At 57.3% G+C, this 50,177-nt stretch carries 39 protein-coding genes and 2 tRNA genes; 15 read left to right on the forward strand and 26 right to left on the reverse strand.

What is annotated here, in order from left to right; all coding sequences use genetic code 11:
- Positions 1-591 precede the first annotated feature (591 nt).
- The 12 genes from DWX39_RS07690 to purB all read right to left on the reverse strand — a co-directional run bounded on the left by DWX39_RS07690 (position 592) and on the right by purB (position 12,789).
- Positions 592-1,389 carry a TraX family protein gene (locus tag DWX39_RS07690; RefSeq protein ID WP_117759178.1) on the reverse strand — a complete coding sequence of 266 codons (798 nt, stop codon included), beginning with the start codon at positions 1,387-1,389 and terminating at the stop codon, positions 592-594.
- 193 nt (positions 1,390-1,582) lie between these two features.
- Positions 1,583-1,658 (reverse strand) — tRNA-Lys (locus DWX39_RS07695).
- Positions 1,659-1,686: 28 nt separating this feature from the next.
- A complete protein-coding gene (locus DWX39_RS07700; RefSeq protein ID WP_117637906.1) occupies positions 1,687-2,967 on the reverse strand; it encodes an aminopeptidase in 1,281 nt (426 codons plus the stop codon).
- An 89-nt stretch (positions 2,968-3,056) separates the two neighbouring features.
- Positions 3,057-3,632: a hypothetical protein gene (locus DWX39_RS07705; protein WP_117759180.1), complete on the reverse strand. Its 576-nt coding sequence runs from the start codon at positions 3,630-3,632 to the stop codon at positions 3,057-3,059.
- Entirely contained in the window at positions 3,633-4,511 is an 879-nt protein-coding gene (locus DWX39_RS07710) for a phosphoribosylaminoimidazolesuccinocarboxamide synthase (protein WP_117759182.1), read from the reverse strand.
- A 118-nt stretch (positions 4,512-4,629) separates the two neighbouring features.
- Positions 4,630-6,195, reverse strand: coding sequence for a cell wall metabolism sensor histidine kinase WalK (locus DWX39_RS07715; protein WP_117759184.1), 1,566 nt, complete (start codon positions 6,193-6,195; stop codon positions 4,630-4,632).
- 11 nt (positions 6,196-6,206) lie between these two features.
- The gene (locus DWX39_RS07720) at positions 6,207-6,929 is read right to left on the reverse strand and encodes a response regulator transcription factor (protein ID WP_006236208.1); all 723 of its coding nucleotides are present in this window, start codon (positions 6,927-6,929) and stop codon (positions 6,207-6,209) included.
- 153 nt (positions 6,930-7,082) lie between these two features.
- Entirely contained in the window at positions 7,083-8,294 is a 1,212-nt protein-coding gene (locus tag DWX39_RS07725; protein WP_117759186.1) for a twin-arginine translocation signal domain-containing protein, read from the reverse strand.
- On the reverse strand, positions 8,294-8,557 hold the full coding sequence (locus DWX39_RS07730; RefSeq protein ID WP_117735816.1) for a TIGR03905 family TSCPD domain-containing protein: 264 nt from the start codon (positions 8,555-8,557) through the stop codon (positions 8,294-8,296). Before DWX39_RS07730 ends, DWX39_RS07725 begins: the two co-directional genes overlap by 1 nt.
- Positions 8,558-8,670: 113 nt before the next feature.
- Positions 8,671-10,470, reverse strand: coding sequence for a diguanylate cyclase (locus DWX39_RS07735; RefSeq protein ID WP_117759188.1), 1,800 nt, complete (start codon positions 10,468-10,470; stop codon positions 8,671-8,673).
- The gene (locus DWX39_RS07740; RefSeq protein WP_117634747.1) at positions 10,467-11,303 is read right to left on the reverse strand and encodes an ABC transporter substrate-binding protein; all 837 of its coding nucleotides are present in this window, start codon (positions 11,301-11,303) and stop codon (positions 10,467-10,469) included. The genes DWX39_RS07735 and DWX39_RS07740 overlap by 4 nt, the downstream gene beginning before the upstream one ends.
- Positions 11,304-11,442: 139 nt before the next feature.
- Complete coding sequence (purB, locus tag DWX39_RS07745; RefSeq protein WP_022093797.1) at positions 11,443-12,789, reverse strand: adenylosuccinate lyase; 1,347 nt, start codon at positions 12,787-12,789, stop codon at positions 11,443-11,445.
- 398 nt (positions 12,790-13,187) lie between these two features.
- On the opposite strand from purB, the gene DWX39_RS07750 reads away from it, so the two are divergent.
- From DWX39_RS07750 to DWX39_RS07765, 4 genes are all read left to right on the forward strand, one after another.
- The gene (locus DWX39_RS07750) at positions 13,188-14,861 is read left to right on the forward strand and encodes an RNA-binding domain-containing protein (RefSeq protein WP_117637911.1); all 1,674 of its coding nucleotides are present in this window, start codon (positions 13,188-13,190) and stop codon (positions 14,859-14,861) included.
- 460 nt (positions 14,862-15,321) lie between these two features.
- Complete coding sequence (locus tag DWX39_RS07755) at positions 15,322-15,549, forward strand: hypothetical protein (protein WP_117634743.1); 228 nt, start codon at positions 15,322-15,324, stop codon at positions 15,547-15,549.
- Positions 15,549-17,528: an N-6 DNA methylase gene (locus DWX39_RS07760; RefSeq protein WP_117634741.1), complete on the forward strand. Its 1,980-nt coding sequence runs from the start codon at positions 15,549-15,551 to the stop codon at positions 17,526-17,528. Before DWX39_RS07755 ends, DWX39_RS07760 begins: the two co-directional genes overlap by 1 nt.
- A complete protein-coding gene (locus DWX39_RS07765) occupies positions 17,525-18,925 on the forward strand; it encodes a hypothetical protein (RefSeq protein ID WP_117634739.1) in 1,401 nt (466 codons plus the stop codon). The genes DWX39_RS07760 and DWX39_RS07765 overlap by 4 nt, the downstream gene beginning before the upstream one ends.
- A gap of 203 nt (positions 18,926-19,128) precedes the next feature.
- On the opposite strand, the gene DWX39_RS07770 is transcribed toward DWX39_RS07765, so the two are convergent.
- Positions 19,129-19,203, reverse strand: a tRNA-Gly gene (locus DWX39_RS07770).
- A gap of 297 nt (positions 19,204-19,500) precedes the next feature.
- Between DWX39_RS07770 and DWX39_RS07775 the strand changes: the two genes are divergently transcribed.
- Entirely contained in the window at positions 19,501-22,932 is a 3,432-nt protein-coding gene (locus DWX39_RS07775) for a SpaA isopeptide-forming pilin-related protein (protein WP_117759189.1), read from the forward strand.
- A gap of 66 nt (positions 22,933-22,998) precedes the next feature.
- On the opposite strand, the gene DWX39_RS07780 is transcribed toward DWX39_RS07775, so the two are convergent.
- Both DWX39_RS07780 and DWX39_RS07785 read right to left on the reverse strand, forming a co-directional pair.
- A complete protein-coding gene (locus DWX39_RS07780) occupies positions 22,999-23,217 on the reverse strand; it encodes a hypothetical protein (RefSeq protein WP_022094153.1) in 219 nt (72 codons plus the stop codon).
- A 21-nt stretch (positions 23,218-23,238) separates the two neighbouring features.
- Positions 23,239-26,436, reverse strand: a complete 3,198-nt coding sequence (locus DWX39_RS07785; RefSeq protein ID WP_117759191.1) for a hypothetical protein — start codon at positions 26,434-26,436, stop codon at positions 23,239-23,241.
- Between the two features lie 198 nt (positions 26,437-26,634).
- Between DWX39_RS07785 and DWX39_RS07790 the strand changes: the two genes are divergently transcribed.
- On the forward strand, positions 26,635-27,657 hold the full coding sequence (locus tag DWX39_RS07790) for a YafY family protein (protein WP_117759193.1): 1,023 nt from the start codon (positions 26,635-26,637) through the stop codon (positions 27,655-27,657).
- The gene (locus tag DWX39_RS07795; protein WP_117759195.1) at positions 27,644-28,561 is read left to right on the forward strand and encodes a YafY family protein; all 918 of its coding nucleotides are present in this window, start codon (positions 27,644-27,646) and stop codon (positions 28,559-28,561) included. Before DWX39_RS07790 ends, DWX39_RS07795 begins: the two co-directional genes overlap by 14 nt.
- On the opposite strand, the gene DWX39_RS07800 is transcribed toward DWX39_RS07795, so the two are convergent.
- Both DWX39_RS07800 and DWX39_RS07805 read right to left on the reverse strand, forming a co-directional pair.
- Entirely contained in the window at positions 28,558-31,452 is a 2,895-nt protein-coding gene (locus DWX39_RS07800; protein WP_117759197.1) for a helicase C-terminal domain-containing protein, read from the reverse strand. The genes DWX39_RS07795 and DWX39_RS07800 overlap by 4 nt on opposite strands.
- On the reverse strand, positions 31,446-32,411 hold the full coding sequence (locus DWX39_RS07805; RefSeq protein ID WP_117647819.1) for a D-alanine--D-alanine ligase: 966 nt from the start codon (positions 32,409-32,411) through the stop codon (positions 31,446-31,448). Before DWX39_RS07805 ends, DWX39_RS07800 begins: the two co-directional genes overlap by 7 nt.
- A gap of 85 nt (positions 32,412-32,496) precedes the next feature.
- Between DWX39_RS07805 and rlmN the strand changes: the two genes are divergently transcribed.
- Positions 32,497-33,549, forward strand: coding sequence for a 23S rRNA (adenine(2503)-C(2))-methyltransferase RlmN (rlmN, locus tag DWX39_RS07810; protein WP_055251319.1), 1,053 nt, complete (start codon positions 32,497-32,499; stop codon positions 33,547-33,549).
- A gap of 198 nt (positions 33,550-33,747) precedes the next feature.
- Here rlmN and DWX39_RS07815 read toward each other — a convergent pair whose 3' ends face one another.
- From DWX39_RS07815 to rpmH, 9 genes are all read right to left on the reverse strand, one after another.
- Entirely contained in the window at positions 33,748-34,002 is a 255-nt protein-coding gene (locus DWX39_RS07815; RefSeq protein ID WP_099432405.1) for a hypothetical protein, read from the reverse strand.
- Complete coding sequence (locus DWX39_RS07820; protein ID WP_199411468.1) at positions 33,992-34,897, reverse strand: ParB/RepB/Spo0J family partition protein; 906 nt, start codon at positions 34,895-34,897, stop codon at positions 33,992-33,994. Before DWX39_RS07820 ends, DWX39_RS07815 begins: the two co-directional genes overlap by 11 nt.
- Positions 34,890-35,690 carry a ParA family protein gene (locus DWX39_RS07825; RefSeq protein ID WP_117759199.1) on the reverse strand — a complete coding sequence of 267 codons (801 nt, stop codon included), beginning with the start codon at positions 35,688-35,690 and terminating at the stop codon, positions 34,890-34,892. The genes DWX39_RS07820 and DWX39_RS07825 overlap by 8 nt, the downstream gene beginning before the upstream one ends.
- A 134-nt stretch (positions 35,691-35,824) precedes the next feature.
- Positions 35,825-36,490: a 16S rRNA (guanine(527)-N(7))-methyltransferase RsmG gene (rsmG, locus tag DWX39_RS07830; RefSeq protein WP_233508886.1), complete on the reverse strand. Its 666-nt coding sequence runs from the start codon at positions 36,488-36,490 to the stop codon at positions 35,825-35,827.
- Between the two features lie 168 nt (positions 36,491-36,658).
- Positions 36,659-37,228, reverse strand: a complete 570-nt coding sequence (locus DWX39_RS07835) for a R3H domain-containing nucleic acid-binding protein (protein ID WP_117759203.1) — start codon at positions 37,226-37,228, stop codon at positions 36,659-36,661.
- A gap of 44 nt (positions 37,229-37,272) precedes the next feature.
- Positions 37,273-38,043, reverse strand: coding sequence for a YidC/Oxa1 family membrane protein insertase (locus DWX39_RS07840; RefSeq protein WP_055251326.1), 771 nt, complete (start codon positions 38,041-38,043; stop codon positions 37,273-37,275).
- 29 nt (positions 38,044-38,072) lie between these two features.
- A complete protein-coding gene (gene yidD / locus DWX39_RS07845) occupies positions 38,073-38,297 on the reverse strand; it encodes a membrane protein insertion efficiency factor YidD (RefSeq protein ID WP_022093804.1) in 225 nt (74 codons plus the stop codon).
- Entirely contained in the window at positions 38,294-38,632 is a 339-nt protein-coding gene (gene rnpA / locus DWX39_RS07850) for a ribonuclease P protein component (RefSeq protein ID WP_082435526.1), read from the reverse strand. The genes yidD and rnpA overlap by 4 nt, the downstream gene beginning before the upstream one ends.
- Before the next feature lie 20 nt (positions 38,633-38,652).
- A complete protein-coding gene (gene rpmH, locus DWX39_RS07855; RefSeq protein ID WP_019127408.1) occupies positions 38,653-38,787 on the reverse strand; it encodes a 50S ribosomal protein L34 in 135 nt (44 codons plus the stop codon).
- A gap of 345 nt (positions 38,788-39,132) precedes the next feature.
- On the opposite strand from rpmH, the gene DWX39_RS07860 reads away from it, so the two are divergent.
- The 7 genes from DWX39_RS07860 (at position 39,133) to gyrA (ending at position 50,119) form a co-directional block, all read left to right on the forward strand.
- Positions 39,133-40,485, forward strand: a complete 1,353-nt coding sequence (locus DWX39_RS07860) for an ATP-binding protein (protein WP_117759205.1) — start codon at positions 39,133-39,135, stop codon at positions 40,483-40,485.
- Between the two features lie 15 nt (positions 40,486-40,500).
- Positions 40,501-42,225 (forward strand): DnaA ATPase domain-containing protein, encoded by a 1,725-nt coding sequence (locus DWX39_RS07865; protein ID WP_117759207.1) that lies wholly within the window; start codon positions 40,501-40,503, stop codon positions 42,223-42,225.
- 238 nt (positions 42,226-42,463) lie between these two features.
- Positions 42,464-43,567 (forward strand): DNA polymerase III subunit beta, encoded by a 1,104-nt coding sequence (gene dnaN / locus DWX39_RS07870; protein ID WP_099432409.1) that lies wholly within the window; start codon positions 42,464-42,466, stop codon positions 43,565-43,567.
- 9 nt (positions 43,568-43,576) lie between these two features.
- On the forward strand, positions 43,577-44,683 hold the full coding sequence (locus DWX39_RS07875) for a DNA replication/repair protein RecF (protein ID WP_117759209.1): 1,107 nt from the start codon (positions 43,577-43,579) through the stop codon (positions 44,681-44,683).
- Positions 44,670-45,233 carry a DciA family protein gene (locus DWX39_RS07880; RefSeq protein ID WP_117759211.1) on the forward strand — a complete coding sequence of 188 codons (564 nt, stop codon included), beginning with the start codon at positions 44,670-44,672 and terminating at the stop codon, positions 45,231-45,233. The genes DWX39_RS07875 and DWX39_RS07880 overlap by 14 nt, the downstream gene beginning before the upstream one ends.
- A gap of 105 nt (positions 45,234-45,338) precedes the next feature.
- Positions 45,339-47,369 (forward strand): DNA topoisomerase (ATP-hydrolyzing) subunit B, encoded by a 2,031-nt coding sequence (gene gyrB, locus DWX39_RS07885; protein WP_117759213.1) that lies wholly within the window; start codon positions 45,339-45,341, stop codon positions 47,367-47,369.
- A gap of 41 nt (positions 47,370-47,410) precedes the next feature.
- On the forward strand, positions 47,411-50,119 hold the full coding sequence (gene gyrA / locus DWX39_RS07890; RefSeq protein ID WP_117759217.1) for a DNA gyrase subunit A: 2,709 nt from the start codon (positions 47,411-47,413) through the stop codon (positions 50,117-50,119).
- Positions 50,120-50,177 lie beyond the last annotated feature (58 nt).

The following is a 50,177-nucleotide window of genomic DNA, read 5'->3' on the forward strand; positions in this document are numbered from 1 at the left end:
GCGGGAATCGCGCACTCCATATTTTGTTCACAAATGAATAGGTCCCTCAGTCGCATCACTGAGGTTAAAACTGAAGCATTGGCTTCTGATATTGGCGATGACCAGCTGGTTTATAGGTGTTAAGGCATCGGTCATCTCTGGAGCGCCACTTTACTCCAAAAGCATCAGCTATTTGTTTCCCGTCGGTAAAAGGCAGGTTTTGTTCGCCAAGCGTTCTTATATATAGAGAAGTTCGGGTTCGAACCCGTGGCGCGGCAACAAAAAAGCGACCAGCCGGAGCCGATCGCTTTCTATTCTATGCTGGATCATCCAGAGGGCGCTTCCGAACTCATTTTCTCGCTGCCATTCATGCTTTCGAAGCATCGTTCGACCTCCACAGCCTCATGTTTTGAGGATCTGCCGTGTTTATCACTGTTATTAATGAGTGTGTGGAAGTGATCCTCATACAGATACGTGCGATCCGCCAGAGAACTGAGAAGCATCTCTCTGCAGCCCTCGTTGCCTATCCTCGCATCTCTCAGGTCTTCCGGAAATTCACAAGCAGTCTTAGGGTCAATTTGTTTCCGTTTTCAGAGACTTGTTTGAGAGTTTTTAAAGACAGTTCAAAACAATAAGTGAGACACCATAAAGCAGAGCAAGATGTGCCGGATAGAAAATGTAGAAGAAATATTTGAGCTTCAGCCCTCGCTTACCATTATAAAGATTGATAAGCAGCAACGAAACGACCGCGGCAGCAACATCAGGATTAAGTACATTAGCTGCAGCAAGCTCGAATCCGCCGCCAACTATATGGCATGACGAAAGGAGCACTGCACATACTGCAGCAAAGAACATCTTGGCCTTGCTGTCGTGGAATAAATAGAATGCAGCCACAAGCATAATGCCATACACACCGCCATCTAGTTTAGTGTATTCAGCTGCCAGTGCTGTCAAAACAATCAGAGCAGTTTCTGCGATGTATCTTTTCCGTTTTGAAAGACTTTGTATCTTTTCCAGAACAATCAAAAAGACCAAGGAAAGCAGGAGCTCACACATAACATTTTGTTGCCGAAGGTCAAATAGTTGCCCGGTTTGGACGAAATCGTATATGGGCTCCGCAATGATTGCGAAGACAAGCATATTTCGCAGGTACTTCTTTAAGTCATGAGTATGCAAAAATCCCTCAACTATCAAAAAGCAAAATAAGGGAAATGCAATTCTGCCAAGAACATGAAGCATATCCGAAGCCTCGCTTAGAATCGCCCACTGTTCGTCTGATATCTGACTGTACGATGCGTGAGTCATGATTCCATTGGTCAGGACGATCCTGCTTACATGATCGAGAACCATCGAAATGGCTGCTATTATCTTTAATGTGCTGCCGCTAATTCCGTATCTATTTGTTTTCATTTCGTATTCCTTACTTTGGGTGGGCCGTCAGGGGTTCAGCCTGCTCCGCAGGCGGCCGCTGCGGCGCTTCGCGCCTTGCGCGCTGCGCTGGCAAACGCTCACGCGTTTACTCAGCTCCGCGCCCTTTCGGGTTCGAACCCGCGTCGCGGCAACAAAAAAGCGGCCGGCATCCGCCAGTCGCTTTTCCATTCTATGGTGGGCCGTCAGGGGTTCGAACCCTGGACCTTGGGATTAAAAGTCCCCTGCTCTGCCAGCTGAGCTAACGGCCCGCGGGTGGCATTGTACCACGGTCTGGGACTATTCCCAACTCCATTGGCCGTTCTGGAAAATCACAACTTCACGTCCATCAGGCGTAATGCCCGTAATATCGATGTCGTCCGTGCCAATCATAAAATCGACGTGCGTGCTCGAGACGTTAACGCCATGCTCCAGGAGCTCTTCCTTGGACATGTCATACCCACCCTCGATGCATTCGGGGAAACCGACACCTAGCGCGAGATGGCAGCTAGCGTTCTCGTCATAGAGCGTATCGTAGAACAGTACGCCACTTTCGCGGATCGGCGTGTTCTTGGAGATGAGCGCGACCTCTCCCAGGTGAGCAGCGCCCTCGTCAGTATCGATGATGCTTGCGAGCGTTGCCTTGCCCACACGGGCATCGTAGTCCACTACGCGGCCGCCCTCGAACTTAATCCAAAAATCGTCGACCTTATTGCCATGGTGGATGAGCGGCATGGCCGAGTAGACGATTCCGTCAGCGCGCATGCGATCAGGCGAGGTAAAAACCTCCTCGGTGGGGATGTTGGGGAAGAAGGGGTGGCCATCGGGCGTCTTGCCCTTGCCGCCGGCCCACTCGTGACCTTTCGTCATGCCAATCGTCAGATCGGTTCCGTTCGAAGCGGTGTAGTGCAGGCAATCAAATTGATTATCGTTTAGGAAACGCAGGTTCTTTTCGAATGCGGCGTCATGGAGTTCCCAGTCGCTCTCCGGGTCCTGGCCATCGGCGCGAGCGGTGTGCAGAATCGCATTCCACAGCTTATAGATTGCAACCTCATCGGCGTCTCCCGGGAACACCTCGTGCGCCCAAGCCACGACCGGAGCGCCGGCGATGCACCACGGATTGATGTTGTAATCCAGTCCACGGCGGAAAACTTTGCACTGCGTATTCCTCGCCTTGGATGCCGCGGCCGGCTTGGCTGGATCGATGCCCTTGAGGGCTGCGGGATCCGCACCCTCGATAAAGATAAAGCAGGCACCGTCCTGGGCCAGGGAATCCAGCTGCAGGCGCTTCCACTCGGGCGTCTGCTCAAAATAGCTTTTATCGACATGCTCGTACGTGAGCCTCGTCACGGCATCATCGGCCCAAATGACCGTCACGTGGCCGGCGCCGGCGTCATAGGCCTCCGCGACCACCACGCGCGCAAACGGCGCGCACTCGACCGGAGACTGAACGACGACTTCCTGGCCGGGCTTGACGTTTACGCCCTTGCGGACGACCAGGCGCGCATAGTTTTTAATCTTGGGCTCCAGGGCCTTCATGCCCTCCAGAGCTTCTTCAACCGTCAGGGCAGCTCGAATCATGTGCCACTCCATCTATCTATAGAACAGTAAAAAGGCGCGCCGCAAAAACGACGCGCCTTATATCTTAGCGATAAGTATGAATGCAAACGCTATTTCTTCTTGGAGTCCTTTTTGTCCTCCTCGGCAGCCGCGCGCTCGATAAGGGCGTTGAGCTTATTGTCGGACATGCCCTCAGCCTGCGTGCGGTACATGTTGCGCAGGGGACGAATACGAACGAAGTCGTAGATAAAGTCACCCAGAATGACGACGTAAGACAAAACGATGCCGACCATCTGGACGGGACTGGACACCATGCCAGCGGGAGCGAAGTACAGCGAGGCCCAAATGGCCACGACGAGCACCATGCCGATAGCGAGCACGGCCCACCAGATGCGGCGGCGCTTGGTGTAGTCCTCATCCTGCTTGAGAAGGATATTCGACACCGTGTAGATGCGATCCTCCTTGGCGCGCTGCTTAGCCTTGCGGGCGCGCTTCTCCTCTTTAGAGAGGCCCTCGAGGTTCTCGCCCTTCTCGAGCTCTTTGCGGCGTGCCTTAGACGAAGCCGGCACGACGCGGACAGAGCTCGCTGCCTGACGGGCAGGCTTAGCAGATGCGGCGGACTTGCGCGCAACCCCGGTAACCTCGCGGGATTGCGTGCGCTTGTTCGTGGCGCTACGGGTACTCACTTATGCGTTCTCCTTCATGCTTGTGAACTGGGAGCCCGTGATGATCTGGAAGGCCTCGCGATAGCGCTCGGACGTGCCATCGATGACCTCGGCGGGCAGGTGCGGGGTCTCCCCCGTCATATCCCAGTTGGCCTTGAGCCAATTGCGGACGAATTGTTTGTCGTAGCTGGGCTGGATCTTGCCCTCCTCGTAGCTGGCAGCAGGCCAGAAACGGCTGGAATCGGGCGTGAGGCACTCGTCGATCAGCGTGACCTTGCCATCGATGACACCAAACTCGAACTTGGTGTCGGCAATGATGACGCCACGGGTCGCGGCGTACTCGGCAGCGGCCTTGTAGATCTTGAGGGAAAGGTCACGAATCTGCGTGGCGATATCCTCGCCCACGATCTCGCAGCAACGCTCGAACGAGATGTTCTCGTCGTGGTCACCGATCTCGGCCTTCGTGGACGGCGTGAACAGCGGCTCGGGAAGCTTGGAAGCCTCGGTCAGGCCCTCAGGCAGCTGGATGCCGCAGACGGTGCCGTTCTCGTCGTAGGTCTTCTTGCCCGAACCGGTCAGATAGCCGCGGACGATACACTCGATAGGAATCGTCTGGGCCTTCTTAACCAGCATGGCGCGGCCGGCGAGGTAGTCACGATACTCAGCAAACTCCTCGGGGAAATCCGCCGGGTCGATGGAAACGAGGTGGTTGGGAACGATGCCGGCAAACTTATCGAACCAGAATGCCGAGATGCGGTTGAGCACCTCTCCCTTAAACGGAATCTCGTCGGGAAGAATGAAGTCGAACGCAGAAATGCGGTCGGTGGCGACCATCAGCAGGTTTTCACCGGCATCGTAGATATCACGAACCTTGCCACGGGAATCCGGACGACGCTCCATCGTTGTCACGTGAGTCACTCCTTACCAAAATACGACAGTAATGCGGGTTCTTTCCCGCACGTTTTCGCAAACTCGGAGCGGCAGGGACGAAACCCCTCCTTCACCGAATAGCGAAAAGCTAGTGCTCCATTGTAGTAGATGCCGCGTCCGCCGTGTGCTCGCGAGGCAGATGAATCGTAAAAGTCGTACCCTTTCCAAGCTCCGACTCCACAGATATGTAGCCGTGATGGCGCTCGACGATCTGTTTAGTCACGGCGAGGCCCACGCCCAGACCGCCCGCCTCACGGGCACGGCTGGCATCGGCGCGCCAAAAACGGCCGAAGATGCGCGACAAGTCATCCTTGGCAATACCGATGCCGGTATCAGAAACGGCAATGCTGACGTGTTTGCGGTCACTGAGCACCGACACCACGACCCAACCGCCCTCGGGGGTGTAGCGCATGGCGTTGCTCATGAGATTGATGACGCATTGTGTGATCATGTCGGGATCGGCTTCGACGACATCGTCGTGACCTTGGGTCTCGTCAGCAAAGCGCAAGCGCAGATCGCGGTCGACAAACAGGCGCTCCTGGGCATTGACGATGGAACGCACGAAAGGAACCATGTCCACCGGCTCAAGGTTGAGCGGAGCCGTGCTGTTTTCCATGCGCGACAGGTCGAGCATCTGCTGCACCAGACGAGCCAGGCGACGCGTCTCGGAAGCAACAGTCTCCAAGTGCTCATCGTCGGTAGGATATACGCCATCCTGCATGGCCTCGACCGTTGCGAGCATGGCCATAAGCGGAGTACGAAGTTCGTGAGCCACGTCCGAGGTCAAACGTTTCTCGTGTTTCATATCCTTCTCGAGCGAAGTGGCCATCTCGTCAAAGGTCTCACCCAGCTGATCGATTTCGTCATCGCCGCGCAAGCCCGTGCGAGCGGACAAATCGCCATCGCGAATTTGTTTGGCCGTGCTGGTAATACGATGAATCGGCTTGGTGAGCATACGCGACATGAACGATCCGATAACGACCGAGATACAGACTGCAACAACCGCGGCAAGGACCATGGCGTTAAAGGTCTTCTCTCTAAACGCAGAATCTGCCTTGGTGAGCAGAGCATCGGAGCCGATGGCCCATAGCTTTACCTGTCCGACATGCTGGCCGGAAGGCGTTATGATTTCGACGTTGGCCACGCTATCGGAGTCGGTGGGCGCCGACGAAACCGGGCTATGCGAGGCCTTTTTACCTCTCGAGCTGCGAGACGCCGATTCGCTCTCGCGCACATCGGCAGTCGCACTTGCCGAAGGCCACGAGTCGTCATAGACAACAACGCCCTTTTTATTGACGACCTGCATGCCCAAATCGTCGGACACCAAACTCGATGTCGCGACCGTGCGCAGCTCGCCCGCAGTCCAATTGCCGTTTTCCTCGTACGACGTCGCAAGCTTTTCGGCTGCGGAATTTGCGATTTCGACGATATTGGAGCGCGTGTAATCCGAAAAGACCGTGCCCCACACAACAGAGACAACGCCCACCAGCACCAATACCGTCATGAGCGATGTCAGAGCAAAAGCAAGTGCCATGCGCGAGGGATAGCTCATCGTTGGCCGTGAATCGGAACGAGGCGTGTTCCAACTAGCCTTGGAACCCGCCTCGCTCTCCTGCTTGTGCTTTTGTCCGATTTCAAAGCGCGCAGGTGTCATATGTGATTTCCCTATTTCTCGTCCGACTTATCGGTCTTGGCCGGAGCCTCGAAGCGATAGCCGACACCGTGGACGGTGTAGAGCCACTTGGGCTTCTTGGGATCATCGCCCAGCTTGGCGCGAAGGTTCTTCACGTGGCTATCGATGGTGCGCTCATAGCCCTCAAAGTCATACCCGAGCACTTTCTCGACCAGCTCCATGCGGTTATACACACGGCCGGGATGACGAGCAAGCGTGGTGAGCAGCTTAAACTCGGAAGCGGTCAGGTCCACTTCCTTGCCCTCGACCAAGATCTTGTGGCCCGAGATATCGATGACCAGATCGCCGAAGTCGAGTACCTCGACGGCGGGCTCGTCGGCCTGATGGGCACGGCGGAACAGAGCGCGAACGCGGGCGACGAGCTCGCGCGGCGAGAACGGCTTGATCAGATAGTCGTCGGCGCCGAGCTCAAGACCGATAATACGGTCCTCGATCTCACCCTTGGCGGTAAGCATGATAATGGGCACATCCGAGGTATCGCGGATAGTGCGGCAAACGCGCTCACCGGGGATCTTGGGGAGCATAAGATCGAGCACGACCAGGTCAAACTGATGCTTCTCGAACTCTTCGATCGCGGACTGGCCGTCGCCGACGCCCACAACCCAGTAGCCTTCGCGCTCGAGATAGGCAGCGACGGCGTCACGGATTGCCTTCTCATCCTCGACCAGCAGAATCTTTTTTGCATCTGAAGCCATAACACGGCCCCCCTGTCTCAATTAGCTAAGAACAAGCCCATTTTAACGCACCTGAGCCCGCCGGATGCCGCTATGACGCGGCAGCTCGGCGGGCGGTACTCACAATTACAACGCGTTTATTCCCCTGTTGGCGCCTTTTTAACCCCTCTAAGCTTAAAGAGAGAATAGGCGTGCAGTGACCGTCTCTGGTATACCCTGGCTGTTGCGCACCGTGGCGTACGTAAGGAATGAGTCCGATTTTCCCGCCGTAGCTGGATAATCGCCATACTCCAAAGCGCGGTCGGGCGACAGCAGCGAGCCATAGGTCTTGGCAGAGGTGTCGATCAGGAAATGCGATGCCTGCACCTTAACAAGGTATTTATTCTTCTTGCCAGCCGCACATGCGAGCGGCTCGCGTGACAGGAAGAGGTACGACCCTCCCTCATTACCGATATACGTGCCCATGTTGCCCAAGCTGCCCACGCCACTATAGGTCGCCTCGATAGAAAACACGAAGGTATCGCCCATATATACGGCCTCGAAAGGCGAGACTGACGAGGGAAGGACTAGCTGGGCACGTTTGGTGTTGTTGCCGTCGGTCAGATCGATTGCCGTTATGCCGTAGTAGACGCCCTCGTCGTTGCGGACACGCGGCGAGATGGTCAAAATGCCGTCGCTCGCACGCGGGGCCGATGCAAAGCGGCCCGTCGATTTCCAAATTGTCTCGGCCTTGGATTCATCAAGCGAGCGACGATAGCAAAACGAATCACTACTCGTTTTATTGCCGCCTGCCGAAGGCATTTTATACCAGATGACCGATGACCCGAACGCCGTAAACAGGGGCGGATCATAGTCCTTGCCACCCCGATCGAGCTCAACCACGTCGCCAGAGAGCGAAGCGCCCGACAGATTTTGAGCGTAGAGCTTCCACGATGAATTGGCAAAGTTCATCTCAACCCACGCAAACACGCCATCGCCGGCGCGGACATCGTAAAACGAATACCCCGCACCTTCGATAGGATCCTCGATGAGCGTCGTGAGCGAGCCGTCGCCCAAGTTGAGCACGCCAAGCGTGTTGGCATGCAGCGCAGACGCCGGGGCCATCATCGCCGCGGCGTAATCGCCGTCGCAGTAGTACAGCAGCGTACCCAAGGGCAATGTCCATGTCGCCATGGGCTCAAGATCGATATCGACGGCCTCATACTCATCCGTAATCGAGACAATCTTTGAGTCGTCTTTGATAACCTGCGGCTCGCCGGCGGCGTCGTCGCTGGTACCCGTTTTCTTTGAGCATCCGGCAAGCACCGTGGCAGCGCCCGCGGCAGTCCCTCCGAGCACAAAGCCGCGGCGCGATATTCCGTTCTTGACGTGGTCGGCGATACTCATTAGGCGATCTCGGCGCGAGCGGCCTCGATAGCGCGCGTGAGCTGATCGGCGCAAGAAGTCTTTTTCATACCGCAGGTATTACCAGCGAGAACCTCGATGACGCGATCGGCAGGAGCACCCTCGACCAGCTTAGAGATAGCCTTGAGATTGCCGTTGCAGCCACCGGTAAACTCGACGCCCACCACCTTGTTGCCGTCATCGGACAGGTCAAGGTGGATATTGCGAGTGCATACGCCCTGAGGCTTGTAATCAAAACTAATCATTGCGTTCCCCTCTCGTAAAGCAATTTCAGACGTCTATTATCCCCGTCCGAACCGATAAAGTATCGCGGGCACCGATTCAACATTCCCCAATGCGCAAACCGGCGGTAGCAATACTAGCAATCTGCTTCCCGAGCGTGAACTTTTCGTTTCTCTTGATACATGTTGTGGTCAGCGATGTGGTACATCTCGGTCAGCGAACATCCGGGTGTCTCTGCCGTCGCGACGCCAAACGACGCACTGACTGTCAGCACCTCATCGCTCGCAGCAGCAAGGCTGAGGCGAAGATCTTGCACCACTTTGCATGCGGATTCGCGATCGGTGTGAGGGCAAATCAGCAAGAACTCGTCTCCACCAACGCGCATGGGTACAAATTTCTCGCCTGCCGTCCGCTTCAATACAGATGCAGTACGCCGTAGCAGCTCATCGCCCATTTCGTGACCGTAGAGATCATTGGTGCGCTTGAGGAAATTGCAGTCCATCATGATCACACTCACGGGCAGGGACTCGTTCACCAGGTCGTCGCCAAGGGACTCAAGGTAATTTCTATTGCGAAGTCCCGTCAGCTTGTCCTGGAAAGAAAGCTCCTCGGCGCGCTTTGTCATCGAGATGTTATGCGTCGCCACGACGACCGATTCCAGTCGACCCTGCTCATCGCGGCGCTGTGGAACAACCTGCAGCGAATACCACGTACCTCGGCAATCTCGTACCTCGGCATCCAAGTACGGCATGCCCTCCATACGGTCCTGAAGCGTGCTTATATCTATTAGCTCCATGACCGCCTCGCGGCTTTCGGGACTCACGATGTCTCGGCAAACCGTTGTCAAAAAGTCATACACCTCGGCGTGCTCGGAAAATATCTTTGCCACCGATGGCGACATGTTAATTCCCTCGATCTCGAGCGTATCGAGATGCAGCAGGAAGGTCGACTCATATATGGAACTGATAGCATTGATGATGCCGAGTTGCTTGTCCTTTTCGGCCAAATTGCGACGATCGGCAATGTTGCGCGCCAACAGCACTACAACCCAAAACGCCAAGCACACCAGCACGCCGGCAGCGATAAATGAAATCCTGCCCGACATGACCTCAGATTTGGGATAAAGCGCAAACAGGCGATAGTCCTCATACGCCGCACGCACGGCATACCAGGTACTTCCCCGATATTCGATACGTGTTAAGCCTTCGTCTTTCCAATCAATTCCGCTATCGGCAAGAAGCCGGGCAAGGGTTAGATCGACATTCGAATCGTTTGAGGAAACGATCTGCATATCGCGCATCACGAGCACCGTTGGGCTCTGATGGAATGTGTTGTTCACGAGCACGTCGGCGATCGTATACGAATAATCATCGGCGGGCTCGGGCGCAAGCGATCGATACCCCAGCGCTACGCCATCACCGTACGGAACAACACTCACGGCAAAGTCGACATCGCGACGCTCAACGACCGTCGAGTAGGACACCTTGGATCCTCGATACATCGATGCGACCGACGAACAGGCCAGCTCCTCTCGCCACAGCATCAGCGGATCGCGACCATCAATATCGTAATGAGCGGCCATATGGCCGTCGGCGTCCATGACCAACATTCCCGAAAGGTGCTCGGTATGGACGTACTCCTCGACGAGGTCATCGTTGACTTCAACGTGATCAGACGGCAAGAACGTCGAAAACGACTCGAGCGCGGCATCCAAATTGTGCGTCGCTTCGGTTTTTCTTCCCTGTTCATATCGGTCATATTTTTCGCAGGCGTTTTTTAAAAACACCATGGTTTCCTGACCAAACCCAAGCGTTTTATCGAGACAGCGATGCGTGCCGACCATATACAGCAGACCCAACAGGACAGCGCTGACCACAACGCAGATAGCCGCGGTGACTAATGCCTTTCGGCGCAAGCGGCGCTCATCATTTGTCATGATTCCGCTCCTTGCCCGTCCGTCGTCGCCCCTGCCTTGTACTTGCCCACAATGCGCTCAATCGTGCCATCTCGATCCATCTCGAACAGCACGGTATTGAGGTTTTTGACGTACTCCCCCTCATAGCCGTCCTTAAACGCGACGCCAAGGTCAACCGTCATAACGTTGTCAGCGAACACGCGGTAAAGGCCGGGATACTGGGCGACAAGTCGATCAAGCGACTGAACGTCCGCCATCCAACAGTCGACATACCCTTTGGCGAGGGCGGCTTTGCAGAGCTCGGCAGAACCGTACGATTTGATTTGCACGTCCGGCGAGATTTCCAGATCCCCTGCGAGCAATCGGCGTTCGCTCACCGAGCCCGCAATCACCGCGATGGTCTTGCTTCCATCGAGATGCGCCAAGGACTTGATGCCGCTCGTTTTCTTGGCGGCAACCGAGACCGGCACGGTTAAATACGGCTCGGTCCAGTAATACTTATCCTCGCGATAGCAGGGAGAATAATCACACCACAGGCAATCGATATCACCGTTTTTGAGCAGCCGGTCGCGATCGTTCCAGTCAATATCGACAAACTGTGGCTTGAGCCCCGCACGCTTGCAGGCCTCGCGGGCGATGTCGATATCGATACCGACGTAATCGCCCGTGGTATCGATATACACATAGGGGTCGTTATCCGTAACGCCGATTTTGAGTACTGGGAGATCTTTGTCGGCTTCATTCGAGGAGGAAGAACTGCTTCGAACGGTATACGTCAGGGCGACCACACAGGCAGCAACAAGGAGCATGAGCGTAAACGAGACAATGGCGACTCGCTTGATACGTCTGGGCACGCTCCTCCTTTCATCGAAACAGCAGTAAAGTTCATTTTATTACCGGGAGCCAATGCGGCAGTGAAAAAAGCGCCTTGCCCAAAACGGGCAAGGCGCCAATGGTTGAAATGCATCCGCAGGCGGTCGAATTAGGTCAACCCTACTCGAAGCTCAGCTGCTCCAGACGATCGAAGACCGTGTCGATGCGGGTGAGGAAGTCCCACGGATCAAAGATCTCGTCGAGCTTCTCCTGGCTGACGGTGCAGCGCGGATCAGCCTCGAGACGCTCCTTAAAGGTGGGGCCGGAGACGCAATCCTGTACCTCGTGCCAGGTTGCCATGGCGTTCTCCTGCACAATGGCGTACGCGTCCTCGCGGGTGATGCCCGTGTCGACGAGGGCCAGCAGGACCTTGGAGGAAAAAATGAGGCCGCGTGTCTTGTTGAGGTTGGCCATCATGCGAGCGGGATACAACTGCAGGCCGTCGATAACGCGGATGAGGCACTGGAACATGTGGTCGAGCGCGATGAAACTATCGGCCTGGGCGACGCGCTCGGCAGAGGAGTGCGAAATGTCACGCTCGTGCCACAGGGCGACGTTGTCGAAGGCAACCTGCGCGTTGGCCTTCACGACGCGCGACAGGCCGCAGACCTTCTCCATGGTGATGGGGTTGCGCTTGTGCGGCATGGCGGAGCTGCCCTTTTGACCCTTGCGGAACGGCTCCTCGGCCTCGAGGGTATCGGTCTTCTGCAGATTGCGAACCTCGGTAGCGATGCGCTCGCAGGTGGCCGCCGTGGTGGCAAGAACACCGGCGAGATAGGCGTGATGGTCGCGGCTAATAACCTGCGTGGACAGCGGGTCGTGAACCAGGCCCAGGTGCTCGCAGACATACTCCTCGACAAACGGCTCGATGGAGCTGTAGGTGCCGACAGCGCCCGAGATGGCGCCGAAGGCAACATTCTTGCGGGCGTCCTCAAGACGATCCAGATCGCGCTTGAGCTCCCAGGCCCAAGAGCCAAACTTCATGCCGAAGGTCATCGGCTCGGCGTGGATACCATGAGTGCGGCCGGCACAGAGCGTATTGCGCTCCTCAAAGGCGCGACGCTTGCAAATCTCGCCGAGCTTCTTGACGTCCTCGATGATCAAGTCGCAGGCCTGGGTGAGCTGGTAGCACAGAGCCGTGTCGCCCAGATCGGAGCTGGTCATGCCATAGTGAACCCAGCGGCTGGGCTTGGGGTCGCCCTCGGGAACATCGGCATCGATGTATTCCTTCATGTTGGTCAGGAAGGCAATGACGTCGTGGCGCGTGACTTCCTCGATCTCATCGACCTTCGCCTTCTCAAAGTTGGCATGATCGCGGATCCACTGGGCCTCGTCTTTGGAAATACCGATCTTACCGAGCTCCGCCTGGGCCTCGCAGGCCAGAACCTCGATCTCCTGCCAAATGGCGTACTTGTTCTCGAGGGAGAAGATGTGTCCCATCTCCGGGCGGGTATAGCGATCGATCATAGCGGCTCCTTTTTGGTTATTGGCACGTTGGTCGTAACCCAACCATTGTACCGTGCGCAGGTGCAAGTATGGGCAGCAGGCATGAACCTAACATTTTGGAATTGGAGCGGGCAACGAAGATGGACAGCAGCGTCACCGCAGCAGGCGGCAATAGTTCCGTGTACTAATGTAATTTCACGCGTTATCCGCGAAGCTACATGCGAAATTACATTAGAAGAAGACACATTATTTTCCGTTTCCCCTGGCAGCTAATCTGCGAGGTAAATTAAAAGTACAGACATTATATGCACTGAAATATATGACCTTACAGTCGGCCTACAGCCTTATGCACGGGCGGCTAATGTAACAGGAGATATAATTACATTAGTTGCGGATAAAATTACATTATATGGAGTGTCATGATACGGAAAACGAGCGAAATGCCCTCCCTACTTCTGCGCATCATTGCAGACGTCGAGACCGAGGTCGTCGAATACAAGGCAGCAAAGCAGAACTATGACTTCGAGGACATTGGCAGGTATTTCTCCGCCCTCAGCAACGAGGCCAATTTACGCAAGGCAGAGTGCGGATGGCTTTTCTTTGGCATTTCAAACGACCGCAAGATAAAGGGAACCGCCTACCGTAAAGAACCCCAATCGCCAAGTGTCGGCCTGCGACGCCTAAAGCACGAAATCGCCCAATACACCAACAACGGCATGACTTTCGAAGAGATTTACGAGTTTGAGGTTGATGACAAAAGAGTCATTGCTTTCCAGATACCGGCTGGCAGCTTCGCAACGCCAACGACTTGGCACGGAATCCCTTGGTCACGAGAGAATGAGTCCCTCGTAGAGATGCCCAAGTTCAAACTCGACGCCATTTACGGGCAGAGCCGGCCCGACTGGTCGCGCCAGATTGCCTACGAGGCAAACTTCGGTGACCTTGATCCAGATGCAGTTAGCTTTGCATGCTCCAAATTCGTCGAAAAGTTCGGAGAAAGCCAGCCTGCCGTTAGTAGCCTCGACGAAGAATCTATCCTTAGCAAGATGGCGCTTGTGATCCACGGCCACGTGAGCAATGCGGCGCTCGTTCTTCTGGGCAAACCGGAATCGAGTGTCTTTCTGGGTGGCATTGAGCCGCGCATCACTTGGACGCTCTACGCGAGCGACGGCTCCACTATGGCCTATGAACACTTTGAGCCGCCCTTCATTCTGCAGGTCGATCGTATCCTGGGAAAGATAAGAAACGAAAAGTATCGCTTCTTCGACCGCGAAGAGACGCTATTTCCCACCGAAGCGCATCGCTACAGTCCCGAAGTCATTCGAGAACTTCTCCACAACGCTATTGCGCATCAAGATTTCAGGATGTCAGGAAAGATCAATGTCCTTGAGTATGAGGACAAGCTTATATTCAAGAACGAGGGTGCCTTTATCCCCGAGACGATAGAGAACGCGCTCGCGAGCGGCTACAAGCCGCCCTACTACCGTAACCCCCTGCTTTCAAGCGCTATGAACAAAACAGGCATGATGGACCGCAACGCCATAGGCATTCGCAACGTCTTCGATATTCAGCGCAACCGCCTATTACCAATGCCCACCTACGATCTATCTGAGATTGGGCGCGTTGCCGTAACGCTGTACGGTACGGTTCTCAACGAGGACTATTCTCGACTTCTCGCAAGCAATCGAAATCTTGATTTGGTGACAGTACTGCTGTTGGACCTCGTTCAGAAGGGACTACCCGTCACAAAGGAACAGTCACGTCTGCTTCACGAACAAGGCCTCGTTAGGGGCCGTTACCCCAAACTGACGGTCTCAGCCGAGGTGGCAGCAGCCACCGGTGCCCACAGCGAGTATGTGCGAAACAAGGGCGTAGACAATAGCGTCTTCAAGGAGTTGATCTTGGAGCTCCTGCGCGTGCGCCCATGTTCAAGAGCGGAGATTATCGCAGGGCTGGATCATGCCTTGCCGGCAGACCTTACGGCAAAGCAAAAAGGCGACCATGTAAGCTATCTGCTCCAAAGCCTACGGAAAGCTGGCCGCATCACCAACGCTGGAAGCACTTCGGCAGCTGAGTGGCACATAGTCGAGTGATATGGCTCGCGATTTCGATTCTGCCAAACAGGCACATTCCAAGCCAAGTTCGCAACTAGCCCAGAATGTGCCTGACTACCAGTCGTGATAGGACGCATCCTCCGTCGTCTGGCATCGCGCAGCGTCAGGCAACAGCGCATATGGTTGATCCAACTGAAGTCGACATCCAATCGGGCATTGCAACCTTGCGAGACGGCAGTCTCATACAACAAAAATAGTTCCCTGCCACTCCATGCACGAGCGGCAGGGAGCGCTCATGGCGGATCATTTCTCAAGCTCCACCTTCCTCAACCGTAAAAACGTCCAATGTCTTAGAGGCCGTTTTTACATTTGTTGGCTTCTATTTCTTTAATTAAAAATCATCCTTTACCTGCTGATTCGTGATATTTTGCTTGTCTACATATAGGTGTAGACCTATACTAATTCCTATTATGGCTAAGCTATGTCCTTGGGAGGTGCCATGCCGTCAGAAGCTCAGAAGCGAGCCGATCGTAAGTACAAGCACGACAAGACCCAGCAGTTCTGTCTGCGGTTCTATCCCGCCGAAGAGGAGATTTGGTCATTCCTCTCCGCACAGGAAAACAAGCAGGGATTTCTTAAAGATTTGATTAGCCGCGAGATGGGCGTCGCATCGGGCGGCCCCGCACGCGTTGATACCAACACCAAGGTTGGAAGGACGGAATCGTAATGTCGCAAGTGAGCAAGACTTCGGTCATCCAGCCGGAGACTATACTGGACTTCATCGACGGCGTGACGCAGCGCAGGGACACCCCCGAGGAGCGAGTGCGCCAGGAAATCCTAAAGTCCCTCGTGCGTGAGTACGGTTACAAGAAGGAGCAGATCGGGGTCGAGGAGTCGATCAAGTTCGGCAGCAACCGAAAAGCGGTCGACGTCGCCATCTGGGAGCCGGGAAAAGCGCACACCCAGGAAAACATCCACATCATCGTCGAGTGCAAAGACCCCAAGACCAAGGCCAAAGGCAAAAAAGACGGCGTAGATCAAATGCACTCCTATGCGTCTGCCTGCATGAACTCGACCTATGGCATGTGGACCAACGGCGACGAGTTGCTTACCTTCCGTTACGTGGTGGACGATGCCGGCAAGCGCGGCCCCGAGGCCGTGCCCGATCTGCCACATGCTGGTGGCGAGGTACCCGACGACGCGCCGCGCTTCGACCAGTTGCGCCCCGCCGCCAGTGACTCGCTGCTGTACTCGTTCCGCCGCTGTCACAACTACATCGCCGGAAACCAAGGCATCCAAAAGGCCGAGGCATTCCTTGAACTGCTCAAGATCATCTTCTGCAAAATCCAGGATGAGCGCGACTCCGAGACGCCAACGTTCTACATCACGCCAACCGAGCGCCAGGGCGCCGCGGGTAAGAAGAAGTGCCGCAAGCGCATCGAGGCACTCTTTGGAAACGTCAAGCAGTCGTACGAGACCATCTTCAAGGCCGACGAGCGCATCGCATTAACCGACGATGTGCTCGCCTACATCGTGGCGCAGCTGCAAATGTATTCCCTGCTCGAGAGCGACGTGGACGTTAAGGGCCACGCGTACGAGACAATCGTGGGCTCCAACCTGCGTGGTGACAAGGGCCAGTTCTTCACGCCGCGCAACATGTGCCACATGATGGTGCGGATGGTCGACCCGTCCGAAAACGACGTCATCCTCGACCCCGCCATGGGCACCTGCGGCTTTTTGGTCACGGCCATGAATTACGTGCTTGAGAAGATCAGAGACTCCGTCGAGGTGAGCGGGCGCAGCAAAGCAGCCAAGCAAGAGGCTCTGATCGCGCGCAAGCGCGAGTTCCTGTCCAAGCATATCGTGGGCATCGACTTTGATCCCATCCTAGTGCGTGCCTCCAAGATGAATATGGTTATGAACAACGACGGCACCGGACAGCTGTTCCACGCCAACTCGCTCGAGCCGTTCTCGGGCTTTGAACCCAAACTGCAAAAGGCGCTGCGCCTGGACGCCGCCGACATTGCGGCAAATAAGGCGCTGCAGCCGGGGCACGGCGTTACGGCGATTATGACCAACCCACCTTTTGGCTCCAAGATTCCTATCGAAGACCCGGCGATTCTGGAATCCTTCGACCTTGGACACACCTGGTCGTGGTCCGAGGAAGATGCCGAGTGGAGCATGGAACCCAAGCTCTTCTCATCTCAGCCGCCCGAGATCCTCTTCATCGAGCGGTGTATCCGCCTGCTTGAGCCCGGCGTGGGTGTGGCGGCGCTCGTCATTCCCAACGGCATCCTGGGCAACCCGGGTCTGGGCTACGTGCGCCAGTGGATTTTGCGCCATGCGCAGATCCTGGGTTCGGTAGACATGCACCCGGATGCGTTCCAACCCAACGTGGGCGTGCAGACATCCGTCCTTGTGCTGAGACGCTGGGACAGTGAGGAAGAGGCATACTGCAAGGACGGTACCTTCCAGGATTACAAGATATTTATGGCCATCTGTGACCACGTAGGGCACGACAAGCGTGGTCAGACCACCTATGTACGCGACGATGACGGCTACCCCATTGTGCAGGAGCAGACCACCGCGGTGACGGGCAACGTGGGCTCCGAAGAGGAGAGCAGCCACACCTCGAAGGAGCGCGTGGTGGACGACGAGACGATGGCGATCGCCGGCGCCTTCTTTGAATGGAGGCGAGACCAATGACGATCGCGCCTTTGGTGAAGAGCGTCCGACTTTCCACCGTGCTGGGCGGCGACGTGAGGCTCGAGGCGTCAACCTACCTGCGCGACGGGTACGGCTTCGTACGCCTTGCCAACCAGTGCGACAACCACAAGAGGCTCGGTGACCTTACCGACATTTGGCAGCCGAGCAGACTGACGGGGTATACCGTGCCGGAAGGCAAAGGGCTACCCTTCTTTACCGCCGGCCAGGTGTTCGAGGACTTTCCCCGAGTGAGGAAGTGGCTCGCCGCGCCTTTCGTGCCCCAGGCTGATTCTAGATTCGTCAATCAGGATTGGCTGCTGCTTTCGCGCTCGGGCGTGGTGGGCAACGTTACCGCCGTGTACCCGCATCACCTGAACAAGGTCATCACGGACGACCTGTTGCGCATCGAGCCGAAGGACCAAGACGAGTACGGCTGGCTCTACGCGTATATGAAGACGGACTTCTTCAAGCAGATCGCACGAGCGTCTCAGTACGGTCACATGATCAAGCACATCGAGGTGGCCCACGCCAACGAGTTTCCGGTCATCATGCCCGATGCGGCCACGCGCAAAGCCATCGGCGACAAAGCTGCCGAGGCTGTGCGCCTGCGCGGCGAGGCCTGGAAGCTGCGGGACGGGGCGTTTAAGCTGTTGGAGAAGGAGGTCGGTATTGCTTGTGAGGCAGAAAGTCCTGCAGGAACATGCGTGGTGAGTTTATCCAAAGTTATTGACAACAGATCGCGCCTTGATGCTGACAGTTATGCCGGCTCTATAAGCGCCGTAGACTCATTGGTTGACGTAATGGAGTATGCGCCACTTGCTGAACTTGTAGAGGACGTCGAAGAGCTTCCTCGCTTCAAGCGGTTTTATGGCGATTCCAACGTTCCCTTTGTGGGTGTGTCCGAGGTCTTTGACGTTAACACTCAACCGACAAAATTTGTTTACGCCAAGCTCATTAAAAACTGGGAGCGTTACATCCTAAAGCCGGGAACTCTCGTCATGGCATGTTCTGGTCAAAAGTACGGCATCCTAGGACGAGCTCTTTTGCTCACGGAGAATCATGAGGGAATGTTTGGCAGCAACCATCTGCTGAGAATCTATCCCGACGTTACAAAGATTCGAACTGGCTACCTGCTTGCTTTTCTGAACAGTCCCACCGTTGGCAGGCCGTCGGTCGTTCGTTGCGCATACGGAACCTCGGTGCCTCAACTTAGCCCTATCGATATCAAAAAAATTCGCGTTCCCCGTCTTGGCGCGGACGTCGAATCTGCCATCGCCGACCTTATGGACAGGAGCGTGAGCACCTCGGCCAAGGCTGACCAACTTGAGAACGAGGCTACCAAGCTGGCACAGGAGCAGGTCGATATCGCCATCGAGAAGGTTGTCTCCAACACCTAGTGAGGCGACCTTTTAACCGCCGTTAAGCCTATAGCCTCAACACAAACAAAATGCAACGCGTATCGTAGTAAGTTGGTTAACGGCATAGTGTGAGAATTCACACTTGGACATTTGATTAACGCTCGCACCCTGTCGGGTTCGAATCCCAGCACTTTATTGAAAAAAGCACGGCACCGTGATGGTGCCGTGCTTGTGCTCTTAACTGGAGCGGGCAACGGGACTCGAACCCGCGAGTGTCAGCTTGGGAAGCTGATGCCTTACCACTTGGCGATGCCCGCTTGTGTGTTGGCTAGTATAACGCGGTTGTCTTGTTCGATACAAGGGTGTCGATGCTTGTTTTAGCTGTGGAGATTCGTTTGGAAAACATGTCAATTGTGGAGACGAGGACCTTTGACCTCCTGTTCTCCCTATCTTCTACCTGCACTTTTATCTGATTGTTGTATTTGGGCTCGATTTGTCAGAAATCGGGCAAGCTTTTGGTCAGCTTCTGGTACCTACCCGCATGAACCATGGCGGTAGCCTCATCCCAAGCGCCGCGGCCTCCCCGTGCGGCGCACGAGGGATAAGGAGCAGCCATGTCCAACGCACCCACGCACTCTGTCCACAGCGCAATCGCAACAGGTCCGCTGCTCCTGCTCCTCTTCCTGCTTTTCGGCTGCCTGGCACCGGGAGCCGCATTTGCCGTCGATGGCTACGACCAGCTCGGCTTCCGCACTATTAGCGATGATTGTGGGCCCTTCTTTATCGGCAAGTATGAAGCTCAAGACGCCTCGATTGCCTACTGCATGAACCAGGAGCGCCCCGGCCCCACCAAGCCGGGCGGCCCATGGCTCAACTTTGATCAAGGCTGGGTGTGGCTCGACGACGAGTTCGCGGCAATCGTTTGTCACGGATATCCTACCGCCACGTCGTTTGGCGCTTACCATCTTTCACCCGATCGCGCCCGCGCCGCCACCCAGCTTGCCGTATGGATGCTCAACGGCACTACCCATGTCGACGGCACCTACTCCTACACGACCGCTCAGGGCAAAACCAAGAGTGGGCACTTTACCGCCGACGATGAAGTCGTGGCGGCTGCGCGATGGCTCCACGACAGCGCAAAATCAGGAAGCATCAAAGCCGCTCCGCACCGCGCGCGGCGCTATTTAGGAACCGTATCGGGCGGCAGCAAACGTCAAGACATGCTCTATGTACTGCCGACGGTCTCTGTTTCCTTCCAAAAGCAGTCTGCAAACGCTGCCATTACCAGCGGAAACAATACCTATGAGTTTGACGGGGCAACATTCGATGTTTTTGAGAGCGCCAGCGGCGCGCGTGTCGGCACCGTCCAGATGGACAGCAACGGTCGAGCGCAGGCAGTACTTCTGCCCAACACGGCATACTACCTAGTTGAAACGAAGGCGCCGGCCGGCTATGTCCCCCGCCACGATCGTATTGCCTTTACCACGGGGAATGACGGCGGGCGGGTCGCCATTGATGAACAACCTGGCACCATTACCTTGCGCATCGCAAAGCTCGATGCCGCGACGAATGCAGGCCCCCAAGTTGGAGCTTCGTTCGCAGGAGCAGAATTCGTGTGCGTATCACAATCAACCCCTGGATGGGCGCAAATCCTCACGACCGACGAAAGCGGTCGGGCCACTCTCGCCGATGTCCCCTTAGGAACCTTTACCATCTACGAATCAAAAGCCCCCGAGGGCTACCTGCCATCCAACGACAGCTGGACCTATACCGTTGGAGCCGACCAGCTCGGCGATTCAGGCGTGGTCGAGATCGAATCTCGCGTTTCCGATATCCCCATTGCGTTTGACCTTGAGATTTCCAAATTCAAGGACTACGGCAATAGCGACCAATCCGGCCTGGAGCAGCCGGCGGGAGGTGTTGTCTTTGAGGTTGTCAGCAACAGCTCTCAGCAGGTTGTTGGCACACTGACCACAAACATCTATGGCTTTGCCTCCACCAAAGATCAGTCAGAAGCATGGTTTGGCGCAGGCAAGCGACCCGCCGGTGTCCACGGAGCCATCCCATACGACCGCGCCGGCTACACGGTTCGCGAGGTTCCGGAAACCGTCCCCGAGGGTTTTAAACGTGCAGGGGAATGGACCGTCGGGGCCAATCAGATTTCCGACGGCGCCGAGCTTCAATATATCGTGGACAACCACGCTCTGTCGACGCATCTCCAGATTGTAAAACGCGATGCCCAAACAGGCGCTTCTGTTCCACTAGCCGGATTCACCTTCCAACTCCTCGACAGCAATCACGAACCTGTCTCACAAACTTGCTGGTATCCAGCACATAACGTAATGGACACCTTTACGACTGACGCGACCGGGACCGTCACACTGCCCGAATCGCTCGTGCCGGGCACCTATTATGTACGCGAAACCTCGGCCAAAGAGCCCTATCTTGTCGGCGAAGAGATCAAGGTAAACATGCCCGCCGACATGAACCTAACGCCCGTTGCAATCGCCTCGTATTATGACCACGCCGCGACCGGAAACATCAGGATCGTTAAAACCGATGCCGTAGACGGCAGCAGCCTAGCGGGCGCCATCTTTGAGATCCGTGCCTCGGGTGATATCGTGCGCCCCGACGGTAGCATTGCCGCGCTCGACGGTGAGACTGTTGCTACCGTCACAACGGATGAAACTGGAGAAGCACGCGCGGACGACCTCCCGCTGGGATCTGGCACCGCACGCTACGAGGTTGTCGAGACTCAAGCGCCGGCCGGCTTCCTGCTCGACCGAACGCCCCATATCGTAGACCTCGCTTATGCCGACCAGAAAACGCCCGTTGTGGAAGCACGGCTTAACGTATCCGACGATTACACTAAGGTTGATATCTCCAAGGTCGATGCAAGCGGTGAGCAGGAAGTGGAAGGCGCACAACTCACCTTATATGGTCCCGATAAAACCGAAATAGACTCCTGGACCTCATCCGACAAGCCGCACCGCGTCGAACATCTTGCACCCGGCACCTACTCGTTGCGCGAAATGATGTCTCCGCGGACCTATGACCTTGCCGAGGAGATAACGTTTGAAATAAAGGATACGGGAGAAGTCCAATCTGTCGCGATGAAGGATGCGCCCATCGAGATCAAAGGACAGGTCGACAAGCGTCAGGAGCTTGTCCAACCTATCGGGAAGGGTCTGCTGGCCAACGGCGATGGTAAAAATCGCGCCGCAACGCAAACCAATACGGACGGACTTTTCTCCTATACCATCGACGCTCGAAACGATTCAGCTACCCGGGTTGATGAGTTCACAATTACCGATGATCTTGAGTGTGCCAAAGACGGCACGGCGAGATTCGTCTCAATCGAAACCCCCGTCGCCATCGGCGACCTCAACGGTCTGTGCAACGTGTGGTATCGCACGACGCCGTTGGACTCGACAGACGTCGATGGGCCGGCAAACGCGACGCTTGACGATGGGCACGAAAATCCTTGGCTTGAGTCCGACGAAGTAAAAGAGAGTCTGGGTGAGGATTGCCGCCTCGTCGATTACGACGGCTGGCACCTCTGGAAGGCGGATGTCTCGACCACGGAATCCACCACACTCGAGGCGAAAGAACTTGACCTTGCATCCAATACCGTCGTAACGGGCATTCGCATTGAATACGGTGCAGTAGCCGCCGACTTTACGACTCGAAGCGATGTGGATTCTTGGACCCGTGATGATCTCAAAGATGAGCACGACGACCTTGACGATGCCAAAGCAATCCTTGGCACAGACGCTCGGGGCGCAGCCGTGCACATGCAGGCAACGTCGGCTTATACGCCCCAAACCGCACTCACCAACAGCGCGCGCGTCGATCTTTGCCGCAACGGCGGCGGCGATAAACTTGAGTCACATGACGAGGACCGTGTCATTCAACGCTGTACCCTACCGCAGGACCTACCGGCAACAGGATCAGTTCCCATCGCCGCCTGCATCACCGCGCTTCTGACCTCGGGTGCCGCAGCCTTATGGTTCGCTCGCCTTAGGTCGATCCCAGAGAAGCGCTAGCGCGATAAAAAAGCGGGCGAGCCAGTCCCCCGGCTCGCCCGCTTTCAATCATGTAAATCGCCGTATCTACTCTGCAGACGAAGATCCACCATCAACGATTGCCTGCTCGGACTCAGGAATCCCATCGGCACCCGTGCTCTGTTCTTGCTCCACCTCTTCGCTGATTGCGGAGGCGGGGGTCGAGCCCTTCGCACCCACGATGTAGGCAGCCCCAAATCCTAACGCAATGGCGATCAAGGTCAAAATCACGTAGACAGGCCAATGGCGCTTAATATACGAAAACACGTTGACTCCTTAGAGCTCCGTCTACGAACGGCGGATAACCTCGGTCACGACCTCGGATACCGTGGCAATGTTCGTCGGGCTGACATTGTGGGGCAGGTCGTCCTCGGTACGAGCGCAAGCCAGGCGCGTGCCGTCCACGCCGGCGATGGTGAGGGCTCGGCGGCTCGCCTCGAGCGCGGCGTAGGCATCGGTCTTGGCATAGGGCATCTCGAGCGCGCCACAATCGACATGGAACGACTTGCACACCTTGCTGACCAGGTTCATGATGCGGCGATCGCCCTTGAGCAGCTGCTGTTCGCCCTCAACCGTCACCACCGAAAGCCTACCGGCGCCGACGGATTCAAGATTGATGAAGAATACGCCGCGGAGCTTATCGCGATGCGAAGCCAAGAAGGCCTTCATACCGGCGCCATCACAATCCGAGGCGCCCGTTGCCACAAACCAGATATCGTGACCGAGCAGCTCATCGTCACCCATAGAGGCGACAGCCGAGAGCATATCTTCGGAAGAAGCGCCGTCGGAAGACGTAGCGCCGCCCTTCCAGCCATCGTTATCGTCCTCGAAATTATCCCACGAACCGATGCCGCGACCGGACTTCTTGGCATCGTAATCGTCTTCGACGCCCAGCCAATCACTCATGCTGTCCTGTTCGTTTTTCTTTTTACAACCGAACAGGCCGCCCAGGCCGCGCTTGCGAGACTTGGGTGCCGCCGGGGCGGGAGCCGAAATGGTCTCGATCGGCTGAGCGCCCGACGCAACGGGCATAGGAGGCGCAACGGGTGCCGATGTGGGTTCGGGACCCTGAGCGGTAGCAAAGGGGTCGTTGACCTGTGCGGAGGGGTCGGGAAGGTCGAACAGCGACGTGCGAGACGCAACGTTTGCCTGCTTCATCGACGGCAGCGACGGATCGGGGACCGAAGCCAGCGGAGACGAGGAAGGTGCAGGCGACGGAGCTGACGCCGGATCGGGAACATTCATCTGCGGACGCGGCGATGCCTGGGAGGAAATCTGGGCCATAAGGGAATCGACCGTTTCGTCCTGGGTGGGAGCAACATCGGCAACCGTGGCACCGGAACCACTCGGGGTCGGCATGGTGAAAATCTGCGTGGAGTAAGGCCTCGACTCATCTGTCTCGGGAGCCTCGGAAACCGCAGGCACTTCCTCCTGCTCGACCTCGGTCGAATCATCTTGCTCGGCTGTTGCGTATTGCTCTTCGTCAGAGTTGGCCTCGACGGGCTCGTCCTCGGCGGCATCTTGGATTGCGGCAGCATCAATAGGCTCGTCATCGTCTGCCGCATCGCCCCGCTCATCGGAAACAGGAAGGGACTCGGCAATCGCGGTGCCTTGCTTTTCAAACGTTATCGTGGAATCGAACTGCGCGGCATCAAACGACATGGTGCTATCGACGTGCTGCTGAGCCTCGAAAGACGTCGTCGCCTCAACAACATCCGTGGACGCCGGTTGCTGGGACTCAAAGGACGTTGTAGCTTCGGCAGCGTCGACGGGCACGGACTGCATAGCCTCGTTCTGCTCGAGCTCTTGCGCCGCGCGCTCACGTGCCGCCTCGGCTGCCTGCTGCTGAGCGATAGCCTCCTGCTCGGCAGCCTCGCGTGCGGCAGCGCGCTTCTCCTCGAAATCGTCGACAAATTTCTTGCCCTTTGCAAGCGCACCCTTAAAGAAGTTGGAAGCACTGGCGCCAATCGAAGAGAACGCGGATGCAATATCGGCATGGGGCGTTGCCGCGGGAATCTCGGCCGAAAAATCAGTATCGCTCTCGTAAGACACGCGCCTCGGCTGTTCAACGTAATCGTCGTCAGGCTCGTCCGCAACGTCTTGCGCCGGCGCGGCGGGGGCCAAAATGTCCAGTCCTGCCGCGGGATCGATCGCGGACACCGCCTCGGGCTCGGCAACGGCAGCGGTAACCGCGGCAGACTCATCATCCACGGTGACGGCGGGCGCAGGTGCAGTCACGACGGGGGCAGGCTCGGGCTCAAACGTCGGCTCCTCGCCCTCCTCGTAATCGAGCGTGCAGGACTCGGGAAGCATCCCGAGCGCACGGATGGCATCCGAACCAAAGCGGATGTTGCCGGCGGCATTGCGATAGAGCTTGGGCTCGGGCTCGGCCGCGACAGGCTCCTCCGCCGGCTCGGCAGCGGAAACCTCGTCATTGAACTCTTCGGCCTGGACAGCCTGATTCTGATCCTCGGGCACGATGGCGCCAATCAGCGTCTCGTCGGCAGACGCACCCTCAAAGCCCTCGATCTGCTCGTCGAAAGCCTCGCCCTGTTCGGGCTCGGTCTGAGCGTCGGGAGCAATCGGCTGACCGAACTCGTCCTCGGCGTAGGTAGGCTCTTCATACTCGATGGTGTTGCCGTAGTCGTTTTGCTGTTGGGCCGCGGCATACTCCGCTGCTGCGCGCGCCATCTCCTCGGCACGACGCTTCTGCTCCCCAAAATAGGTATCGAACGGAACATCGTCGGGAAACTCGTTTTCGCCCTGGAAGGGAGCAACGTTGTCCATAACGCCGAGCATAGCGGCGACAGAAGACTTGTTGCACACTGCGCCGGACGTATAGGGAAGCACAAAACGGTTAGAAATGATGTTTGCCGCGTTGGCGAGCGCAACGAGGGAAGCGAGGATCGCGACAATCCACAGCAGAACCTTGAGCGCGCCGGGGAGCGGCAGGATACGCAAGATGGCAACGGCAGCAGGGGCAACCGTGGCAACGGGCAACAGCTTGGCGATGAGCGCACGATACGAAGCATAGGGCTCGCGGGCGAGCAGCTCAGCACGGGGAGAGTCGTAGTGTGCGACAACGACCACCGGGCGGTTGCGCGGAGACGCGAGCGGGCCCGAGGCCTTGTGGTAGGCGATGACATTTTGGCTCACGCCCGTCTTGCCCAGGCGCGAAACCACGGGATGGCCCGTGCGCTCGAGCACGTAAAGAACGGCACCGACAATGGCCAGCAAGGTGCCGACCAAGCCGATGCCGCCGCCGATGCCCATCAGCAGGGCGCCGGCAAACGCAAGAATACCGGTAACGGCAAATGCCAACCTGCTGGGCGCCGGGGCATTGAACTCCTGAACCTCGGGATCAAAGCCGTGGTTGCGGAAGATCTGAGCGATATCCTCGGCAGCCAAGCGCTCTTCTTCGCTGCATGCCGGCGTAATGCCGGTGTTCTGCAGCAGGTGGTTAATATAGTTCTGGGTGTTCGCCATGTGCGCTCCACATCCATAATCCGACAAATAGGCCCAATGCATGCACATTAGAACCGTATATAGTCGAAAGTATACCCCGAGCGAGCGCAAACGACCGAATTCGGGCCATCTTAACGCCCCGAGCGGACAAGGATATAGCCTAATCTCCATATCGGACTAAAATCATGGCAGCAAACCACCTTCTCATGCGAGGACTCTATGACGGCAAGCGACGCGACCGCGACAATTAAAAAGGGGAATTCGGAGCCCAGTTTCGATAAAACGGCCCAGCGCATCCTCAATCTTTTCTTTGTGCTCAACAGCTCCCCCGAACCGCTGACGACCGAGCAGATCGTCTTGGATTCTGACCTGGGATATGGCTCGGGCAACATCGACTCGGATAAGCGCAAGTTTCGGCGCGATCGTGACAAACTGCTCGAGCGTGGCATCTTAATCAAGGAGGTTCGCCCCGCCGGTGCGCAGGAGACCGAGGAAAGCTCGTGGACAATCGACCGCGAGCACACGTTTGCGGCAGGCGGCCTCATCACCGCAGACGACGCCGATATCCTGCTCAACGCTATCGACCAGACAATAGCGGCCGGCTCTTCCACCTTTGCCGCGCCGCTTGCCGACATTCGCTCCAAAATTGCCTACCTCACCGGCATATCTGCGGTGGACGAAGCACCGATCCGCCGCTCTCCCACCGTCGATGCGGTATGGAGCGCCTTTGCCGAGCGATGCGCGCTGCGATTTTTATATCAGAACGGACGCGGTGGGCAAAAAGAGCGTACCGTCTGCGTCTACGGCATGTTCGAGCGCGAGGGCGTGGCGTACTTCTGCGGCCTCGACAATGCCACCGACGACATCAGGACATTCCGCTGCGACCGTATCGTTCGCGCTTGGCGTCCTTCGAAGGCCTACACCATCCCTGCGGACTTCAACCTCAACGACTACCTGTTCTTTGAATTCGATTTTGCCGACCGACCGCCCGTTGCAGCCACGTTCTCGTTCGCCCCGCAGGCGCAGATCGATATGATCAACGGCCTCACGCGCGGGCGAGGTGAGCTCGCACACACCGATGCGGGATGGACCTGGACCGTTGACGTGCGCGACCTTGAAGCCGCCGCCTCATTTTGCATGGCCCACGCTATGGACGGCATGAGGCCCATGGCCCCCAAATCGCTCAAGCAGGCGTGGAACCACCTCATTGAAAGGACGGTGCACGAGCATGCCCGTGCGTAAACTCACCAGCGAGCAGAGGCTCTCGCGCGCCATCGACATCATTGAGGCCCTCTACGCCGCCGGCGAGAGCGGCATGACACGAACCGAGATTTGCAGTCGCTTTGACATCACAGGAGTGTCGCTCGACGAGATTCTCGAGATCGTCTCGACGCTCGCGGACCGAGAATCGGGTGCGCGCATCATCTGCGAATGCCACGGCGAGCGTGTGGTCCTCACCGGTGACGCCGGGCGTGTGCTACCGCTGCGTCTGAGTGCCGCCGAGGGCGCTGTGCTCAACCACGAACTTGAATCGTTGGGGATCGAGCCCCAGGCGGCGGCTCGAATTCGACACGCTCTTCTACCCGAAGAGCTCGGCTATAACCAGCGTGTCTCTGACACCGTCAGCCACGGGTCGCACTGGCAGCAGCTGAGCTGCGCCATTCAGGACGGCGTTCGCTGCCGTATCTCGTATCGCTCGATGGACGATGCACGGCCACGCGAGCGTCTGGTCGACCCCTTGCGCATTACGGCAAACGGCGACCAAACATACCTGATTGCCTGGGACATCGCGGTCGATGAGCAGCGCACCTATCGCATGGATAAAATCGAGGGACTCGCCTTGACGGAAGACTCCGTCGTGCCTCACGTACCGGACGTTGCATCCCTCCACGATTCCCTTGCCCGGACGCAGCGTAGCGCAAAGCTCTTGCTGCCATTCGATATGGCGGAGCATCTGGACTGGGCCGGCATCACCCTAATCGAGCGCAGCGGGACAGACATGGCAACGGCAACCGTACATTACGGCTCCGAGCGTTGGCTGCTGAGCCAGATAATCGCAGCGGGCGGAGCCATCCGCATCTTGGATGACCCCGCCCTGTCAAAGCGTCTGTGCGATATGGCAAAAACCCTCGTCTGTCCGCTTTAGCGCCGCCGCTCGTGGCGTGCACGCCACAGCTGTAGATAGTGCCCGATCTGCGCCGATTCGATGCGCTGGTAGGAGCTCGTGGGCAGCGACGTTAAGAACTTCTTGCCATAGCCCTTCGTCACCAGGCGAGGATCTGCCAAGATCAGCACACCGCTATCGGTCGACGAGCGAATCAAACGCCCCGCGGCCTGCTTAACCTCGAGCACCGCCTCGGGCAGCGAATAGCGCGCCCATGCGCGGTCTTCGCGCAGGTTGCGCTCGCACGAGAGCGGGTCCGTGGGGCTTGAGAACGGCAACTTGGGAATGATGACGCAGCGCAGCGTCTCGCCGCTGGCATCAAACCCCTCCCAGAAGGCCTTGAGTGCAAAAAGCGACGAGGTCGGTTCGTTGATAAACCGGTCGCGCAGGCGACGAGGAGATGAGTTGCGCTGCTGGCAGTTGAGCTCCAGACCCGCACGGGCCATCTTGGGCTCAACGCGGGCGTATAGGTCCTCCATGTCGCGCCGATTGGTGAACAACGTGAGCACCGATCCGCCCATGGCAAGATGGGCGTCGACCAGTACGCGCTCGAGCGCCGTAAGATAGCTCTCACGATCGCGCGGATCGGGGATATCGCCCGCAACGACTACAGCCATGTTCGAATCGAAGTCGTAGCTCGAATCCAAGTGCAGCGATGACGACGTTGAAGCACCGATGCGATCAAGGCCGACCGCATGGTTAAAGTGCTCAAAGCTTTTGGACACCGTCATGGTCGCCGAGGCAAAGATAGCCGTGTGAACCTCGGGTAGCCACTCGGTTGCCAAAGCCTCGCCAATGTCGATGCGCTCTGCGGTCATCGACTCTCCGCCGGCACGAAGTCTGCGATTGACCTGCAGCGAATACACGTAGTGTTCATCGGTGCCATCAATGATGAGTTTGAGGTTCTCGGCCAGCTCGTGCAGGCGGCGCGAGATATCACCCAGGTCGACAACAACCTCGGGCTTGTCGGCGGCGACGGCTTGCACCAGCGCGTCGACGCTCTTGTCAGCTTGTTCCAATGCGTCGATGCCAGTGTAGGCCGACTGTAAGAAATCATGCCAGTCGTCTGATTCGCGCAGCTCGGGGCCAATCCATAGATTGGCATTGTCATAACCCCCACGCGCACGGCGGCCGAGCTCGCGAACGCCATCGAACACGTCGGCGATTGCCATGCTCGCGCGGGCAACCGTCGACGTCGCCTTGGCAGTAAGGCCCAGATAGAGCGTAGAGCCCTCGGAGGTTGCCAAATCACGGGAAACCTGGCTTAGTGCGCCGGTGCTCGAGCCACCCAGGCGCTCGAACAGGACGCGTGATTCGTCCGCCGACACCACGCGCGCCCACTGACGGCGCGCCTCGCGCTCGATGGAATGGGCCTCGTCGATTACCCAATGACGAATCGGAGGCAAAATCCTGCCCTCGGCCGCGACGTTACGGAACAGCAGGGAATGGTTGGTGACCACCACATCGGCATGCGCCGCACGACGGCGAGCACCGTGGACCAAACATTTATCAGGGAAAAACGGGCAGAGGCGACGAGCACACTCGCGCGAGGCCGTCGTAAAGTCGGGACGGTTGACGCTGCGCCACCGAATGCCGAGCGAGTCGAGGTCGCCATCGGCTGATTGGCAGACGTACGCCATAATGACCGCGACCGCCGTGAGCGTGTCCGCCGGATCGCGCTTGGTGGTGATCTCGACCTGGCCGCGGCTCATGCGCTCGAGCTTGCGCAGGCACGGATAGTGGTCATACCCCTTGAGAGCGCAAAAAGACAGACCACCGTTCAGTTGCTCGGCAAGTTTTGGCAGCTCATGGTACATGAGCTGGTCGGCAAGATTGTTCGATTTGGTCGCAATACCAACCGTGATGTTGTTACGGCGTGCTGCCTCGGCAAAAGGCACCAGATAGGCCATCGATTTGCCGACGCCTGTGCCCGCCTCAATTACACGATGAGTGCCCGTGACCAGCGCATCGCGGACCTCGAGCGCCATCGCGATCTGCTCATCACGCGGCTCGTAGGTGGGATACATGCGATTGACCAGGCCACCTGGCGCATAGTCCGCCTCAATCTCCTCACGACTCGGCATCTTGAGGACCGGCAGCTCATCGGCGTCCACCCGATCGTCGGCGCGATCGGCCTTGAGAACGTCAGCACGAGCGGCGCTGAGAGAGAAGATAGAACCAGGGTTCTGCCCTGCCAAGAATGAGAAGATAGGACGATAGGACCAAGGCACGTCCGAATGCATGTCGGCTAGGCGCGCCATGAGGCCCTGGGGCAAGTCGGTGAGCGCCACGAGCAACACGCGCCATACGCCACACAGGGCGTCGACGTCGGCATTGGCACGGTGTGATACCGAGTCACAGCCAAACAGATCGGCCATAAAAGACAGCTTGTGCGAGGCCAGGCGCGGAAGCGCGATGCGCGACAGCGCCAGCGAATCGATCCAAATATCGCTCACGTTGACGCCGCCTTTGACCGACTCGATAAACGAGCGGTCGAACGTGGCGTTGTGTGCGATCACCGGGCAGCCACCGACAAAATCGGCGAGAGCGGCGACGGCCTCAACCGCCGACGGGGCATCTGCCACATCGGCATTTGTAATGCTCGTGAGCTCGGTAATCTCGGCGGGAATCAGCTGTTTGGGATGCACGAAGGTATCGAAGCGGTCGATGACCTCGCGGCCCGAAAGACGGGCCGCCGAGATCTCGATCAGCTCGTTGTCCTGCACCGAAAGACCCGTGGTCTCGGTATCGAGGACAATCACATCTTCCTCGATAAGGCCGAAGGACTGCGTTTTGGCGCGGTCGGCAAGCGTGGCATAGGAGTCGATGACAAACTGCGGCGTTCCTGACGAAACCGCGTCCTCGATTAGCATGCAATGCCCGCTCGACGAAGGCCCATACGGATCAGGCTGTCACAGACCTGCGGGAACGTCATGTCGTCGGTGTGGCGGATCTCATCCGGATACAGCGACGTATCGGTCATGCCGGGAATGGTATTGGTCTCGAGGATAACGGGGCCGTCCTCGCTCACAATAAAGTCGCTGCGCGAGATACCCAGGCAACCGAGGGCCTTGTGAGCGGCGCAGGCAAGCTCCTGAGCGCGAGCGTAATTCTCGGGTGAAATCTGCGCCGGAATGCGATGGATATCCGTAGGGTCGACATACTTCACGTCCAGATCGTAGAACTCGCAGTCCTCGGGCTTACGAATCTCGACAATCGGCAGGGCGCGCACGTCATCTTCGCCGTATACGCCGACGGTGATCTCGGTACCCTCGATGCACTTCTCGACCAGCACTTTGTCGCCGTACTCAAACGCCTTGGCGATTGCCGCGGGCAGCTCGGAGGGCTCATGGACCAGGGAAATGCCATAGCTGGAACCGTTGACGGCCGGCTTCACAAAGCAGCGCTCGCCACAAACCTCGACGATATGATCGATATCGACTTCATCGCCCACCTCGAGCGCAAGGCCGGGGGCAATGGGAATGCCCGCCTTGGCGTATAGGAGCTTAGAGACCTCCTTGTCGGCACCGCAGGCGCTGGCAAGTACGCCCGAGGCCGTGTAGGGGATACCCAGGGTCTCCATGGCACCCTGCATGGCGCCATCCTCACCGCCGGCGCCGTGCATGGCGATAAATGCCACATCGAATCCGCCGTTCGCCATGGTTACCATAAAGTCATCAGCGGCCGTGTCAAGCAGCTCCACCGAGGTGTAGCCGGCTTCCTTCAGTGCCACCACAACGTTCTTTCCCGAATCGAGCGAGATCTCGCGCTCGGCGGAATGACCGCCCGCCAAGACCGCTACGTGCATGTTCTCTAGGCTTTTACCCGGCATGGGCAGACTCCTCCTCTATAATTTCTGCAGCTGATACCATATTGTAGCGATACCCTCTACGTTTCCCCAAAATCGAAAGGCTTCCATGAATCCCAGGACTAAATCTCAGGACATTCGCGACTTGAGCCAAAACGATATTCGCGAGCTCGTGGCCGAACTTGGCCAGCCCGCCTTCCGCGCGAAGCAGCTCATCGAATGGGTCTTTGAGAAGAACGTTTGTTCGTTTGACGATATGACCAACCTCCCCAAGGCTTTCCGTGAGCAGCTTAAAGAGGCTTTTGCCTTTGATACGCCGACTGAACTCACCAAGCAGGTTTCCAAAGATGGCTCGCGCAAGTATCTGCTCGAGTACCACGATGGCATTTCCGTCGAGACTGTCGGCATGCCCCGTCGTAACAAGCTTTCCGTCTGCGTTTCCACCCAGGCAGGCTGCGGCATGGGCTGTGCCTTTTGCGCTACCGGTCTCAACGGCCTCAAGCGCTCTCTGACCGCTCAAGAGATCGTCGACCAGGTGCTTCATGTATCCAACGACTTTGGCGAGCGTGCCACAAGCGTTGTCTTCATGGGCCAGGGCGAGCCGTTTGCCAACTACGACGAGGTTCTCAAGGCGCTGCGTATCCTCAACGACCCCGATGGCATCGGTATCGGCGCTCGTCACCTCACCGTCTCTACCAGCGGCGTTATTCCCGGTATTCGCAAATTTGCCGATATCCCCGAGCAGTTCACTCTTGCCGTTTCCCTGCATTCCGCCATCCAGTCGACGCGCAATAAGCTCATGCCCGGTGTTAAGAAATACACGCTGCTTCGCCTTCACGAAGCGCTTCAGCTCTACACCGAGAAGACTGGCCGCCGCCCGACCTATGAGTATGCCATGATCGAAGGCGTCAACGATACGAATCCCGAGATGCAGGCGCTCTGCGACTTCTGCGAGGGAACGCTGTGCCACGTTAACCTGATTCAGCTTAACGACATCGAGGGCAGCCCGCTCAAGCCGTCGCCGATTCATAAGGTTGAGGATCTTCAGCGTCGTCTTGAGTCCCGTGGCATCGAGACCACGATTCGTAACTCCCGTGGTAACGATATTGACGCCGCTTGCGGACAGCTGAAGCAGCGCTTTAAAGTTCAGAAAAATGCATAGGGGAGTCGCACCCCAAAACGTTTCATGTGAAACATCGAACGACCCCGGTTGCAGGATATGCAACCGGGGTCGTTTCATTTATTGACCTTAATTTTGAATCAGCTGCTGCTGGTCCCATTTTTACGGCCAAAATAAGGGGTCCTTGTCTCGTGAATCAGACAAGGACCCATCAAAATATGCTAAGTAATTGTTAGGTACCTAATAGCCTACATTTTCCCATTGGTTACTAACCCAACCTTGATTAATCTTAGGATTTTTCGTTACCTGAGCAGTTCGCATGGCAACATCTTCTGTCATAACATCCATTTTCTTCTTGGATGTATCAACGATATCTTGCGCGCCACGAAGCAAACGGCCTCGAAGTTCATCGTCTGTCGCGATCTTATAACCAGCAAAGGCACCAGCCGCGACAGTCGTCGCCAATGCAATCGCAGTAAAAATCTTATTCCTCATCTTGGCCTCCTTGATCAAACTGAATCACTTCACCAAGAATACGAGAGAGCTCTTCCTCGTCTTTAAACTCAATCTCAATCTTATTCTTTCCACGCGAGCTTTTCACGCGCACGTTGGTATTAAATACCTGACGAAGTACACGCGCAGCCTTTTTAAAAGACTGAGGCGTTGCAGGCCTCGGCGTCTTAGGCGTCTCTCCGGCAGAAAACAATGGAGCAAGATTTTCTGTCGCTCTTACGGAAAGGCCCTCTGCAACAACCTTCTCTGCAAGTCGAATTCGCGCGTCCTCATAGGGAACTGCAAGAATCGCACGCGCATGTCCAGCAGTAAGTTTACCCTCAAAAATCATCTGCTGAACTACTTCGGGGAGATCGAGAAGGCGCAGCGAGTTTGTAATTGCAGAGCGTGACTTGCTTACGGCCTTCGACAATGCCTCCTGGGTCATACCGCTAGCATCGATGAGCTGGCGATAGCCCTTAGCCTCTTCGACGGGATTCAGATCAGAACGCTGAAGGTTTTCGATAAGAGCAAGAGCCAGCATCTCTTCATCATTAACATCTTTAATGATGACAGGCAGTTCCTCAAGACCAGCAAGCTTTGACGCCTGGTAACGACGCTCACCAGCGATGATCTCATAGCCGTTTCCATGCTTGCGAACCAAGAGCGGCTGCAAAACGCCATGTTCTTGGATTGACTCGCTCAACTCGCGAAGTTCAGTTTCATTAAAGTGAATTCGCGGTTGATTCGGGTTGGGAACGATATCCTCAATAGTTAGTTTTGTTTCAGATGCGGCATTTGAAGCAGATGCGGACGAACCACCGGTCTCATACTCGGCCTCAGAGACCAAAGCACTGAGTCCACGCCCCAATCCGCCACGTTTCTTTGCACTAGGCACGCTTGATCACCTCTTTTGCAAGGTTCATATACGCTTTTGCACCCTTGTTTTGAGGTGCATAGGTAATTACCGGTTCTCCAAAAGACGGAGCTTCAGAGATTTTAACCGTACGGGGAATCAGCGTCTTAAATGCCTTATCACCAAAATACGATTGAACCTCCTCAACAACCTGATTCGATAGAGAAGTACGCGAGTCATACATGGTCATAAGCACACCATAGGTGTCTAAGCCCTTGTTCAGACGTGATTTGACCATCTTCATTGACTCTAGCAGCTTCGTAACGCCCTCGAGTGCGTAGTACTCGCACTGGATCGGAATCAAAACGCTGTCTGCTGCGGTCAAGGCATTGATAGTAAGCAGGCCGAGCGAAGGAGGACAGTCAATGAAAATAAAATCGAACTCGTCCTGAATCGGCTCAAGCAAATCTTTGAGGCGGGTTTCACGAGCAATTGCGCTTACGAGCTCAATTTCGGCACCTGCAAGCTGAATCGTAGCTGGAATTACGAATACCTTTTTGCAATTTGTATCAAGAACAAGCGATTCTGCCGGCACATCATTCAACAATGCATCATAGATGCAGTGATCAAGGTCTTCTTTTTCAATTCCAAATCCACTTGTACTGTTTCCCTGCGGATCAAAATCGACAATCAGTGTCTTACGACCCTGCTCACCCAGTGCTGCTGCAAGGTTTACAGCCGTCGTTGACTTACCGACACCGCCTTTTTGATTGATGATTGCAATGATACGCCTGTCCTTTGCGTTCTTAGAACGCTTAACGTCGCGAAATCCCACGGTCCCTCCTGGTGTGTATTAAAGCTGTCAAACGGAGGATGTTTCACGTGAAACATTCCGATTCGATATCAACCGCCATGTTTCACGTGAAACACTGCAAGTTGTTAGTATCCATTATGTTTCACGTGAAACATCTAGGCAAGCGGATTCTTCTTTGCCATGCCATTTGCACGAGGCAATGAAATGGATGCTGGATGACTCTTCTTAAGAACAATGAACTCTCTGTGGCCCAAGCCCTCAGGCAAATCGATTGCGTCATTCAGAAGCAAAGCGAAGCCACAAATCTTAGCTGCTGACATGCCGGAAGCAAGCTCCTCATCCAAAGGATTGCCCTTGGTGATAACAAATAGCCCTCCATCCTTGAGGAACGGAGCTGCATACTCAACAAGAATCGGTAGAGGAGCCAGTGCGCGGGCAGTTACGACAGAGAACTGCTTCTTATGGCTTCGAGCATATTCTTCAAGACGATCATGGACCGCATGAGCATGTTTCAATCCAAGAGCATGAACAAAAGAATTGACAGCATCAACCTTCTTGCCAACAGAGTCAATATAAGTAGCTTTACGATGCGTGGTTATGGTTAAAGGAATACCTGGGAAGCCCGCACCTGTTCCCATATCGAGCAAAGCTCCCTCAGGAGCCTTATTGATATAGGGGAGCAACACAAGTGAGTCGAGGATATGAAGCACTGCAGCATCTTCTACGTTAAGAATACGTGTGAGATTGGTTGTCTTATTTGATTCCAGAACCAAATCCAAATGCTGAATACATTTCCTCAGCTCAACATCAGTTACGCTCAAGGAATACTCTTTGCAATAAGAAGTTAGACGACTCAACATCTTGTCAGCCTGCTGATCAGTAAGTACTAACAACGAAAGCTCCTTTCTGACAAAAATCAGTGTATCGAGAACTTTTGACAAAAAAAGGGGACGTGGAAACCACGTCCCCTTAGCATAAGCTCGAGCAGATTATCGAGCAACAATCACCACATGGCGATCGGGGTCAGAACCCTCAGAATGAGTATCGACGGCATCATTGCCACGAAGTGCAATGTGAACCAGTCGACGCTCATAGGCATTCATGGGCGGAAGCGAAACACTCTTATGAGTGCGGATGGCACGCTCGGCTGCAGACTGAGCCATGGAGGCAACCTTGTCCTGACGGCGGCTCTTGTATCCCTCGACGTCCACTACAACCGGATACCTAAAGCCAAGTTTGCGGCTCACTAGCAAAGAGAACATAACCTGAAGGGCATCAAGGGTGCGACCATGACGGCCAATGAGAACAGCAAGGTCGGGAGCCGTTACATCCAGAATCAGCTCACCCTCGTCGCCCTCATACTCATCGATGGGAGAGTTGTCGGCATCGAAGTGCGAAAGGATGGAACGCAGGATGGAAATCGCGACATCGGCAATGGTGTCGAGCTCCTCGTCGGTCAACTCTTCACCGGCCTTGTAGCGCTGTGCAATCTCGGGATAATCGCCCGCGACCTGCGGGGCAACCTCCTCAAGCATATCCTCGATGATCTCTTCAGACATAACGTACTCCAAAAGTTAGGTACCTAAATAAGATTGATATCCCGCTACTTCTTCTTGTGCGGGCGCGGCTTCTTTTCGCGACGAGTGACCTCAACCTGCAGCGGCGCGTTCTTAAGGCGCTCCTCCTCATCAGCCTTCGCCTTGTCGATAACCTTCTGCGTCACAAAAATCTGCTGGATAACCTGCCAGGCAGAGGACACATCGTAGTACAGCAGAACGCCGACGGGAAGGCTCCAGCCCATCCAAAGCATCATGACCGTCATGACAACGGCCATCATACGCATGCTCTGAGCCTGCTGGCCGGTCTGGTTGCGCGACATATAGAGCTGCGGAATCAGGGTCAGGACAGCGAACAGGATCAGGCAGACCAGCGCAGGCAGCGCGACCATAAAGCCATCGGCAAAGGAGGCACTCGGCGTGGTGGTCAGGTCGGGCAGAATATTAAAGAACGAGAACGTGCCGTCGTTAAAGTAGTCCGGCAGGTTACGCAGCAGCGTAAAGAGGGCGAACAGGACAGGCATCTGAATCAACAGCGGCAGACAACCAGCCATCGGGTTGAATTTGTTCTCGCTGTAGAACTTCTGCATTTCCTCGGCCTGACGCTGGGGATCGTCGGCATAGCGCTCCTGGATCTCGAGCATCTTGGGCTGCAGCACCTGCATGCGTGCCGTCGACTTAGTCGACTTGAGCATAAGCGGCGTCAGCAGCAGACGGATGATGACCACCAGGATGATGATGGACAGGCCCCAGTCGACCGCAAAGGTCTGGATGAGCTTGAGCAGCTCGAAAAGGATGTTAACGATCCAATCCCACATGTAAGTTTTCCTCCGATAGCGAGTGCCCGCTAGGGCACAGGGTCATAACCGCCGACGTGCAGGGGATTGCAGCGAGCGATGCGCCTCACGGCAAGCCAGCAGCCTCTCAAAACACCGTACTTCTCAATCGCCTGGACGGCGTATTGCGAGCACGTTGGGTAATAAATGCAGGCGTCAGGCAATAAGGGCGAAATAACCTGTTGATATATGCGAATAGGAGCGATGGCAACACGTCGCAAAACGTGATTGCTCATCGCTCCTCCCCGGCAACGCCGGCGCGTTTCATAAGCGAACGCAATGCATTGTCCATCTCCTGAGGCGAAGAAACCCTCGTCTTGGGAGTTGCGAACAAGATGATGTCATAACCCGCAACGGGAAATCCACAGCTGCGGGCGGCCTCGCGCATCACACGCTTAGAACGGTTGCGCACAACAGCACAACCGAGCCGTTTAGCACCAACGAAGGCGACCCTTCCGGAGTCGCCTTCGCCAACCGATTCACATATGGTCATTCGAATCAGAGGGTGATTGAAACGACGCCCCTGACTGAACACATGCTCGAAATCTTGCCGAGACTTAATAGTCTTCATGCGAGATGTGTGTATCGCTGCTAGACAGTGAGACGCTTGCGGCCCTTGGCGCGACGACGGGCGAGCACGGCACGACCACCCTTAGTGGCCATACGGGCACGGAAGCCATGGGTCTTGGCACGCTTACGCTTATTAGGCTGATACGTACGCTTCATCTTAAGTTCCTCCTGCTGCATTTCGAGTGTCCGCGGGGGCGCGGACGCAGATATAGACACGTGAGCTTGAAGATTGTAGGGAAATCAATGTTCAAATGTCAAGAAATCAAAGGTAAAAGGTTGCGCAGTTCACACGGTTCCCCCATAAGCCGAGCTCGATTTAGCGGTGCATGGCAACTTTTCACGATATTTCATCGAGTTTTCAACAGGTCATATTGGCAATGTTGAGAACTTTTCGTCCGTTTTCCAAAGTTTTCAACAGGTTTTGAAAAGTTGTCGAAAGATGAGAAACATTGCACGGTGAGCTACTATTTGTTCGAAACCTTTTGAAAGATTGCGAGCGGCATGTCTGACGACTTTTACACCATGGTCGATTCCGGAGACCCGGCACCCGACAACGAGCACATCACCGGCGTGCGCGAAGAGCGTGAGGAAGGCGAGCAGACGACCACGCAGGCGCCAAAAGCCATGTATGCAGCGCGCATCGCGGTCTACGATGACATGCTGTCGACACCGCGTGTCATCGTCATCGAACCGCAAGACGTCCGTACCTACTTGGAAGAGACAACCAACACCGTCTACCAGTGCATGAAAGAGCAGGGAGGACGCATCTCGCTGATGGTTATCCGCGAGATTGTCGAAAACTTTATCCACGCGCATTTTGCAGAGCCCATCATCTCGATTCTCGACGGTGGCGATACCATCCGCTTTGCCGATCAGGGTCCGGGCATCGACGACAAAGAGCGTGCCTTCGATTTTGGCGTAACCAGCGCAAACAGCAAGATGAAACGGTATATCCGCGGCACCGGCGCCGGGTTTCCCATGGTACAGGAGTACTTGGAAAACGCCGGCGGCGCCGTCTCCATCGAGGACAACATGGGCAACGGCACCGTCGTGACGGTAAGTCTGAACCCCAAGCGCGTGCAGGAAATCGAGCGTGCCGGCGGGCGCGGGGCAGCCGTGCGACCCGAGACGGAGCAGCCCACATATCCCCTGCCGGGAGCTTTTGCGCAGCAGCCCATGGCAACGCAGCAGATGCAGCCCCCCGTGGGGCAGATGCAGCAGCCCGGAATACTTCCTACACAAGAGCCCCAGGCGGCATCGATGTCGATGCCGCCAAACATGCCAGAGGCCATGCCGCTGGCGGATCAGGATGCAGCAGCAATGCAGCAGGCGACGGGGGCACCGGGTGGCCAACAAATGGGCTATCAGCCGTACCATCAGGGATATCCATATCAGCAGATGCCGCCACTGGGGTATGGCCAGCAGTTCCCGCAGCAGTACCAGCAGGGATATCAGCAGCCGTACCAGCAGATGCCGCAGCAGCAGTACAACCCCTGGGCCCAGCAGATGCCTCCGCAGCCTTACCAACAGTGGCCCCAAAGTTTTCAACAGCAGATGCCGACCATGCAGAGTTCTCAACAACCAGCAGCTCAAATGATGTATCCTAATGCAGCAAATCAGTATGCGCAGCCACAACCGGACGTGTTCGTAAGCGATCGCGGCAACGCCGCGCTAGGCTATCTGGCGCAAAATCAAGCGTGCGGCGCAACCGATCTGGCGAGGGCGTTTGGAAACTCGGCCCCCACTTGGTCACGCACGCTCAATGACTTGGCGCAGGCCGGCTTGGTCATCAAGCATGGCCAGAAATACCATCTGACCGAACTCGGCGCCGCTCGCGTGCGAGCTCAGAGCTAAAGAACGGGAGAGACAGTGGACGAGGAAGCAAGCATCATCCTGGGGGATGCCATCGCCTTTTGCCAGCGCGACGGCCAAGATGCACGCCTCATCAACATGCTGGGGCAATCGCGCGCTATAAGCCTGACCGAAGATACGCTCACGATCGAGGCGCCCTCGCGCTTTGCCATCGCGCAGCTCAAAAAGCATCAGCCGACTATTGAGGCCTATCTGGAAGAAATCGCCTTTGCGCCGATCGCGCTCGATATCGTGGCACCGCAAGGCGCAACGGCCGAATCCGCTGCCGCGACGGCGGCCGCCGCGGCTCCCGCTGCTTCCCCGGCGGTGCCGGCCTCCGCAGGCGACGTGCCGACAATCGAGCACCAGCACAGCGATGTTTCCCGTGAAACCATGGCACCGTTGCCGACCGCGGCGGCGGCGCCAGCGAACGCACCCGTCACGCACATGCCCATCGCTCACGACGCAGCGGCGAGCGCGGATTCGGGCATTGCAATCAAGAACACACTCTCGGCCGATGATTTTCGTCGCATGATGAACCAGATGAAGGGCGGAGCGCCGGCTAAATCCACGCAAGCTGCGGCCCCCGCTTCACCCGTGCCAGCACCGACCGTGCCGGCCGAGCAGAATACGGATGGAGCCCCGCTCGCCGCGAACTCAAAATTTACCTTTGAGAACTTTGTCTACGGCCCCGAGAACAGCCATGCCTATCGCTCGGCACTCAAGTTTGCCGCCCTCGCGGACGAGCGCGGCACGTGCACATCGTTGTTCATCTACGGCAAATCGGGCCTGGGCAAGACGCACCTGCTGCTTGCCATCAAAAACGAGCTCGCCGAGAAGTCGCCCGAGATCAAGGTCAAGTATGCCAACTCCCAGGCATATCTGGACGACCTGATGACCGAGTTCGACCGCCAAAAGAAGAGCAACGCCCCCATCATGCAGGCATACCACGGCGTGGACGTGCTCATCATCGACGACATTCAAAACATCATCGGCAAGCGCGCGAGCGTGGACTACTTTTTCCAGCTCATGGACGAGTTTATCCGCAACAACAAAAAAGTCGTCATCGCAGCCGACCGCGCTCCCAAAGACCTGAGCATGGACGAGCGTCTGACCAGCCGCTTCAACGCCGGCATGCTCTGCCTGGTCGCAGAGCCCAGCTACGAGATGAAATACAAGATCTTGCAGCGCTATTACGAGAACACCATCGTCGCCGCTCCCGAGGCAGGCGACGACTCGCTGCTGGCGGCCTATGGGGGCGACAGCGGGCACCTGACCGACGAGCACTTTAAACACATGGCAGAGGTCTCGGGCACCAACATCCGCGAACTCGAGAGCTTTTGCGAGCGCTGCGCCGGCGAGGCGGGCGACCGCGAGCGCGAGGGCGGGGAGCTCACCTTTGACGATATCGACGCCATCGCCAGCCAGTACTTCGACACATCGGCCAAAAAGATCAACGTCCAAACGGTTCAGTCCGTCATCGAAGAGCAATACGGCGTGACGCACGAGGAGCTCATCGGCCCGCGTCGCAACGCCAATATCGCCAAGGCACGCCATATCGCTATCTACCTGGCCATCGAAATGTGCGAGATGACGACCACGGCGGTAGGCGCCGAATTTGGCAACCGCAACCACTCGACCGTCAGCACAAGCTACAAAAAGGTCCAGAAGATGATCCAGGAAGACCGCACCGTCACCGAAGACCTCAAGTCGCTGCGCGATAAAATTACACTGCGCTCGTAGGGAAATAGAGACACCTGTTGAAAACTTGTCGAAACCACGGGCATAAGGTGTCTAAAACCCAACCCGCGGTGATGAAAAGTTTTGCGCAGGTTTTGAACGTGGAAAACCACCCCCGTTGCACACAGGTTGCTGTCGATTCTCTTTTTGGGTCTGACCTGCGTCTTTGAGAGTAATCAACAGTTTCGTCAGTGCTATTACTATTATTAAGATATTTATATCTATAGAAAGGTATTAAAAGATGAAGTTCACCGTCAGCCAGAGCTCGCTTACACAAGCCATCGGCGTCGTTATGAAGGGTGTCGCTTCGGCATCCACCCTTCCCATCCTGTCGGGCGTGCTCGTCAAGGCGCAAGACGGCATCTTGGAATTCCAGACCTCTAACTACACCATCTCGATCCGTCATCGCATCGCGGCGCATGTCGAAGAAGAGGGCGAGATGGTTATCCCCTGTAAGATGCTCTCCAATATCACCAAGACCCTCCCCGATGCCCCGGTCACCTTTGAGCTGTCCGAGCGCCAGGTACTGATTGGTTGCGAGAAGAGCTCTTTTAGGCTGAACACGCTCGATGCCAATGACTTCCCCGAGTTTCCGGCCTATGCCATCGAGAGTGCCGTGGAGCTGCCGACCGATGTCTTGTCCGAAATGGTCGGCCGCGTGTGGCGCGTCACCTCGACCGACAAGGCTCGCCCCATCCTGGGCGGCGTGCACATGAAGGTCGAGAACAACACCGTACGCCTGGTGGCGACCGATTCCTTCCGCTTGGCCGTGTGCGATACGCAGGTCGAGACCTCGACCCTCGAGGGCTCCTTTGAGCTCAACGTTCCAGCCGACGCCTTTAACGACGCGCTGAACATCATGGCCAGCCAGGCGACCATTATGATCGGGGCTACCGACACCCAGGTCGTCTTCGAGGCCGGCAACACCACCTACGTGTCGCGCCGCATCGAGGGCGTGTACCCCAACTACAAGCAGCTCATCCCCGATTCGTGCGTGACGAGCGTCAAGATCGACGTCGCCGCCTTTAACGCCGCCCTCAAGCGCGTGGCCGTTATCGCGAGCGCCAACCCCGCCGTCAAGTTCGAGATCGATGTCGAGAACGGGCAGATGGGCCTGTCCTCCATTTCCAATGACCAGGACCTTGCGCAGGAGACGATCGATGTCGAGGCCGAGGGCGAGTCGGGTACCATCGCCTTCAACTACCACTACATCTTCGGCTGCCTCAATGCCCTGTCCAAGGAGAAGGAGATCACGCTGGAGCTCAAGAGCTACTCGCAGGCGGGCATCTTCAAGTCCTACGACAAGATCAACTACCTGTACCTAGTCATGCCGGTCCGCATCTAGCGCTGCGCCATGACCATGTTCGCCCGCGATCTTTCCGTCGCGCACTACCGCAGCTTCGATAGCTATCGCCTTGCCCTGGACGAGGGCGTGACGATACTTGCGGGACCCAACGCAGCGGGAAAGACCAATCTCATAGAGGCGCTGCAGCTGCTGACGAGCGGTGCCTCGTTTAGGCATCCGACCGCAGCCGAGCTCGTCCATGACGGCGTGGGCTCGTGCAAGGTCGAGCTGAGGCTCGAGGGCGACGGCCGCGTGCTTGATATGGGATTGAGCGCGGGGGACGGTAAGCGCTCGTTTAGCCGCAACGGCAAGAGATGCTCCGCCGCCGGTGTGCGCGGGGTTCTGCCGAGCGTGCTGTTTTGTCCCGACCATCTGGACATGGTTAAGCGAGGCGCCAGTGTGCGCCGCGCCGCCCTCGATGACTTTGGCATGCAACTGAGCGCACGCTATGCCGATCTTGCGAATACCTATGGGCGTTGCGTGACCCAGCGTAATGCCTTGCTCAAGGAGACCTGGTGCTGCCGCGAGATGCTCGGCGCGTGGAACGATTCGATTGCCCGCGCGGGCTCGGCCCTGCTCGTGCACCGGTTGGCCCTACTCGACCGGCTGGCGGGCCATGTGCGCGCTGCCTACGGGCAAGTGGCGTCCGGTGAGGCCGCCAACGTGTCCTATGCGTCCACGCTGGGGGATTTGCCCCAGGTCGAGGATCGCGAAGAGCTGAAGGGCTGGGCGTACGAGCGCATGCTGGCTGCCCTCGATGAGCACGCCGACGAGGAAATTCGCCGCGGCGTGACGCTGGTGGGACCGCATCGCGACGAGATTGAGTTTACCGTGGCGGGTCGCTCCGCCCGTTCGTTTGCCAGCCAAGGACAGCAGCGCACGCTGGTGCTGTCCTGGAAGGTGGCCGAGGTTGCCGTGGCTCGCGATGTCCTGGGCACCGCCCCACTGCTGCTTCTGGACGACGTGATGAGCGAGCTCGACGGCGGGCGTCGCGGTGCTTTCCTGCGGCTGATCGGCGATGATATCCAGACGGTCATAACTACGACCAACTTGGGGTACTTTACCGATGACCTGCTTGATCGAGCCAAGGTGGTGAGCATGGGTGAGACGTGCTAATTACGAGCGCGAGAGCGAGACAGTCGCCTTCAGCGGGTTTTTGAACGCAGAGCGCCAGCGCATCCTGGCGGCTGCAACGCCTAAGCGCCGTGCGCAGATGGAGGCTGCCGAGGAGTCGCGCACGGTCTATCGCGCATGGAACGCGGTGTGCTCGGGCACGCGCGAGGGACGGCATGTGACGGGACTGCGCTACCTGCCCGAGTCCAATGAGCTGCTGGTATATCTCGACTCGCCCTCGTGGACGCAGGAAATGACGCTGTTGCGCGAGATCATCCGCGCACGCATGGAGCGCGCCGGTGCGCATGTGGACGGCCTGGTGTTCAAAACCACCGCGCCCGGTCACACACCGTCCGCCGCCAAGGAGCGCCTGCGCCCGGCGACGACCGAGCGATCGCCGGCCCCGCACGCCGACCTAAGTGAGGCCGAGCGTACCGAGATCGAGCGCCAAGTGGCGCCCATCGAAGACCAAAAACTGCGCGAGGCCCTCGAGAATGCCATGAGAGCCAGTGCCGAGTGGGCCAAGGGCGTGCAAAGCAAAAAAGAGCCTTAAATCGCATCTGGTGGCCTTGTAGAGCCAAATACCCTCGTTCCCGAGGGTATTTTTTTACGATAAACTAGTAAGGCTGTACACATTTTCTTGACTGAAGGAGGACGTGTGGCAAACGAAAACGATTACGATGGCGGCGAGATTAAGATTCTCGAAGGTCTCGAGGCCGTTCGTAAGCGCCCGGGCATGTATATCGGCTCGACGAGCGCCAGCGGTCTGCATCACCTGGTGTGGGAGATCGTTGACAACTCCGTCGACGAGGCCATGGCCGGTTTCTGCACCGAGATCCAGGTGACGGTCCACGCCGACAACTCCATCACGGTCGTCGACAACGGGCGCGGCATCCCCGTCGACGAGCACCCTGTTAAAAAGATCCCGACGCTCGAGGTCGTTATGACGATCTTGCACGCCGGCGGTAAGTTCGATAACTCGGCCTATAAGGTCTCGGGCGGCCTGCACGGCGTGGGCATCTCCGTCGTCAACGCGCTGTCCAAGCGCGTGGTCGTTCAGGTTCGTCGCGATGGCAACACCTACGAGATGGAGTTCTCGCGCGGCAAGACCGTCAAGAAGATGGAGGTCGTGGGCACCTCGGATTCAACGGGCACCACCGTCACCTTCTGGCCCGACGACGAGATCTTCGAGACCTGCATCTACGATTTCGATACGCTGCACAACCGTCTGCAGGAGACGGCGTTCCTCAATAAGAACCTTAAGATTGTGCTGACCGACGAGCGCGAGGCGACTCCCCACGTGGAGGAGTTTTGCTACGAGGGCGGCATCGTCGACTTCGTCAAGTTTCTCAACGAGGGCAAGGACGTCCCCGAGGCCTTTAAGGAGCCCATCTACATCGAGGGCAAATCGGATCCGGACGCGCCTGTGGCCAAGATAGGCGAGGTTGAGGTTTCCCTGCAGTGGAATAGCGGCTACGGCGAGAACGTCATGTCGTTCGCCAACGACATCTACACTCCCGAGGGCGGCATGCACCTTGAGGGCTTTCGCACCGCGCTCACCCGCGTGATCAACGACTACGCGCGCAAACAGAACCTGCTCAAGGAAAAAGACGCCAACCTGACCGGCGACGATGTGCGCGAGGGCCTTTCGGCCGTTATCTCGGTTAAGCTGCCCGATCCGCAGTTTGAGGGCCAGACCAAGGCCAAGCTCGGTAGCTCCTATATGCGCGCGCTCACGCTCAAGATCGTGACCGACGGTCTCGCCGATTACTTGGAGGAGCATCCCAAGCCCGCCCGCGAGATTGTCAAGAAGGCGCAACAGGCCTGCAAGGCGCGCAACGCCGCCCGCAAGGCGCGCGAGGCGACCCGCCGCAAGAGCCTGCTCGAGACGGCGTCCCTGCCCGGTAAGCTCGCTGACTGCTCGGTGCGCGATGCCGAGCTGACCGAGCTCTTCATCGTAGAGGGTGACTCGGCAGGCGGTTCGGCCAAGGACGGCCGTCGCCGAGACATCCAGGCGATTCTGCCCCTGCGCGGCAAGATTCTGAACGTCGAACGCGTTGGTGACCATCGCGCGTTCTCGAGTGACACCATCCAGTCGCTGATTACCGCGATCGGCTGCGGCGTCACGACGAGTGCCGGCGACGGCGGCGACTTCGATATCACCAAGGCGCGCTACCACAAGATCATCATCATGACCGATGCAGACGTCGACGGTGCGCACATCCGCATCCTGCTGCTGACGTTCTTCTACAAGTACATGCGTCCGCTGATCGATGCCGGCTACGTCTATGTTGCCTGCCCGCCCATCTTTGGCATTAAGGTGCGCAACAAGATCCACTACGTGTATCCCAACGGCCGCCAGCCCGAAGACGAGATCCTGCGCGACACCATCCAGAGTCTGGGCCTGAACCCCGACGATAACGACGAAGACGGCAAGGCCAAGGATGGCAAGATCACCAAGAAGCGCAAGGGCTATACCGTCCAGCGCTACAAGGGTCTGGGCGAGATGGACCCCAAGCAGCTCGCCTCGACGACGATGGATCCCAAGACCCGCATCCTGCAGCGCGTGTCGATCGAGGATGCCGTGGTGGCAGACCGCGCCGTGCGCGAGCTGATGGGTTCCGAGGTCGGCTATCGCCGCGAGTACATCGAGAAGCACGCGCATGACGCACGATTCCTTGACGCTTAAGAGGAGGTAACGTGGCAGACGATATCAACAATAACGAGGGTATGGACGAGGCCGGCGACGCCGGCATGCCCGATGATCTGAAGCGCCTGCTTGCCCGTGCTGAGCAGGGCGAGGACGGCGATCCGGACGCCTATAACCCCGATGCCGATGATGAGGAAGAGGACGACGACGCCGAGCTCGAGGAGAGCTTTGGCGAAGTCGACCGTGGCGCCTCGGCCGGCGAGGATATCAACGGCGGTCAGCTCCAGATTTCGGAGTTCGGCCGCGAGATGAAGCAGTCGTTCATCGAGTACTCGATGTCGGTCATCACGGCGCGCGCCCTGCCGGACGTGCGCGATGGCTTAAAGCCGGTGCACCGTCGCATCCTGTACGCCATGAACGAGAGCGGCATCTACCCCAACCGTCCGCACAAGAAGTCCGCTTGGACGGTCGGCGAAGTTATCGGTAAGTACCATCCGCACGGTGACTTCGCGGTCTACGAGGCCATGGTCCGCCTGGCGCAGTGGTTCTCCATGCGCACGCCGCTCATCGACGGTCACGGCAACTTTGGCAACATCGATGGCGACGGCGCCGCCGCCATGCGTTACACCGAGAGCCGCCTGGCAAAGCCCGCCATGGAGCTGCTGCGCGACCTGCAGAAGGATACCGTCGACTGGCAGCCCAACTACGATGAGTCGCTCGCCGAGCCCCAGGCGCTGCCCGCGCGCTTCCCCAACCTGCTGGTCAACGGCAGCCAGGGCATCGCCGTCGGCATGGCTACCAACATCGCCCCGCACAACCTTACCGAGGCGATCGAAGCCACGTGCTACCTGATCGACAACCCCGACGCCACCGTCGACGAGCTCATGCAGATCATGCCCGGTCCGGACTTCCCCACCGGTGCCATCATCATGGGCAGTGCCGGCATTAAGCAGAGCTACGAGACCGGCCGCGGCTCCATCACCGTGCGCGCTAAGGCTCATGTGGAGTCCACCAAGACCGGCCGTAGCCGCCTGGTCTTTACCGAGATTCCCTACATGGTCAACAAGGGCACCCTGCAGGAGAAGATCGCCCAGCTCGTCAACGATAAGCGCATCGAGGGCATCTCGGATATGCGCGATGAGTCCAACCAGAAGGGTATCCGTCTGGTCATCGAGCTCAAGAAGGGCGTCATTCCGCAGGTCGTGCTCAACAATCTGTATAAGTACACCTCGCTGCAGACGACCTTTGGCGCCAACAACCTAGCACTTGTCAACGGCGTTCCCAAATGCCTGAGCCTGCGCGAGATGCTGCAGCACTACATCGACCACCAGGTCGACGTAGTCACTCGCCGCACCCGCTTCGACCTTAAGAAGGCTCAGGCCCGCGCGCATATCCTCGAGGGTTACCTGATGGCCCTTGACCATATCGACGAGGTCATCAGCATCATCCGTTCCTCGCAGACCGATTCCGAGGCCAGCAGCCGCCTGATCGAGCGCTTTGGCTTTACACCCGAGCAGACCACGGCCATCCTCGAGATGAAGCTGCGCCGCCTGACCGGCCTGGAGCGCGACAAGATCCAGGAAGAGCTGGACGGCCTGCGCCGCGCCATCGCCTACTACGAGGACCTGCTGGCGCACGAGGAGAAGATCCTGGGCGTCATTAAGGAAGAGATGCGCGAGATCTCCAAGAAGTTTGGCGATAAGCGCCGCACCGAGATCAGCCAGGTCGAGAAGGACCTGGACGTCGAGGACCTCATTGCCGACGAGGACATGGTCGTGACCATCACCCACACCGGCTATGTCAAGCGCATCCCGGTGGCCGCCTACCGCGCCCAGAAACGCGGCGGCAAGGGCGTGTCGGGCGTCAACCTCAAAGAGGACGATGTCATCGACGAGATGTTCATCGCGTCCACGCACGAGTACGTGCTGTTCTTCTCGAGCAAGGGCAAGGTCTATCGCCTGAAGGTGCACGAGCTGCCGGTGGGTACGCGCCAGGCGCGCGGTACCGCGATCGTCAACCTGCTGCCCTTCGAGGAGGGCGAGAAGATCGCGAGCGTCATCAGCTGCCGCGAGTTCCCTGCTGACGAGTACCTGATGTTTGCCACCAAGAGCGGCATGGTCAAGAAGACCGTGATGAGCGCATATGACCGCAGCCGTCGCGACGGCCTGATCGCTATCAACCTGCGTGACGACGACGCGCTGCTGAACGTGCGCCGCGTGCGCGAGGGCGACAAGATTATCCTGGCCACCACCGCGGGCAAGGCGATCATGTTCTCCGAGGAGCAGGTGCGCGCCACCGGCCGCGATACCAGCGGCGTTCGCGGTATCGGTATGAAGGACGGCGTGAGCGTTCTGGGCATGGAAGTCACTAACGGCAACGGCGATCTGTTCGTCATCACCGAGCGCGGCTACGGCAAGCGCACGCCGGTTGCGGACTACCCGGAGCAGAATCGCGGCGGCCAGGGTGTCTACACCATCCAAATGACCGAGCGTAAGGGTAACCTCGCGGCCATGAAGACGGTGGGCCCGCAGCACGAGCTGTTCATCGTGACAGAGGGCGCGACGGTCATTCGTGTCAAGACCGACGAGATCAGCCAGACCGGCCGCGCCACCCAGGGCGTCAAGATGATGACCGTCGACGACAACGACCGCATCTGCGCCGTAGCCCGCATGACGGCCGCCAAGGAGAAGCCCGAAGACGAAGGCGCCGAGGCCGCAACCGACGCCGAAGAGGCCCCAGTCGACCTAGGCGACGGCAACGACATGCCAGAGGATCTCCTAGACGAGTAAGAGGCCCTAGCTGATAGAAAATATCAGACCCCATATATCGGCGGTCGGCGCACTGCGC

The organism is Collinsella sp. AF19-1LB (assembly GCF_003459655.1).
GTDB lineage: Bacteria > Actinomycetota > Coriobacteriia > Coriobacteriales > Coriobacteriaceae > Collinsella.

Coding starts and splice junctions, on each gene's coding strand:
- DWX39_RS07690 (WP_117759178.1), bottom strand. CDS start 1,389: ATGAAAACAAATAGATACGGAATTAGCGGCAGCACATTAAAGATAATA.
- DWX39_RS07700 (WP_117637906.1), bottom strand. CDS start 2,967: ATGATTCGAGCTGCCCTGACGGTTGAAGAAGCTCTGGAGGGCATGAAG.
- DWX39_RS07710 (WP_117759182.1), bottom strand. CDS start 4,511: ATGGAGCGTCGTCCGGATTCCCGTGGCAAGGTTCGTGATATCTACGAT.
- DWX39_RS07715 (WP_117759184.1), bottom strand. CDS start 6,195: ATGACACCTGCGCGCTTTGAAATCGGACAAAAGCACAAGCAGGAGAGC.
- DWX39_RS07720 (WP_006236208.1), bottom strand. CDS start 6,929: ATGGCTTCAGATGCAAAAAAGATTCTGCTGGTCGAGGATGAGAAGGCA.
- DWX39_RS07725 (WP_117759186.1), bottom strand. CDS start 8,294: ATGAGTATCGCCGACCACGTCAAGAACGGAATATCGCGCCGCGGCTTT.
- DWX39_RS07730 (WP_117735816.1), bottom strand. CDS start 8,557: ATGATTAGTTTTGATTACAAGCCTCAGGGCGTATGCACTCGCAATATC.
- DWX39_RS07735 (WP_117759188.1), bottom strand. CDS start 10,470: ATGACAAATGATGAGCGCCGCTTGCGCCGAAAGGCATTAGTCACCGCG.
- purB (WP_022093797.1), bottom strand. CDS start 12,789: ATGATCGATCGCTATACCCGCCCGGAGATGGGACACATCTTCTCCCTC.
- DWX39_RS07750 (WP_117637911.1), top strand. CDS start 13,188: ATGATACGGAAAACGAGCGAAATGCCCTCCCTACTTCTGCGCATCATT.
- DWX39_RS07755 (WP_117634743.1), top strand. CDS start 15,322: ATGCCGTCAGAAGCTCAGAAGCGAGCCGATCGTAAGTACAAGCACGAC.
- DWX39_RS07760 (WP_117634741.1), top strand. CDS start 15,549: ATGTCGCAAGTGAGCAAGACTTCGGTCATCCAGCCGGAGACTATACTG.
- DWX39_RS07765 (WP_117634739.1), top strand. CDS start 17,525: ATGACGATCGCGCCTTTGGTGAAGAGCGTCCGACTTTCCACCGTGCTG.
- DWX39_RS07775 (WP_117759189.1), top strand. CDS start 19,501: ATGTCCAACGCACCCACGCACTCTGTCCACAGCGCAATCGCAACAGGT.
- DWX39_RS07785 (WP_117759191.1), bottom strand. CDS start 26,436: ATGGCGAACACCCAGAACTATATTAACCACCTGCTGCAGAACACCGGC.
- DWX39_RS07790 (WP_117759193.1), top strand. CDS start 26,635: ATGACGGCAAGCGACGCGACCGCGACAATTAAAAAGGGGAATTCGGAG.
- DWX39_RS07795 (WP_117759195.1), top strand. CDS start 27,644: ATGCCCGTGCGTAAACTCACCAGCGAGCAGAGGCTCTCGCGCGCCATC.
- DWX39_RS07800 (WP_117759197.1), bottom strand. CDS start 31,452: ATGCTAATCGAGGACGCGGTTTCGTCAGGAACGCCGCAGTTTGTCATC.
- DWX39_RS07805 (WP_117647819.1), bottom strand. CDS start 32,411: ATGCCGGGTAAAAGCCTAGAGAACATGCACGTAGCGGTCTTGGCGGGC.
- rlmN (WP_055251319.1), top strand. CDS start 32,497: ATGAATCCCAGGACTAAATCTCAGGACATTCGCGACTTGAGCCAAAAC.
- DWX39_RS07815 (WP_099432405.1), bottom strand. CDS start 34,002: ATGAGGAATAAGATTTTTACTGCGATTGCATTGGCGACGACTGTCGCG.
- DWX39_RS07835 (WP_117759203.1), bottom strand. CDS start 37,228: ATGTCTGAAGAGATCATCGAGGATATGCTTGAGGAGGTTGCCCCGCAG.
- DWX39_RS07840 (WP_055251326.1), bottom strand. CDS start 38,043: ATGTGGGATTGGATCGTTAACATCCTTTTCGAGCTGCTCAAGCTCATC.
- yidD (WP_022093804.1), bottom strand. CDS start 38,297: ATGAGCAATCACGTTTTGCGACGTGTTGCCATCGCTCCTATTCGCATA.
- rnpA (WP_082435526.1), bottom strand. CDS start 38,632: ATGAAGACTATTAAGTCTCGGCAAGATTTCGAGCATGTGTTCAGTCAG.
- rpmH (WP_019127408.1), bottom strand. CDS start 38,787: ATGAAGCGTACGTATCAGCCTAATAAGCGTAAGCGTGCCAAGACCCAT.
- DWX39_RS07860 (WP_117759205.1), top strand. CDS start 39,133: ATGTCTGACGACTTTTACACCATGGTCGATTCCGGAGACCCGGCACCC.
- dnaN (WP_099432409.1), top strand. CDS start 42,464: ATGAAGTTCACCGTCAGCCAGAGCTCGCTTACACAAGCCATCGGCGTC.
- DWX39_RS07875 (WP_117759209.1), top strand. CDS start 43,577: ATGACCATGTTCGCCCGCGATCTTTCCGTCGCGCACTACCGCAGCTTC.
- gyrA (WP_117759217.1), top strand. CDS start 47,411: ATGGACGAGGCCGGCGACGCCGGCATGCCCGATGATCTGAAGCGCCTG.